Source organism: Nonomuraea sp. NPDC004580, assembly GCF_040609855.1.
Classification (GTDB): Bacteria; Actinomycetota; Actinomycetes; order Streptosporangiales; family Streptosporangiaceae; genus Nonomuraea; species Nonomuraea salmonea.
This window is the reverse complement of sequence record NZ_JBEXLH010000009.1, coordinates 130,954-184,030: the sequence shown is the minus strand read 5'-3', so window position 1 is coordinate 184,030 and position 53,077 is coordinate 130,954. Positions and strand designations below refer to the sequence as shown.

Below are 53,077 nucleotides of genomic sequence, written 5' to 3'. Positions count from 1 at the left end.
CACGCTGCTGTCCGCGCTCGGCGTCGGCCGCAGGCAACTCGCCGGGGCGGCGGTCGCCGAGGCGGGCGCGCTCGCCGTGCTCGCCACCGCGGTCGCGATCCCGGCCTCCTCCGCGCTGCACGCCACGCTGACCCGGCTGGCGCCCATGTCCGGGGCCGGGCTCGCCACGCCGTTCGGGGTGAACGCCGCCCAGGTGCTGTCCGTCGCCGGTGGCGCGCTGGCGCTGGCGGCGGTGCTCGTCGTGCCGTCCCTGCGCACCCCCGCGACGGCGCTGCGCCGGCGGCGGGAGCTGCTCGCCAGATCAGGCGCCGACGTGCTGCTCGTGGCGCTCGCCGCCGTCGGCTGGTGGCAGTTGCGCGACCAGCCGGCCGGTTCGGGTTCGCCCATCGACGCCGTACGGGTGCTCGCCCCCGCGCTGCTGCTCATCGCCGGATCCGCGCTGGCGTTGCGCCTGGTGTGGCCCGCCCTGCGCGTCGTGGAACGGCTGGCCCGCCGGGCTCGCGGGCTGCTGGTGCCGCTGGCCGCGTTCGAGGCCGCCCGCAGGCCGCAGGCGGTCGCCGCCGGCCTGCTGGTGGGGCTGGGGTGCGCGGCGGCCACGTACGGGATCGGGTTCGACGCCACCTGGCAGCGCTCCCAGCAGGACCAGGCCGACCTGGCCGTCGGCACCGACCTCGCGCTCGCGCTCACCGCCCCGCCCGCCGTCGGCCAGGGCCCGGCGGTCGGGACGGCCACCGGGGGAGAGGTGAGCCCGGCCACCGACCGCGGCATCGCCGTCGGCCAGTGGCTCGGCGGGGCCGGCGACCCGCCCAGGCTGGTCGCCGTGGACGCCACCCGCGCCGATGCGCTGCTGCGCGGCCGGCTGAACGACGGCCGCACCTGGGGAACCGTGGGCGCCGCCCTCGCACCGCCGTCCCGGGTGGCGGGCATCGCCATCCCGGCCGGAGCCGCACTCTCCCTGACCGGGAACGCCACCGGCTCGACCCCGCTCACCACGACGCCCCGGCTGCTGCTCCAGGACCCGACCGGACTGCGCACCCCCTGCACGGGACCGCCCATCCCGCTCGACGGCAAGCCGCACCCGCTGCCGGACTGTGCGAGCGGCGAAGGGCTCCGGCTGGTCGCGGTGTCGCTGCCGTTCGAGCTCGCGACCGGGAACGTCGGCACCGGCCACACCCTCTACGAAACCTCCGCGGCGGACAGCAGCGTCGCCGTGACCGTCACTGTGGCGGGCTCCGACGCCTCGCAAGGACCGTGGACCGCCACCTCGGCCGGCCCGATCCCCAGGCAGCTCGCCAACCCTGCCGTCACGGCCAAGGGCTCGGAGCTGCGGATGACCACCACCGTCTCGCTCCAGGGCCCGCCCGACGCCGCCAGCCTGGTCGCCACCGCCTTCCCCGCCCCAGGGCCGGTGCCGGTGGCCGTCTCCGCCCGGTTCGCCGGTGAGGTGGGCGCCCGTCCCGGCTCCCGGCTCGACCTCACCGTCGGCCTCACTCCGGTACCGGTCCGCGTGGCCGACGTGCTTCCGGCCGTGCCGTCCGCCCCGGGCGCCGCGGCCGTCCTGGCCGACTTCGACGCCCTCACCCGAGCCCTGGCCGTGCGCGGCGACTTCGACGCGCCCGTGGACGCCTGGTGGGTCGGCCACCCCGCCGCCCACGCCCCCGCCGCCGATGCCTCCGGCGCCACCACGCGCGCGTCCGAGACGGCCCGGCTCACCGGCGGCCCGCTCCGGGCGGGCCTCCCTGCCGTGCTCCGGCTGCTCGTCCCGGCCGCGGTCCTGCTGATGCTCGCCGGGATCGTCCTGCACGTGACGTTCGACCTGCGGGCCCGCGCGCTCGAGGTGGCGCGGCTGCGCGGGCTGGGGCTGACCCGGCGCGAGATCCGCAGGGTGCTGCTCGCCCAGCACATCGGGATTCTGCTGCCGCTGCTCGCCGCGGGCGCGGCGGTCGGCGCCCTCGCCACCCACCTCGTCGCCCCTCTCCAGATCCGCTCCGACACCGGTGCGGCCCCCGTACCCGAAGTCCTGCCCGTCTGGCCCTGGGCCGCCGAGTCCACCCTGCTCGCCGGGCTGCTGGCCGTGTGCGTCCTGGCGGTCGGCATGGTGGTCACCATCCAGGCCCGTCGCGCCGACGCCGCCCACCTGCGGGTGGCGTCATGAAGCTCCACCGGCCCGGCATCGTCGGCACGCACGCGTGGTGGGTGATGTCATGAGGCTCCCGGCGCCGCACTGGCCCAGCGTCGCCGGCCGCGCACGCGCGGATGCCGGGCCGTTGCTGCTGGCCGCCGTCGTGGTGGCCGTGGTCACGTTGCTGGCCGCCGCGATCCCGCCCCTGCTGAGCGCGACAGCGGATGCCGCCGTACGGGACGCCGTCCGCAGGGACGGCGGCGACCTCCGGGTGCACGCCCGGATGGAGGACGACGGCGGGCCGAGCGCCAGCCGCATCCGGCACCCGCGCCTCGCCGAGAGCGTGGACGACTTCCGCGCCAGGGCCACCGACGAGCTCGGGCCCGGCCTGCGCGCCGCCCTGCACCCGCCCGTCGCCACCGTCATCAGCCCCACCCTCAAAATCACCGACGGCAGCGTGCTGCGCACGTTCCAGCTCGCCTACCTCGCCCGCGAGGGCGGCCCCGCCGTCACCTGGATCACGGGCGGCCCGCCCGAACCCACCGGCTCAGAGACGGCGTCCGTCCCTTACGGCGCGCCGCCGTGGCCGGTGCAGGTGGGCCTGTCGGAGGCGGACGCCGCCGCTCTCCAGCTCCGGCCCGGCGCCGAGATCCCGCTCGCCGACGACCAGGGGAACGTCAAGAAGGTTCAGGTCAGCGGCATCTTCCGGCCGTCGGACAGCACCGACCCCGCCTGGCGGCCGGCCCCCGCGCTGCTGAAGCCGGTGGCCGGGGCGGACGGAAGGGGAAGCACCCGCTTCGCCGGGCTGCTGTCCCGCGAATCCCTGCCCGACGCCCGCCTCGCCTTCGGACCGGACGAGCTGCGGCGCACCGCCTGGTTCACCCCCGACCCGGCCCGCCTCTCCTGGGACGTCGTGCCGCCGGTCGCCGCCAAGGTGGTCGCGCTCAAAGCGGCCTCAGGGTCCTCCGGCGCGCGGGACGGCTCGCTGAAGTGGGAGACCCGGCTCGACGGGGTGCTGCGGAAGGTGAGCGCGCAGGTCGAGGCCGCGTTCGCGCAGGCGTCCCTGCTGCTCGTCACCCTGCTCACCGTCGCCGCCCTGGTCCTGCTCCTCGGCGCCGACCTCCTGGTACGCCGCCGCGCCCGCCCCCTCGCCGCCGCCCGCCGGCGCGGAATGTCCCTCCCGGCCATCGGCGGCGAACTGCTGCTGGAGTCGGCCGTGACGGCGCTGCTCGCCGCGGCGGTGGGGCTCACCTTGGCCGCGGTCATCACGCCCGGGGTCGCCCTGCCCGGGGCCGGTGTGCCAGGGCCCGGAGCGAACGCCGTCGCGTCGGGGGCCGGCCTGATAGGGGCCGGGGTCTCCTGGGAGTGGATCGCGCCGGTGGTGATCGTCGCCGTCGTCGCCGGACCGGCGTTCGGCACGCTCACCGCCGCCCGCGCCACCCGCGACCGCCGCGTCCCCGCCAACCGGAGCGCACGGCGGTGGATGCGCGACACCGCACGGCTGCGGCGGGCCGCCGCGGAGCTCGGGGTGCTGCTGGCCGCGACCGGCAGCGTCGTCGCCCTCTACCAGCGCGGGATCAGCGGGGGAGTGCTACCTGCCAGCGCCCCGGCATTGGGGGCATGCGTGGGCGCGCTCGTGCTGGCCCGGGCCCTGCCCTTGGGGACCCGCTTCGCACTCAAGCGCCTGCTTCGCTCCCGCCGCCCACTGGCCGTGTTCGGAGCCGCCCGAGCTATGGCGGCCGCAACCCACGTGCTCCCCCTGACAACACTCGTGACCTCCGCGACTCTGACGACGTACGCACTGACCCTCGGAGCCGCCCTCGGTCACGGGATCGCGGCGGGGCCGCTGGCCGCGGGGCTGCTGCGCCTGGCCTGGGTGGTGGGCGTGACGCTGCCGGTCCTGGGGCTGCTGGGGCTGGCGCTGGGTGCGGCGGCCAGTGCGCCGGAACGGTGGCAGACGCTGACCCGGCTGCGGACGCTCGGGCTGCGTCCGCGCGAAGCCCGGTGGGTTGCGGCGGGTGAGCTGCTACCCCCGGTGGCGTTCGCCGCCGTGATCGGCCCGCTGCTCGGGCTTGTGCTGGCCCATCTGACGTTCGGCTCGCTCGACGTCCACCTCCTCACCGGCGCCGCCGTGACCCCGGCACCTCCGTGGTGGGCGCTCGGCCTGGTGGTGATCACGTTCCTGGCAGCGGTCGCTGTCGTGGTGCCCGTCGAGGCGGCGGTGCGGCGCCGTCGGCGGCTGAGCGAGGTGCTGCGCGCGGGCGACGGCTGAGCGATCTCCGGGCCGGGTGCAACCTTTCGTCCCGTGGGTGGCGTTCTGAACGGGCGAGAAGAGATGATCGGGTTGTCAGGATGGTCCTGACGGGCTAAGGTTCGTGTCAGAGTCACCCTGACAAAAGGAGGGCCTATGAGCCCCGCTGTTCCCCTGCCCACCTGCTCCTTCTGCGGGAAGGAGGCCGCCGAGGTCAAGAAGATCATCGCCGGCCCCGGCATCTACATCTGCGACGAATGCGTCGCCGCCTGCAACCAGATCCTGGCCGCCGATGTGGGCCCCGCCCAGCCGGAGCTCCCGGAATGGGCGAACATGTCCGACGAGGAGATCCTGCGCGCCCTGCCCAGGATCGACCGCGTCGGCACCCAGGTCGACGTCAGCCTCCGCCGCCGCGTCGCCGAACTCCGGGATCGAGGCGTGAGCTGGGCCAGGATCGGCGCGGCACTCGGCGTCACCCGCCAGTCGGCCTGGGAACGCTTCGCCGGCGAGGAGAAGCGCCCCCAGGCCGACCAGCGGGACGACGGCGCCTGACACGTCCCCCCGCCCTGCCGGGGCCGGGCGCCCGCCTCGGCACAGGGGGCTGGTAAGGTGCAGGGCATGTCAGCCGCTTCGTGCTCGGCCGCCTGCGCGGCAGTGACCAGGACGTCCCGCTAGCGGCGGGGCGTTCACGTCACAGAAATCCTTCGAGAACGTCCGGTCGCTCCGTGATCCGTCCCGAGCGGCACCTTCGTGCTGCCCGGATTCACCTTCGAGCACCGGAGCGCTTGATGCTTTCCGCACCCGGGCAAGGCCCGGCTTCCTCTTCCTCCACGCGCGCATGGCTGGTGTTGTGCGCGATGTCCATGCTGCAGTTCCTCCTCGCGGTCGACGTGACCGTGGTCAACATCGCCCTGCCGTCGATCGGCGCGGACCTCGGCGCCGGCGGGCACGCCCTGACCTGGGTCGTGGTCGGCTATACGATCGCCGGCGGCGGGCTGCTGATGCTCGGCGGCCGGCTGGCCGACCTGCTGGGCCGCCGTCGCGTGCTGCTGTCCGGCACCGTCCTGTTCGGCGCGGCGTCCCTGCTGGCGGGGCTCGCCCCGTCGTTCCCCGTTCTCGTGCTGGCGCGGCTGCTGCAGGGCGCCGGTGAGGCCGTCGCGCTGCCGGCCGCGATGGCGACCGTCGTCCTGCTGTTCCCCGAGGGGCCGCGCAGGTCGCGGGCGCTGAGCGTGTGGGCGGCGGTCGCGAGCTGCGGGCTGGTGCTCGGGTTCGTGCTGTCGGGGGTCATCACCGCGCACCTGGGGTGGCGGTGGACGTTCCTGATCTCGGTGCCGGTCATCCTGGTCGTGATCGTGGCGGCGCTGCTCCTCGTCGAGGCCGATCGGCCGGTGGCCCGCCCCGGCCCCCTGGACCTGCCGGGGGCGCTGCTGCTGACGGCGTGCCCGCTGCTGTTCGTCTATGGCGTGGTGCAGGCCGGTGAGCCGGGCGCGAGCCCGTGGGTGAGCGTGGTGGCGCTGGCCGGCGCGGCCCTGGCCGGTGCCGCGTTCGTACGGGTCGAGGCCCGCTCCCCGCATCCGCTCGTACCGCTGAGCTTCTTCGCCCACCGCGCCAGGGTCACCGCGAACGTCGCCACGACGCTGCTCAGCGGCGCGCTGTCCACGTCGTTCCTGCTGTTCACGTTCTACCTGCAGGACGTCCGCGGCGTCGGCCCGCTGGAGGCCGGGCTCACGATGCTGTCCATGGGGGCCGCCATGGTCGTGGCCTCCCTGCTCGTCCCTCGGCTGCTCGGCAGGTGGGGACCGCGCGTGTGCGTCCTGGCGGGCCTCGGCTGCACCACTTGCGCGATGGCCGTGATCGCCCTGGTCGCCGTCCTCGGCGCCGGGGCGCCGTGGCTGATCGCGGCGATGGTGCTGATCGCCGCCGGGATGGGCTTCGGGCTCATCGGGCTGCAGTATCTGGCGGTCAGCGGCGCGACCGACGAGGACGCCGGGATCGCCTCCGGGATCCAGCGCGGCGTGGACCAGCTCGGCGGCGCCGCCGGGGTGACGGTCTACGTGGGCATCGGCTTCGCCCCGGCCCTGCACTCGGCGAACCCGTTCGTGACCGCAGCCGGGCTCGCGGTCATCGGGCTCATCGTCGCCGCCCTGGTCATCCGGCGGCTGCCCCAGCATGTGCTCAGCTGAGGGATGAGTCGTCATCCGGGTGGGTGACGACGTACAGAGTGCGCATGGGGGCCTTCCTGGGCTCGATTTGCAGTTGACGTTGACGTCAGGTTTTAGCGTAAGGCGGACATCGACCCGCTGATCACAGTGAAAGGCAGTACGTCATGCGCGCAGTCCGTTATCACCAGTACGGCGGTGTGGAGACCCTGGTGGTCGAGCAGGCGCCGGACCCGCATCCCGGGCCTGGCGAGGTCCGCATCCGGGTCGCGGCGGCCGGCGTCAACCCCGTGGACTGGAAGGTGCGTTCCGGGGCGGTGCGCGAGGTGCTCCCCGTGGACCTGCCCGCCATTCCCGGGCGTGACGCCGCCGGCGTGGTGGACGAGATCGGCGAGGGCGTGGCGGGAGTGAGCATCGGCGACCGCGTCTTCGGGCTGGGCGGCGTGACCGGCGCGACGGCGGAGCTGGCCGTGCTGTCGGCCTGGGCCCACGCACCCGAGGCGTGGACCGACGAGCAGGCCGCCGGCGCCGCGCTGGCGGCCGTGACCGCGATGAACGGCCTGAACGCACTCGGCCCCGTGAAGGGCCGCACCCTGCTCATCGAGGGCGCGGCCGGAGGCGTGGGCAGCGCGGCGGTCGAGATCGCCGTGGCGTGGGGCGCCACCGTGATCGGGACCGCCGGCGAGCGCAACCACGCGTTCCTCGCCTCGCTCGGAGCCGTCCCCACCACGTACGGCGCCGGCCTCGCGGACCGCCTCGCCACCCTGGCGCCGAACGGGGTCGACGTCGTGCTCGACACCGCCGCCTCCGGCTCCCTGACCGACCTCATCGCGATCGCGGGCGACCCCGAGCGGGTCTCGACGGTCGCCGACTACGCCAACGCCCAGCGCCTGGGCGTGCACCTGGCCAACGCGGCCAACGACCCCGCGCTCCTCGCCGAAGCGAGCGACCTCGGCCGGCAGGGCCGCTACACCCCGCGCATCGAGCGGACGTACCCCATCGAACAGATCGCGGAGGCGCACGCGGAATCCGAGCGCGGACACACGCGCGGCAAGATCGTGGTCTGCGTTTAGATGCTCTCGAGGACGTCGCGGAGCTGGGAGCGGGCCGTGATGCCCAGCTTGGGGAACACGCGGTAGAGGTGGGAGCCGACCGTGCGCGGCGAGAGGTAGAGCTTGTCGCCGATCTCCCGGTTCGTCAGCCCGCGGGCGGCGAGCCGGACGATCTGCTGTTGCTGCGGGCTCAGCTCGGTGAGTGCGCCTGGCGCGGTTCGGGTGGCTTCGACGCCGGCGGCGCGCAGCTCGGCCTCCGCACGCTCGATCCAGGGCCGCGCGCCGAGCCGGCGGAACGTCTCCAGCGCCGAGGTCAGCAGGGGGCGGGCCTCGGCGATGCGCCGCCGCCTCCTGAGCCACTCGCCGTAGTCCAGCCGGGTCTGCGCCCGCTCGAACGGCCACTGCTCACCCGCCTCGTCCGCCAGCGCCGCCAGGAAGTACGGCTCCGCGTGGTCCGGCTCGGCGAGCAGGGCCCGGCCGCGGTCGAGCAGCGCGCGGATGCGTACCGACAGGCCGGGACGGGAAGCCGCGCGTTCCAGCAGGCCGGCTGCCTCCTCCCGCCGCCCCCTGCGGACGGCCGCGGCGGCGAGCTCGGCGAGGACGGTGGGGGAGACGTGGTAGTGCACGGGCTCGCCCTCGGCGGTGAAGGCGGAGCGGAACTGGGCGTACGCGGTCTCGTAGTCGCCCTCGGCCACCGCCGCGAACCCCAGGGCCCGGCGCGCGGACACGGCGATCGACCGGCTCTCCAGCGGATCGACCAGGGCCAAAGCCCGCTCGGCACCGCGCCGCGCGCCGTCCGCGTCGCCGCGCAGCGCGAGCACCGTCGCGTCGAGCGCGTGGACGCACGCCTCTGCGTGGTCGAGCCCGGCCGTCGTGGCCGTCGCCGCGATCTCGGCGGCCACCGTACGGGCCTCGGCCCACCGGCCCTGCTCCAGGTACGCCCACCCGACGGCGCTGCCCAGCCCGGCCGGCAGCGCGCCACCGGCCTGCCACCGGTCGTACGCCTCGTCGAAGGTCCTGGCGGCCAGCGCGGTCTGGTCGAGGATCCAGGCCACGATGGCGAGCGCGGTCAGCCGGCCGGGGTCGCCCGTGGCCTCGGCGATGAGCCCGGGCAGCGCAGGGACGAACCGGGCACCCGCACCATGGGGGTCGGAGACGGCCTCCACCCAGACGCGCAGGCCGCTATCGGGCAGGCTGCCGCCGGTCAGGGCGCCGTCGGGTGAGGCGGAGAGCAGGCGCTCGATCCGCTGCCGTTGCGACTCCTCGCCCGAGTAGTAGCGGACCACCGCCGCCGCGGCCAGCGCGTCCATGGCCTTGGACGGGTGCTCGTCCGCGACGCGGGTCAGCAGGGCGAACGCGGCCGCGTGGTTGCTGCGCAGAGCCATGAGCCGCCCGGTGGCCAGCCAGGCGTCGCCGATCAGCGCAGGGTCGTCGCTGTGCCTGGCCACCTCGGCGGCCAGGCGTTCCACCCAGCCGAGCTGGCCGGTGAACACCGCCATGGCGGCGGCCTCGGCCAGCAGCCCGGCCCGGTCCGCCGGGTGCGGGCTCAGCTCGGCGGCGCGTTCGAGGGCGGCGGCAGCGGCCGCGTAGCCGCCCCGCCGGCGTGCCCGGTCGGCCGTCTGACGCAGGGCGTCCGACACCTCCGCGTCGGGACGGATCGTCGCGGCGGCGAGGTGCCAGGCCCGGCGGTCGGGCTCCTCGCTCAGCTCCGCCAGCGCGAGGTGCGCCTGCCTGCGCTCGTCGAAGGAGGCCGCGTGGTAGACGGCCGAGCGGACGAGCGGGTGGCGGAAGGTGATGCGGGCGCCGTCCTGGCGGACGAGGCCGGCCTGCTCGGCGGGCGTCCACGCCTTGTCGTCGGCCTCGGGGAGCCCCTTCGATGCCGTTCGTACGTCCGTCGCGTCGGCGGCGGCGAGCAGCAGCAGGGAGCGGCGGGTCGCCTCAGGGAGGAACTGGAGCTGGTCGGCGTAGATCCGCTCCAGCCGTTCCGTGACCGGCAGCGGGCCCTCGACACCGCCGCCTGTCGGGGTCGCGCGGGCGAGTTCGATCAGGGCCAACGGGTTGCCGGCCGCCTCCTGGAGGATGCGCATCCGATTCCGGCCGGTGGGCGGGGACGGCTGGCGGTCGAGCAGCCGGTTGGCCGCCTCGTCGCTCAGCGGGCCGAGCTCCAGGCGTTCGTCGCCGAAGCCGGGCAGCGGCGCTGCGGAGCGGACGCCCAGCAGCAGCGTGACGGGTTCGGCGTCCAGGCGGCGGGCCACGAAGGACAGCACGTCCAGCGATGCGCGGTCGATCCATTGGGCGTCGTCGACCACGATGAGCAGCGGCGCCAGATTCGAGACCAGGGTGAGGACGGCGGAGCCGGCGAGCATGCCATCGGGGGCTCCATCGTCCAGGCCGAGGACGGCCCTGAGCGCGGAGCGCTGCCGTGGCGGCAGGCCGTCCAGCTCGCCCAGCACCGGGCGGAGCAGCTGATGGAGCCCGGCGAACCCCAGGCACGCCTCGGACTCGCTGCCGGCCGCGCGCAGCACCCGGCCCGCGTGGCCGGCAGCGACGTCGAGCAGCGCGCTCTTCCCGGCGCCGGGATCGCCCGCGAGGACCAGCACCCGGCCGGAGCCCAGACGCCGCAGAATTTCCGCGATCTCGTTTTCCCGGCCCACTATCGAATCGTCTCCGCGGTGATGCACTGATGCTCCAGGAAATGGGGACGCCGATCTCGAGAACTGTGCGCTACAACACAGGAGCCACCGGGATTATTCCGCCGTGCAGTCGGATGACGGATACCGGCCGGCGCTCGAAATAACCACGATGGTGAGTCGAAATGCAACCATCGGAGCTCCTGAATGGGCAGTACGAACAATTCGCGAATTCGGCTGACCGCCGCGACGCGCGCCGTCCTCGGCACCGCCGCGACTCTGACCGTCCTGGCGGCTCTGGGGCAGCCCGACACGTCGCTGCTGGCCGGCGGCTTCACCGTGATGACGAGCGCGCTGGCCGTCGACCGGCTCGGCACCCTGGCGCTCGGTGCCCCGCTCTACCTCGCGGCCCTGGCGGCCGGGGCCGCGGTGGGGCCGTACCCGGTCGCCGCCGCGCTGGTGTTCCTGCCGCTGATCTACGCCGCCGTGCGCGCCCGCCTTCACGGCGCCATCGGGCACGGCGCAGGCGTCTTCGCCTTCATGGGCTTCTTCCTCGCGCAGTTCACCGAGGCGCGAGCGGCCGACGTGCCGCACCTGAGCGTGGCGGTGGTGGTCGCCTTCTGCGCCGTCCTGTGCACGGCCGTGCGCGTCCCGAACCCGGCGGAGCCGCCCCGCGCCGCGAGGCGGCAGGCCCTCCAGGTGACGGCCGCCTCCGCCCTGGCCATCGCCGGCGGTCACCTGGTGTCCCCTGACCACTGGTACTGGGCCGTCGTGACCACCTGGGTCGTGTTCATCAACACCGAGAGCACCGGCGAGGTCCTGCGGCAGAGCGTGCGCCGGCTGGTGGGCACCGTCCTCGGGGCGGGGGCCGGCTACGGCCTGGCCACGCTGGCGGCGCCGTACGGCCCGCTGCTCCTCGTCCTGCTGCTGGCCTGCATGTTCGGCATGTTCTTCACCTCGCCGGACGCCTACTGGGCGGTCACGTTCTTCATCACCGGCATGCTCTGCATGCTGCTCGCGCTGCTCGACACGTTCTCGGCGGACGTGCTCGTCCTGCGCGTGCACGAGACCGCGCTCGGCGCCTGCTGCGGCGTCCTCGCCGCGCGACTGCAGTCACGTGACGGATACCGCGACCATGACCGGCCGCCGCACGATGGCTGAGCCCCTCGACGATCACCGAACTGGAGACGCATCAATGGACACGATCACCCTGGGCGACGTCACCCTGACCCGCGTCCAGGAGTACTTCGGGCCCGTCGACATGACACCCGAGGTGTTCTTCCCGGAGAGCCCGGCCGAGGCGTGGCAGGCCCACAGCGACTGGCTGGTGCCGGACTTCCTCAACGCGCGGACCCGCATCGTCAACTCGGCCATCCAGACCTGGGTGCTGCGCAGCGAGGGCAGGACCATCCTGGTCGACACCGGCGTCGGCAACCACAAGGACCGCCCGTACGCGCCCGTCTGGAACCGGCTCAACACGAGCTTCCTGGACAACCTCGCCCGCGCCGGAGTCCGCCCCGAGGACGTCGACATCGTCGTCAACACCCACCTGCACATCGACCACGTCGGCTGGAACACCTACCTCGACGGCCGCACCTGGGTGCCCACGTTCCCCAATGCCACCTACCTGATGCCCAAGGCGGACTTCGACTTCTGGAACCCGGCCAACGACCACAAGGCGCGGCTCGGCCGGGGCAACCAGAACGTGTTCGAGGACAGCGTCGCCCCCGTGGACGAGGCGGGCCAGACCCGGCTGTGGGAGGACAGCCACCACATCGACCGCAACCTGCGCCTCGACCTCGCCCCCGGCCACACGCCCGGCTCGTCGGTGCTGACCCTGGAGTCGGGCTCGGACCGGGCCCTGTTCGTCGGCGACCTGCTGCACAACCCGTTCCAGATCCACGAGCCCGACGTCAACAGCTGCTTCTGCGAGGACCCGGCGGCGGCCATCGCCACCCGCCGCGAGCTGCTGGGCCGGGCGGCCGACACCAACGCCCTGATCATCCCGGCCCACCTGGGCGGACACGGCGCCGCCGAAGTCGTCCGCGAGGGGGACAAGTTCGCCGTCAAGGGCTGGGCGCCCTTCGCCCCGTACACCGAGCAGGTCTGAAAGGCACCACCATGAGCAACCTCGTCGTCACCACCGCACAGGGAGCCGTCCGCGGCCTGCTCCGGGGCGCCGCCCGCACGTTCATGAACATCCCGTACGCCGCCCCGCCCCGAGGCGCCGGCCGCTTCGCGCCGCCGCAGCCGCACGAGCCGTGGGACGGCGTACGGGACGCCACCACGCCGGGCCCCAACGCGCCGCAGTCGGAACGCCGACTCGGAAACGTGGATATGTCGCCCTATTTCGGCGCCGGTTGGAGCCGCGGGGACGACTACCTGACCGTCACCGTCAACACGCCCGCCTCAGGGGGTGACGCGCTGCCGGTCATGGTGTTCGTCCACGGCGGCGGCTTCGTCGCCGGTTCCACGCGATCCCCGATGTACGACGGCTCCGCGTTCGCCCGCGACGGCGTCGTCCTCGTCACCCTCAACTACCGGCTCGGCATCGCCGGCTTCCTCGACCTCCCCGGCGCGCCCCCCAACCGCGGCCTGCTCGACGTGGTCGCCGCCCTGCGCTGGGTCCAGCAGAACATCGCCGCCTTCGGCGGTGACCCCGGCAACGTCACCCTCTTCGGCCAGTCGGCCGGCGCCACCATCGTCGGCGGTGTCCTCGCCACCCCTTCGGCCGCCGGGCTGTTCCGCCGGGCGATCGTGCAGAGCGGCAGCGGCCTGGGCGCGTTCAGCACCGAGCAGGCCGCCCGCGTCACCAAGGCCGCGGCCGACGTCCTCGGCGTCGAACCCCACGTGGGCGCCTTCGCCGGCGTCCCCGACGAACGCCTGGTCGAGGCCGCCTCCCAGCTCTCCGGCATCGACCTGCGCACCGGGACCCGCACCGACCCGCTCATCGGGCTCAGCCCGTTCAGCCTCGTCCTCGACACGCAGCCCGCCGAGGCCGTCGCCGCCGGGCTGGGCGCCGGCGTCGACCTGCTCGTCGGCACGAACGCCGAGGAGGGCAACCTCTACCTGGTGCCGGTGGGCACGTACGCGACCTCGACCGCCGCCGACGTCCACGCGACGGCGGCGCGCTCGCACCCGTCGCCTGAGCGCCTCGTCGAGACCTACCGCAGGTCCCGCCCCGGGGCGTCGTACGCCGAGCTGCGCTCCGCCATCATGGGCGACGCCCTGTTCGGGGCCGGCAGCCGCGCGCTGGCCGCCGCGCACGCCGCCCACCCAGGCTCCGGCACCTACGCGTACGAGTTCGCCTGGCGCTCCAAGGCCCTGGACGGAGAGCTCGGCGCCGCCCACGCGGTCGAGGTGCCCTTCGTCTTCGACCTCGCGCACCGGCCCGAGCTGAACGGCCCCCACGCCCTCCTCGGCCCCGGCCAGGCCCCCGCCGACCTCGCGACCCGCGTCCACGAGACCTGGATCCGCTTCGCCAGGACCGGCGACCCCGGCTGGACCCCGTACGACACCGGCCGCCGCGCCACCATGCGCATCGACACCGAGTGGACCCAGCACGACGACCCCCGCCCCGAAGAACGCGAGATCTGGACATGATCATCACCACCGAGAACGCGCCCGTCCTGCCCGCCCCCCTGTCGCAGGGCGTCCGCAAGGGCCCCATCCTGCAGGTCTCCGGCCAGCTTCCCCTCGACCCGGTGACCGGCGAGGTCGTCGGCGCCACGGTCGCCGAGCAGACCGCCCAGACTCTGCGCAACGTGGCCGCCGTGCTGGAGGCGGGCGGCGCGACCTGGGCGGACGTCGTCATGCTGCGCGTCCACCTCACCGACCCCGCCCACATGGCCGAGATGAACGAGGCGTACGAGTCGATCGTCGAAGCCCCGTTCCCCGCCCGCACCACCGTCAGCGTGCAGCTCCCTCCGGGCCTGCTCGTCGAGATTGACGCCCTAGCCGTGCTGGACATTCCTCAATAAATGTCGCTACCGTCCCACGGGCCGATGAATGTCTGGGGGTTTGAATGGTGGCAAGAAAGGAGGTATGGCGAGAAATTTCCGGCCTCGCCATTCCGCTCTTCGTGGCCGGATCGCTCAATCTCGCGTCCCAGCTCGGCATCGTCGCCATTCTCGGGCGAATGGGCGGCGAGGCCGTTCATGTGCGTGCCAGGTGCTCACCGACCTGCGCCGCATCGGGCGTGCCCATCGCCCTGTCCTTCCTCGTGATCTCCGCGTACAACCTCGAGAGGCAGTCGTCGCACCCGTCCGACCTACCGCGACCGGAGCCTCCAGCGAGGCTTGAACACCGACAGCGCCGTCGAGGCCAGCAGCATGACGATCTGGGCGCCCAGCACCCAGACCTGGGCCCACTGACTGGACGTCACCGCCTGCCTGGCCCCCTCCGTGGCAGCCGCCATGCCCTCAGGGTCGAACAGGAACATCCCCACGCACACGACGGCCACGAGCAGGCCCAGCTTGATCGCCACCCAGTAGTACCGGATCAGCCCCCAATGGGTGCCCAGCCCGAGCGTGATGCCGCTGGCCAACGCGATGAAGCTGAGCGGGATGCCGCCGGCGAACACCATGGCCGGCATCAACCGGTACGCCATGTGCGCCAGCGCGAGGTCGTCGGTCAAGGTGGCGGCCGTGTTCAGCGCCACCAGCCCCCACACCTCACCGACCAGCGCCACGGACGCGACGATGTGGACGACCAACAGGGTCTTACGCATGCGGGGTGCCATGATCTCGCCTCACCTCGGGGTTGCAGCACTCACCGCCCATCGTCGCGACTGCGCCCCCGTACGACGTCCGCCCGTGGATGACGCTCCCGCTACACCGAATGACGTAGGCCCCGAACGACGGACAACCTCTTTCGGGCTGCTTACGGCTCCCGCCGCCCTCTCCGCACGGCTCGTTACGGCGCGCATCATGACGAGCAGCACAGTTGTCGAGAGAAAGGCCGACGAAATGCGCGTCTACCGGGTCACCGCGGCGGCGGGGTTCCTCTGCGCCGTGTTGCTCGTGGTCAACTCCGCCCGGCGGGGCGGATTCGTGCCGGAGACGGCGTTCACGCACGCCATCGCACCGTTCGCGGCGCTGGCGGGGCTGCTCGCGATCACCGGCCTCTACCTGCTCATCCGTCCGGCGTCGGGCACGCTGGGCCTGATCGGGTACGTGCTCAACAGCGCCGGCCTGGCCGGAGCCTTCGCCATCGAGTACATCCTGCACTTCGTCTTCCCCTACCTCAGCGGCGGCGCGGTGACCGGCCTGCTGGCGGGAAGCACGGGACAAGCCTTCATGATCACAGCGATCGTGCTGCTCGCAGGCGTACTGACCTTCAGCGTGGCCGCCCTGCGTTCGGGGATGCTGCCGGTGATCGGCGTCGTGCTGTACGCGGCGGGGATGATCCCCGGCTCGTTACGGAACGCGGTGCCGCTCCCGGTCTACCTGACCGGCCTGGTGGTGGCGGCGGTGGGGGTCGCGTGGATGGCGGCCCGCCTGTGGCACACCCCCGACGAAGAACCGGCCACCGCCCCGGCGACCGCCTGAACGACCGTCCGCCCTCTCCCGCTCAAGCCGACGGGAGAGGGGGGAGGACGGGATACAGGGCCGCAGGTCAGGCGAACGTCAGGACGTAGCGGCCGCGGACGCCGGGCCGTTCGAGTGCGCGGTGGGCCTCGGCGGCCTGGGCGGCGGGCAGCTGGGCGGCGACGCGGAGGGTGAGGCGTCCCCGGCCGGCGAGTTCGGCGAGCCGGTCCAGCTTCTCCGCCTCCTCGGCGTAGTGGAGGACGAAGACGGGGGCGACGCGGACGCGGTCCGTCCCGTCGCCCTGCCAGCCGCGTACGGTGACCAGCGTGCCGCCGTCCTTGACGGCCGGGAGCACGGCGGCGTCCAGGACGGCGGTGTCGAGCAGCCCGTCCACGCCGTCGGGGTGGAGGCGGCGGACCTCCGTCACGAACGCGTCCCCGCGCGGCACCACCTCGTCGGCGCCGCACGAGCGGACGAAGTCCTCGTCCTGCGGGGCGGCGTCGGCCACGACGACCAGCCCGGCCTGCTTGGCGAGCTGGATGAAGTACCCGCCGAGGATGCCGGCCGCGCCCGTGACGGCGACCGTCGCGCCGGCGGGGAGCGCCAGCGTGTCGAGTGCGTGCTGCGCGGTGAGGCCGTTCATGGGGAGGGTGGCGGCCTCGGCGTCCGAGAGCCCGGCCGGGATCTTCGTGACCGACCGTGCCGATACGACCAGGTCCGCCCGGTAGCCGCCGTGCTCGCCCGAGGGCACCACGATGGCCATGACGGCGTCCCCGGCCGTCAGCGGCCGGTCCACGTCGGGGCCGACCTCGGTGATCGTGCCGGCGACGTCCATGCCCGGCACCCGTACCGTGTCCTTCTCGTTCTGGCGCGGACGTGACCGGATCATGATGTCGGCCGGGTTCACCGCCGCGCTGGTGACCCCGATCCTGACCTGGCCGGGGCCGAGGGGCTGCGGCGGCAGGTCGAGCTCGACGAGCGTGTCAGGTCCGCCTAGCTGCGTTGCTCCGATTGCGTAGACCATGGTGATGCGTCACTCCTTACGGCTGGAGGCCTTCGAGTAGCAGGGTGCACACCTCGTCGAGCTCGGTGTCGATGCCGGGCTCCCGCCATTCGGCGGCATGGGCGAGGTGGTGGAACTTGGCGGTGGCGTGGAAGACCGCGCGGGCGGTGGCCTCCTCGTCGCTCGTGTGGAAGCCGCCGTCGCGGGCGCCGTCGGCGATGATGGCCGTCAGCTGGCCCAGGAGGTCGGCGACGTGGTCGGTGGCGACGGTGCTGTGGGCGGCGGCGAGGTTCCCGTACGCCGCGAACAGCTCGGGGTCCTCGCGGATCTTGGTCTGCTTCAGGGCCAGGACGGCGTGCAGCCACGTACGCAGCCGGCGCGCCGGCGGCATCCCCTGGTCGGCGGCGATGACGGCGAGGGTGTCGCGGTTGTGGTCGAGCCAGCGCCGGGTCACGGCCTCGCGCAGCGCCTGCTTCGAGGCGAAGTGCTTGTAGACGGCGGCGTGGCTGACCCCGAGCGCCCTGGCGACGTCCACGACCGTCGCCTTGTCCGGTCCGTGGCGGCGCAGGATCTCCTCGGTGGCCGCCAGGATCGTGTCCGCGTCCAGGGGGGTTCGCTTCTGCTCCACGCGGCGAACCTACGCCCATCGGTGACAGATTTCAAATCTTGTAACTTGATACTCAGGGGTCCTCCCTCCTGAGCACGAGACCGCAACTCCGACCTGAGGCTCATGACGATCAGCGGGCACGCACCTAGATTCGAAGCATGCTTCCGCGCCCGCCCGAGGCTGACCGGCAGTCCCTTCCCGACCTCCTCCACCGAGCCCTCTTCAAGGCGGTGTCCCTGCTTCCGCCCCGAGCGCAGGCGGTGCTGCTGCGGCGCTACTTCAACTGGTGGCACCGCTCACCCGACCCCTGGCGGCTCCGTACTGACGACTACGAGCAGCACAAATACGCCACGACGTTACGTCTCCTGCCCGCCCGCCCCTATCACCGCATCCTCGACGTCGGCTGCAGCGAGGGCGTCTTCACGCACATGCTGGCCACGAGGTACCCCGACGCCGAGGTCACCGGCGTGGACGTCTCCGAGCGCGCACTCGACCGGGCCCGCGCACGTCCCGCCCGCGAACGCCTGACGTTCACCTGCGCCGACCTGATCTCCTACACGCCGCCCGGCGCCTTCGACCTCGTCTTCTGCGCGGAGACCCTCTACTACCTGGGCCGCGGCGAACGCCTGCGCCTCGCCTCGGCCCGGCTGACCGAGCTCGTCGCCCCCGGCGGCCTGCTGACCCTCGTCCACCCCTGGCCCGAGGCCGAACGCCTCTACACCTACATCAGCGGCATGACGCCGATCCTGCACCACGTCGAGATCGAGACCCACCGGCCGTTCTCCGTCACCGTCCTCCAGGCCGCGCCCGTGGTGAGGTGACGATCGTCGGGCCAGGCCCTTGCCCTTGAGCCTGGCCCGGCTCGTCTTCTACGTGATGCCGCGCTTGCCGTAGAGGGCGGCGGCGAGCGCCACGCCCGCCCCGGCCAGCACGACCTGGATGACCAGCTCGATCCAGTCGATTCCTCCGCCGCCCGGCGTCCCGTCACCCATGCGCCCATCCGGCAGGCGGGCCGTGCCCAGGCGCCGTCGTCCTGATCGCCGTGAACGAGACGTTCCGCAGCCTCATACGCCGGCCCCGCAGCGTCGGCTCGCCGGCCTTCCCCATCACCGGCGCGCCGCCGGGTTCTCGTGTCGAGGAGTATGTCTGCCGTGGACGGCTATTAGGTTCAACTGGGCCTGGTCGTGGTACTGATCATCGTCAACGCGATCTTCGCCGGTAGCGAGCTGGCGCTGATCTCGCTGCGCGACGGCCAGCTGCGCCGGCTGGAGCAGCGCGGCCAGGGCGGGCGGATCCTCGTCCGGCTGGCTCGGGACCCCAACCGGTTCATGGCCACGATCCAGCTCGTCATCACCCTGTCCGGTTTCCTCGCCTCCGCCACGGCGGCGGTCACGCTGTCGGAGCCGCTGGTGCCGCTGGTGCCGCTGCTGGGCTTCCTCGGCGACGCGGCGGGCCCGGTGGCCATCGTGCTGGTGACGATCGTCCTGACGTTCCTCACCCTGGTCTTCGGCGAGCTGGCGCCCAAGCGGGTGGCCATGCAGCGCGCCGAGAGCTGGGCCATGCTGGCGGCCCGGCCGCTCAGCGCGATCTCCACCGTGTCCAGGCCGGTGGTGTGGGCGCTGGGCAAGTCCACCGACCTCGCCGTACGGCTGATGGGCGCCGACCCGCGCCGGCACCGGGAGGAGATCAGCCCAGAGGAGATCCGCGACCTGGTCGCCACCCACCGCGGCTTCACCCCGGAACAGCGCCTGATCATCTCCGGCGCCGTCGAGATCAGCGAACGCGTGCTGCGCGAGGTGCTCGTCTCCCGCCGCCAGGTCTTCACCCTCGACGCCGGCGCCCCGTCGAGCAGGCCCGCCGCCTGCTGGCCGGCTCGGGCCACTCCCGCGCTCCCGTCGTGGGCGCCCGCGGCTTCGACGACGTCACCGGCATCGTCAACCTGCGCGACCTGCTCACCGACGAGAACGCCGTCACCGCCGCGGACGTGGCCAGGCCGCCGCTCCTGCTGCCCGACAGCCTGCCGGTGGCCGAGGCGCTGCGCCGCTTCAAGCCTTCGACGACGTCTGGGCGAGTGCGCACCCCGACCTGGCCGCCTCGCTCATCCACTACGCCTACCACTGGGACCCCGGCTGCACGCGCCGGCACGGGCTCCTCTGCCTGGCAGGCGGACCCCTTCCGGCTATGAGCCGTCGATGAGGCGGATGGCCAGTTCAGGGCTGAACGTCCCGGCCGGCGTGCCGGGCGCGATGCCGCAGTTGCCGTCCGAGTCGCCGGGGACCTTCACCCACAGCAGCAGCTCCGTGCCGCGGTCGCCGCCGACCTGGGCGGGCGTGCCGAGCCGGCGGCCGGCGGGGTTGCACCACTCGCCGTTGGAGCCCTTGCCGTTGCGGCTGGTGTCGATCACCCACTTCGCGCCGCCGCCCAGGGCGGCGTTGACGTCCGACGCGTACGCCGCCGACTGCGCGGTCGTATAGTAGTTCGAGACGTTGACGGCGAAGCCGCGGACGTTGCCCACGCCCGCGTTCCGCAGCCGCTGGGCCATGGTGCCGGAGGCGACCCAGCCGGCGTTGCCCGCGTCGAGGTAGGCCCAGGTGTTGGGCGCGTGGTCGCGGAACTGCTCGGTCGCGTACGTCAGCATGCGGTTGCGCGCCGCGATGTCCTCGTCGTCCATGCAGGCGAAGTCGCCCAGGGAGTCGGGCTCGATGACGACGACGGCGGGACGGTCACCGATGGCGGAGGCGAAGGCGGAGATCCACGCCCGGTACGCGCTCTCGCTCCCGGCGCCGCCACCCGAGTGGCCGCCGCAGGCGTCACGGCCGGGGATGTTGTACGCCACCAGGACCGGCAGCCTGTCGGCGGAGTCGGCCGCGGCGACGTAGGCGGACACGGTGGCGCTGACGTCCCCGAACCAGCCGCCGACCCAGAAGGCCATCGGCTTGGACGCGATCGCCGACTGGATGCGCGCGGCCCGGGGGGTCGCTTATGTACGCAGATCAGGGCCCTGTCACGTACGGCCCGGGAAGCCCGTCCTTGGCGCGCAGCGCGTAGAGGTTGCCGTTCGAGCCGCCCACGTACACCAGCCCATGGGCCACGGCGGGCCGGGTCTGGAAGTGGCTGCCGGTCGGGAAGCTCCAGCGGGACGCCCCGGTGGCCGCGTCCAGGGCGTGCAGCGTGCCGGTGTCGTCCTGGGCGAGGACGGTGTCGCCGTGGACCGACGCCGTGGCGGCGATCGGCCTGCTCCAGCGTTCGCGCCCGGTCGCGGGGTCGAGGGCGTGCAGCTTCTGGCCGCCGACGTAGAGCGTTCCCCGCGACTCGGTGACGCTCCACTGTCCTGTGGTGGCTTCGGGGGTGAGGCGCCAGCGCTCCTTGCCGGTGGCGGCGTCCAGCGCGTACGTGAGCCCGCCGTAATGACCGACGTAGACGGTGTCGCCGATCACGACGGGCTTGAGGGCGATGTGGCCGAACTCCCTCCGCCATCGCGCCTTCCCCGTCGCGGGGCCGAACGCGCTCAGCCGCCCGTCGGAGACCGCGAAGACGGTCCTGCCGTGCGCGATGAGGTGCCCTGTCGGGACGGCGTTCGCGGTACCCATGGGTGAGCGCCAGCGCAGCGCGCCCGTCGCGGCGTCGTACGCGGACAGCACGCCTCGCTCATCGCCGGGCGGGCCTTTCCGGCTGGTCGCGTAGACGGTGCCCGCGGCGACGGCCACGTCGCCCAAAGAGCCGGGGACACGGACGCGCCACCGCCGCTTGCCGTCGGCGGCGTCCAGCGCGAGAACGTGGGAGAAACCGACGCCCGCGTACACGCCGCCGCCCTGGATGACGACATCCCTGGCGTCGAACTCGCGCAGCCATCGGGTTCGTCCTGTCGCGGGGTCGATGGCCGCGACGCCGCTGCCCACGCCGTAGAGCACGCCGTCCACCAGCTCGGGCGCGGCGGGAATGGACCTCCAGATGAAGCGCCCGGTGACGGCGTCCACGGCGTACAGTCCGTCGTCGGCGCCGGCGTACACGACATCGCCGTCCACCACGGGATCGGCGCGGACGCCCGCGTCCGCGAGGTAAGTCCAGCCGCCCGTCCGCACGCGGGGAGGGACGCGCTCGCCTGGCCGGTAGCGGGCCATCAGGTTGTCGCGGACCCGGCCTGCCGCCAGGCGCTGGAGCAGCCGGGACTGCGACGTCAGATGCACGATGACCGGTCCCACGTTGACGAGCGTCGCGCTGCCGGTGCCGCCGGCCCCGTGAAAGGTGTACGAGAAGACGCCCTCGGCTTCGGACGTGGGGTCGTGATCGAAGCTCTCGCGCCCCTTGACCTGCCCGGCCGTCGCGGCGAAGACGGCGCCCGCGTCCTGGGAGACCCAGCTCACGGCGAGCGAGATGACGTCGCCGTCATCCGGCACGTAGTCGCAGGCCGCGGGCAAGGAGAGCCGCCCCAGGGATTTGGTGGCCGGGACGCGGCGGACGTCCTCGCCGAGGTCCTTCGAGGTGAGCAAGGAGCACGCGTCCGGCCAGTCGCGCAAAGGGAGGCCGCCGAGCGCGACCGGGCCTTCTGGCCGTCCATAGACGGGCCGGAACGCGGTGATCCGGTCGTCATGGTGGACGAAGGCGTAACGCGAGGTCGCCCCCACGAGATTGGTGGCGTGCGCGAGCGGCCTGTCCAGGGGAAACCCGACCAGGCGGCCGGTGCCCCGCTCGCGCGAGAGGAGGAAGCCGGGCAGCGGCCAGTCGCCGTTGAAATCGAACTCCGGGCGGAATTCGGCGTCGGGGTGCTCGCCGACCCAGAACGGCAGGTCGTCGCCGGGCCAGCGGGAAAGGGGCAGCCGCGTGCCGTCCTCGTCGAAGAGGAACCGTTCGTCCTGCACCCTCACGACGACGAACCCCTCCGGCGCCGGCTCGGACACGAGCAGCGTGCCGGCGTCCGCGGCGGTGGGCAGCGTACGCGTCCAGTTCCTGCGCAGCGTGCGCGGATCGTAGGAGGCCAGCTGGACGGTGCCGCGCTCGCAGCGGGCCAGCAGCATCACGGACCTGGAGGCTCCGATGGTCCATCCGTCGCAACCCGGCGGGTCGCCGGTACGCCTCCGTACGGCGCCGGTCCGCGCGTCGAGCGAGACCAGCCCGTGGCCGTCCTGGTGGAGGACGACGAGGGGTCCCATCACCTGGACCTGGGGGGAGCCACCGTTCACCCGCGCGGGCACCGCGTACCGCCATAAGAAACGGCCGGAGGCGAGGTCGTGGGCCTGCACGGCCCACTTCGTCACCCCTTCCGCCGAGGAGGTGAGGAAGAGGAGCCCGGCTTCGGCGGAGATCTCGGTGGGGGAGGTGACGCCGGTGGCGATGGTGCGCGAAACCGCGCCGGTGCCGGCGTCGCGTACGGTGACCGAGCCGTCCCCTGCCGCCATGAGCAGGTGGCCGCCGGACAGCGCGTTGAGGGCGGCCATGCTCCCGGCAGGGACCGACCAGGCCTCTTTCCACCCGATGAGGTCCCGCGGCGGCCGGCCGTCGGCGGCGGCCGCGAGCGCGGCGGTCACCGCGAGCGCCGCCAGCGCCCGCAGACCGCGGCCGATCAGCACGGACGGCGCCCGTCGCACGGCCGCCACCCTCCGTGCGGCAGCTCGCGATAGTACGCCTGGTAGCGGGACGCCTCGCCGGTCAGCCGGAACGACCCGCCGTCCGGGGCCTTGACCGTCACCTGTTCCGTACGGCCGTCCGCGAGCACCGTCACCCGCAGCTCGAACTCGTAGTACGCCTCCTTTCCCGTGAAGCGCAGGGTGAAGGTGACCGGCTCGTCCCGTTTCAGGTCGATCTGCTTCTCTTTGAAGTACGCGGCGCCTTTGGCGGTCGTGAACCGGGGAGCGGGACGGTCGAGGTCGGCGGCCAGCTGCACGGTGTCGGTCTCGCCGCCGCCGGTGATCGCGATGAGGCGGGCGCCCCGCGACACCGGCTTGCGGGCGAGGACGCGCGGCTCGATGTCCACGATGCGCGCGCTGCTGCGATTGCCGGTCAGGACGACGGTGACGTCCATCCTGTCGATCAACGCCCTGCGGTGGCGCGCGAAGACGTCCTGCCGCCGCTGCTCGTCGGCGTGGGTGGCGATCATGACCGCCCGGTCGTCCGGCTCGATCACGGGCTCGCGCAGGACGGTGTCGCGTTCCGAGTAGTCGATCTTCACGTGGCCGATGGTGATGGCGGCGGTGCCGCGTACGCGCTCGACCGCGTCGGAGCCGTGGGTGTTGTACCACTCGGTGAACACGACGCCGAACGCGGCCAGGATCACGGCGCTGACGATGCCCGCCAGCCACCCCACCAGCCCCGTCGACCGGCCCTCACCGTCCTGCTGCCGCTCGGGCGCGACGTCACGACCGGCCGATGTGCGCTTGTTGCGGCGAGCTCTGCCCATGGGGACGCGATTCCTCCACAACCGATGGTCAGGATCAGCGTAGGCAGGAGTCCGGGCGCGCAGGAGCGGTTTCCGGTTTTTACGGCGCCGCGTGCAGGGCTTCGTGGGTCCACCGGCCGCAGGGTTGCGCGTGCAGGCGCCAGTAGTGCTCGGCGATGTCGTCGGGGTCGAAGCCGGTGCCAGGGGCGACCGGTCCTGCCACGGTGACGCTCGCGACGTGGACGCCGGCGGGGCCGTACTCCTGGTCGAGCAGCATGACCAGGGTGCGGACGCCGGCCTTGCCCAGGGAGAGGCTCACGTACTGGGGTTTGGGCTCGGGCATGCCGCCGGTGATGAGGATCGTGCCGTGGCCGCGTGCCGCCATGGCGGGCGCCACGTGGGCGGCGGCGTTGAGCGCGCCGACGACGTTCACCGCCCAGGCGTCCATGTGGCCGCGTACGGACAGCTCACCCGGCGCGTCCGCCTGGATGATCGCCGCGTTGTAGACCAGCACATCAGGGACGCCGTGCGCCCGCGCCACCTCGTCGAGCGCCGCGTTCAGCCCGGCCTGGTCGGTGGCGTCGGCCCGGCACGTGACCACCTCGCCGGCGACCGCGTCGGCCGCGCCCCGCAACGTACGCTCGCCGCGGGCGATCAGCCCGACCGGCATCCCCTCCCTGGCGAACCTGCGCGCCACCGCCTGCCCGATCCCCGGCCCCGCCCCGATGATCACTACCCCCGCCATCTGAACTCCTCCTTGCTTCGGCGATACTCGGGACGGTAAGGGCTCACATCGATGTGAAGGTCAAGGCATGCGGATCGGGGACCTGGCCGACAGGACCGGGGTCAACAGGCGGCTGCTGCGCTACTACGAGGAGCAGGGCCTGCTCAGGCCCATCAGGCTGGACAACGGCTACCGCGAGTACCGCGAGTCGGACGTCGCCGCCGTCCGCCACATCCGCGCCCTGCTCGCCGCCGGGCTGCCCACCGCCGTCATCGCCCGCGTCCTGGACTGCGTGGACGGCTCCGACGGGCTGATCACGCCGTCCCACTGCCCGACCTTCGTCGACGACCTGCGCCGCGAACGCACCCGCATCGCCAAGACCATCGAACAGCTCCAGACCTCGCAGAACGCCCTGGACTCGCTCCTCGACGCGGCACTGCGCGAACCCTGAGTCACGCTCCGGCGAAGCTCACCGTCTCCGACATGTCCGGTACATCGTCCTCGGCGTTCACCCGGCGGTCGAGCCGGGGCCCGGCAGGAGGTCGACGTCGCCGGCGTGCATCGGCTCGCCGCAGCGGCTGCACGTCGGCTCGACGTGGGCGATCTGCCCGCAGGCGTGGTGGCGGTAGAGGACGGGTGGCCCTGCCTCGCCGGCCAGCCAGCGGTCGCCCCAGCGCGCCATCACCATGAGCATCTCGACGAGGTCGGCGCCCTTGTCGGTGAGGTGGTACTCGTAGCGGGGACGGGCGTCGTAGGGGCGGCGTTCGAGGACGCCCTGCTCGACCAGGTGGTGGAGGCGTTCGGTGAGGACTTTGCGGGAGATGCCGAGGCCGGCCTGGATGTGGTCGAAACGGTGCACCCCTGCCCACACGTCGCGCAGGATCAGGGGCGACCAGGGCTCGCCGATCACGTCCATGGTGCGGGCGATGGAGCACGCCATCTCGCTGAACCGCGTTCGCTGCATGGCGGCAGTCTAGCGTTCGGGGTTCCCTCAAGAAACTCGAAAGCATCGTGACGACGAACAGATTCAGGCCCTCGCCACCACCGCCCAGCCCTGCAGCCTGGCGCTCCCGCACTGGGAGCAGCACCTGAGCGTGCCCGGTGAATGTCCGGCCGGCGCCCTGGTCCGGCCGCTGCCGCCGGTTGAGAATCGAACGAGTCTCCGTTCGCAGAAAGGGGTCCGATCCGTGATGCGTGCTCTGCAGAAAGCCGCCTTCGTCGTGGGGCTGTTCGCCATGACCATGTTCGCCCTGCCGGCCGCCGCCTCGGCGCAGTCGCCGCAGGACTGCCTCGCCTACCTCAACAGTCACGGCTACCCGACGACCCAGGCCAGGATCGACGCCTGCAACTCGCTCGTCACCGCGTTCTGCATCGAGATCCTGGAGGACGGCGAGGTCGCGGCTGAGCACGCCAGGGCCGCCTGCGACCTGCGGCGCTCCTAGCGCCCGGCCCGATGGGCCCTGACCCGTTCACGGGTGGCGCAGCGGCGGGAGCAGTAGTGGCGCTCCTGGCCGCTGCCCTGGGCGATGAACACGTTCCCGCAGCCGGTCGCGGCGCAGACCTTGCCGGGCGGTCGCTGGCGGTCCCAGACGAGCACGGTCAGCGCCATGCAGGACGAGGTGAGGAACCATTCGCCCAGGGGCCGTCGTCGTCGCGGTCGAGGTGCGGATGCCAGGGCGTGGCGCCGCCGTGCGAGGTCAGGCGCAGCGGGCCGGTGTGCTCGCGCAGAAGGCGGATTCGCCGTCACCGGCTCGGCCACCGATGCCGCGTCGCTGCTCGCGGGGATCACGGCGGCAGCGGCGGTCGGCGGCCCGCTGCTCGGGGCGCTGCTCGACCGGGCGGCGCGGCCCTGGCCGCCGTCGATCACGCGGTCGTGCTCGTCGCCGCCATGCTGCTGGTCGGCATCGGCCAGGCCCCCAGCTCACCGCCCTGTTCGCGATCCGCCACCGCGAGGCCCCCGAGCGGCTGCGCAGCCAGATCTTCACCACCGGAGCCAGCCTGAAGATCACCGGCTTCGCCCTGGGCGCGGCGATCGCGGGCCCGCTCGCCACCTGGTCGCTCACGGCCGCCCTCATCCTGGCCGCCACCCTGTCGGCGCTCGCGGCCCTCACCTGGAGTCGTAGTCCTCGCGGTTCGCGAGGACCTCGCTCATGTGCGTCTGCGCCCAGCTCCTGAGCCCGCGCGTCAGGTCGTGGAGGGAGAGGCCGAGGCCGGTCAGCTCGTAGGAGACGGTGACGGGGACGGTCGGCGTCACGGTACGGGTCAGCAACCCGTCACGCTCCAGCGACCGCAGCGTCTGGGTCAGCATCTTCTGGCTGACCCCGGCCAGCATGCGGGAGATCTCCGAGTACCGCATCGCCCTCGGACCCTCCTCACCGCCGCCCAGGGCGCACAGAATCAGGACGACCCACTTGTCCGAGATGCGGTCGAGCAGCTGCCGGCTGGGACACCCCGCCAGGAACGCGTTGTACTCCACCTTGGCCTGGGCCCGCTGCTGGGCCGCCTTCATCGTCGCCACCGCTCACACCTCTCACCCGTGGGTGGGTTACGCACTTCAGAGTGCCTACTTCCCGGAAGGAAGCTGCTTCCCAATACTGATGCAGAGCACCAACGAAAGGTACCCACATGAGCACATCCCTTCCCGGCGGCACCTGGACCCTGGGAGACCTGACCGTCACCCGATTCGGGTACGGCGCCATGCAATTGGCCGGCCCGTGGGTCATGGGCCCGCCCGCCGACCGCGAGGGCGCCCTGGCCGTCCTGCGGGAAGCGGTCGGCCACGGCATCACCCACATCGACACCAGCGACGCCTACGGCCCGCGCATCACCAACGAACTGATCCGCGAGGCCCTGCACCCCTACCCCGAGTCGCTGCACATCGCGACCAAGGTGGGCGCCACCCGCGACGAGCAGGGCGGCTGGCCTCCCGCCCGGCGCCCCGAGGACCTGCGCCGCCAGGTCCACGACAACCTCAAGTCCCTGGGGCTCGACGTCCTCGACCTGGTCAACCTCCGGCTCGGCGACGCCGAAGGCCCCCAGCCCGGCTCGCCGGCGGAGGCGTTCGAGACACTCGCCCAGCTTCAGCAGGAGGGCCTGATCCGCCACCTCGGGGTCAGCAACGCCACCGAGGAGCAGGTCGCGCAGGCGCAGGGCATCGCGCCTATCGTGTGCGTGCAGAACCTGTACAACCTCGCCCACCGCCACGACGACAAGCTGATCGACCGCCTCGCCGCAGAGGGCATCGCATATGTCCCCTTCTTCCCTTTGGGCGGCTTCACCCCGCTCCAGTCCTCAGCCCTCTCGGCCGTCGCCGCCCGCCTGGAATCGACCCCGATGTCAGTAGCCCTGGCCTGGCTCCTCCAGCGCTCCCCGAACATCCTCCTGATCCCCGGCACCTCATCGGTGGCCCACCTGCGCGAGAACGTCATCGGCGCCGCCCTCTCCCTCTCACCCGAGGACCTGGCCGATCTGGACACCATCGCCGGTCAGCGTTGACGGGACGGCGCCGAGGCCCCAGGTTGGGACCATGGAAGAGTTCCGCATGGCGCGCGCCTTCTCACCCGCGACCATCGTCCGGCTGGTTCTCCCTTCCATCCTCCTCATCCCGGTATGGCTGGTGCTGATCGCCGTCGTCCCCGACCGTCATCGGCTCGACCTGGCGCTCGTCGCGGCAGGCGCGACGGTGACCCTCGCCGCCGTGCGGTCGGTCAGGTGGCGGCAACTGTCCGCTGCCACGGTCGCCCGCCTCTCGCCCGAGGGCGTCGAGATGCAGGACTGGTACGGCTCCCGCGTACGGCTGGCCTGGCACGACGTCGAGAGCGTCACCGTCGTGGACAGCCGGGTCCCCAGCCCACGGACCATCACCAGGGACGGCAGGGTGGCCGTCAGAACCGGCGCCAGGGAATGCGTCGGCCTGGCGGGCTGGGGCACGTACGACATCCCGCCCAACGCCCCCGCCTGGCTGTCGGCCCACCGCGCCCGCCTGCCCATCGACCCGGCATCGGGCCTCTGGAGGATCACCATCCCCCTCGGCGCCATCGACCCCCAGTGGGAACTCGGCTCGATGGGCGAGGCGATCCGCCGCCACCGACCCGACCTCCTCCAGCCGAGGGCCGGCACGCTTCCCGCGTGACCGGCCCAGGACCAAGGTCCTTCGTACGACGGTCGTACGGCACTGCCCCGGACGGGTACCGCGGATAGGCCGGATGGCGGGCCCGTCATCGCAGGTCAGGACGGCGCGGCAGGCCGGTGCTGGGCTGGTCGGGCTGGGGGGACGCCAGCGACGCCTGCGGGGCGCGCAGCGCGGACAGCGCCCAGCGGCCGGGGCCGAGCACCGCGATCAGCAGGAAACCCCAGCAGAACAGGGCGGCCTTCTCGCCGCCGTTCTCGATCGGGAACAACGCCTGCGGCTGGTGCACGACGAAGTACGCGTACGCCATGGTGCCCGAGCAGATGACGGCGGCGGCGCGCGCGGCCACGCCGAGCAGGACCATGCCTCCGGCGACGAGCTCGATGAGGGCCGCCCACCAGCTTGGCCACTCGCCGAAGGCCGGCGCCTCGCCCTGCGGGCCGCCGAGAACACCGAACAGGGTCGCCGCGCCGTGGCAGCTGAACAGCAGTCCCAGCACGATCCGATAGAGGGCCAGGAAAAGATCCTGCCGCCGGTTGACCAGTGCTTCCATGAAGGCGTCCTTCCTCAACGTGCTGATTGATGTCATCTCCAGAACCGGAGATGAAAAGACTGGGAGCGCTCCCAAAAAGAGTCAAGAATGCGCCTTTGTCCTGTCAACTCTGGTCGGTCAGGGGGTCCGGCCGGATGGGCGCGAAACGCCGGGCTCACTTGGTCCAACGCCGAAGCGGTGAAAATTTCGGATAGTTGAAAATTTCACCGTCCGTCCGCCTTCCGCCAGACCGACACGTGGCCTCTGCTCTCGCCGGTGAAGGGCGTGCGCGTCCAGCCGGCCCGGCGCTCCTCCAGGCGCATCCCGGCGATCCGCGCTGCTGGAGTCCTCTGACCGGCCGGCCGGCTCCTGGCCGCGCTATCACGACAGCCTCGCCCTGTTCTCACCCGCCCGCTACAGCGGCCTGCCCGGCATGGCCTCCGCACGCCGGTTGATTCGATGAAGGTCGAATTTGACATCCATCTAAGTCTTCGGGCATTCTGCCGATGGTGTTACTTAGACGGATGTCGAATCAGGAGAAATGCCATGAGTGGATGCTGCAGTCCCAACGCCGTCGAGCTGGAGCCCAGCCGCCCGGCCGCACGACCCGATGGCCTGCCCGTCGTGGTCATCGGCGCCGGCCCGATCGGGCTGGCCGCGGCGGCCCACCTCGCCGAGCGCGGGCTGGACTTCGTGGTGCTGGAGGCGGGGGAGCGGGCGGGGGCGTCGATCGCGCAGTGGGGGCACGTACGGCTGTTCAGCCCGTGGAAGTACGACATCGACCCCGCCGCGCGCCGCCTGCTGGAGGCCGCCGGCTGGAGCGCGCCGGACCCCGAGTGGCTGCCCACCGGGGCCGAACTGATCGACGACTACCTGGCGCCGCTGGCCGAGCTGTTCGGCGAGCGGGTGCGCACCGGGGCGGAGGTGACGGCGATCAGCAGGCTCGGCTACGACCGCGTCCGTACGGCGGGCCGCGAGCAGGCGCCGTTCCTGATCCGCCTTGCCGACGGGAGCGAGCTGCACGCCCGTGCCGTCATCGACGCCTCCGGCACCTACGCCACCCCGAACGTGCTCGGCGCCTCCGGCCTGCCCGCCCACGGGGAGGCGGACGCCGGTGACCTGATCGACCACGCCCTGCCCGACGTCCTCGGCGCCGACCGCGACCGGTACGCAGGCCGGCACGTCCTGGTCATCGGCGCCGGCCACTCGGCGGCCACCACGCTGCTCGCCCTGGCCCAGCTTGCGGACACCCCGATCACGTGGGCGATCCGCGCCGGCAGCGCCGCCCGTACGTACGGAGGCGGAGACGCGGACGCCCTGCCCGCACGGGGAGCGCTCGGCACCCGCCTGCACGCCCACGTCGAGAGCGGCCGCATCCGCCTGGTGACCGGCTTCTTCACCCACGCCGTCGAACGGGACGGCGACCAGGTGCGCGTGCTCAGCCGCGACCCCTCAGGACACGAGCAGACCATCACCGCCGGCCGCATCGTGGCCGCCACCGGCTACCGCCCCGACCACACCATCGCCGGGGAACTGCGCCTCGACCTCGACCCGATCCTCGGCTCCACCCGCGCCCTCGCCCCGCTGATCGACCCCAACGCGCACTCCTGCGGCACCGTCCCGCCGCACGGCGCCGACGAGCTCGCCCACCCCGAAGACGGCTACTACGCCATCGGCGTCAAGAGCTACGGCCGCGCTCCCACGTTCCTGCTGGCCACCGGCTACGAGCAGGCCCGCTCGGTGGTCGCCGCGCTGGCCGGCGACTGGGAGGCGGCCCGGGACGTCCAGCTCGACCTGCCCGAAACCGGCGTCTGCTCCTCCAGCCTCGCCGAGGCCCAAGAGCAGCGGGTCGGCCTGGCCACCGGGATCAGCGGCGGCCTCCTGAGCACCCCGCTGCCGCTTGCCGGGGCGTCCCAGGGCGGCTGCTGCGGCTGACCAGGAGATTCGATGCCCCCCGATCCGATCACCGCCGCCTCGACCGGCGGCGCGAGCGCCCTCCTACGCGGCGCAAGGTCATCTGCTCGTCCACCATGCCGCCGGCAGTACACGCCGATCGTTTCGGCGGTCGTCGGCTTGCTGGAGGGATGTACCTGCCTACCAGGTGAAGGAGATCAGCTGGCCGGGCAGGCGGTGATGTCGCGGCCCGCCCAGTTCACCGCGACCTCGCCGGTCGCCAGGAAATCCAATTCGACCTCCCCTTTCATCCTGGCGAAGAACCGGGTTTCGGACATGGGCCGCAGGTCGGTCTTGGCAAGCCCGTGCACCTCCACCATCAGCCGGTCGCCGTCGCGCGTGACGTCCATCGTGGAGGTGCGGCCCAGGTAGCGCATCGTGTAGCGGCCGGTGTACCGGTCGAGGACGGCAGGATCGACGGTGACGAAGGTCCGGCGGCTGGGCAGTTCGTACGGTCTGCCCCGGGCGATCGCCGCCAGGGCGGCCTCGATCTCGGTGAACGCGGCGTTCTCGAGGTTGGACAGCACGGTCACGAAGAGGTCGTCGCGACGGTAGTGCGCTGAGACGCTGACGAAGCCGATAGTACCGCCGGAGCTTTCGACGCGTTCGCCGCGCACCGCACAGCCGTAGCCGTAGCCGATCCCGTCGGCTGCGGCGTGCGGCTTGACCAGCTCCGCGAGCGATTCAGGGCGCAGCAGGCGGGGCAGACCGCGGTTCCAGCGGTGCAGGTCCTCGACGGTTGAGTGCAGGGCCCCGGCGGCGTCCTGATGGGAGTTGTGCAGGTGCGGGGTGCGGGTGAGGCGTCCGTCGCCGGCCATGTAGCCGATGGCGTGTCCTTCGGCGGGCTCGTCGGTCAGGCCGCTGTCCTCCATGGCCAGCGGGGCGAGGATGTGCCTGCGGATGTACTCGGCGTAGCTCAGGCCGGACGACCGCTCGATCACCTCGCCGAGCAGGACCCATCCTGAGTTGCTGTAGCTCATCCGCGCGCCGGGCTCGAACAGCAGGGGCCGATCCTTGAAGTCGGCGATGAGCGCCGCTCTCGTGCGTGGCGTTCCCATGACGCGGGTGAAGCCTTCGGTCGTGACGTAATCGGGGATGCCCGAGGTGTTGGTCAGCAGGTGGTGCAGCGTGATCGCGTCGCCGTGCGGGTAGCCGGGCAGGTGGCGGCCGATCGGGTCGGCGACGCGGAGCCTGCCCTGCTCCTGGAGGCCCAGGATCGCGATCGCGGTGAAGGTCTTGGTCTGGGACCCGATCCTGAATGCCGTGCGCGATGTGTTGGGCACGGCGTGCTCGTGGTCGGCGTGGCCGTACCCCTTGGCGAAGAGCCGCCGGCCCCCGCGGGCGACCAGCACCGCGCCGCTGAACCTGCCGAGCCGCGTGTACGCGCGGACGAGCGCGTCCATCCGTCGTGTGAGGAAGAACATCCGTACGCTCCGTTGCTCCATTTTGATTAATCAACTTTGACTATCAGAGCACGAGGCCGTTGATATGGTCAATCTCGACTATCGCGTGGAGGTGTTCGAGTGTCGTCGACCCGGTTGCTCGTCCTGGGCGTGCTCAATGAGGGGCCGCGGCACGGGTACGAGATCAATCAGCTCGTCACGGCCGGGGCGTTGGAGCAGTGGACCGACGTGAAGGCGGGATCGGTCTATCACGCCCTGGCCAAGCTGGAGGCCGAAGGGCTCGCCGAGACGCATTCGGAGGAACGCACCGGCGATCGGCTGCGCCGCGTTTACGCGATCACGCCCGAGGGCCGGCGTGCGCTACGCGACCTGCTGCGCAAGGCACTGTCCGCGCCCCCGCACTCCACCAGGTCCGACTTCGCACTGGCGCTGCGCTGGCACGCGTTGCTGGATTCGGGAGAGGCGCGGGAGCTGGTGGCGGCCTCCTGCCGGGCGCTGGAGAGCCGGCGGGCGGACATCGCGGCGGGGCGGGAAGCGAAGGCCGGCCTGTCACCGCTGGCCGACGCGCTGTTCGACAACGCCGATGCACATCTGGCCGCTGACGCGAAACTCCTGGAGGACATCCAGCGCCTGCTCGGCCAGTGACGGCGAGCCGTGACTCACATCATCTCTGAGCGGGTGGCCAGCTCTGCTCGCAACGGGCGCCGACCGGTCCACCCCTTGCACGTCTACGTGTACATGCCCATGTACGTCCGCCTGTGCGCCGACGCCGCGCCGCACTGACCGGCCATCCCCGACTATCATTTAGACGAACGTCGAAACACCCGCCAGGTCCGGAGGCCCCCGCATGACTTCCACCACCCTGCCCCTCGTCCGAGCCGGCCAGGGCGCGCAGGAGGGGGCGTGCTGCGCGCCGATCGCCCGCGAGCCGCTCAGCGAAGGCGACGCCGCCGAGCTGGCCGTGCTGCTCAAGGCGGTGGCCGACCCGGTACGCCTGCGGCTGCTGTCCATGATCGGCTCTCACGCCGGCGGCGAGGCGTGCGTGTGCGACCTGACCGACGCCTTCGACCTGACCGCGCCCACCATCAGTCACCACCTCAAGGTGCTGCGCACCGCCGGACTGATCGGCAGTGAGCGGCGCGGCACCTGGGTCTACTACTGGATCATCCCCGAGACGGTGAACCGGCTGGGCGCCCTGTTCGCTCCGCTAACCGCCCCTGCCGTCGCGCAGTAGCTCGCCGAGCAGCCTGACGACCTGGGACCGGATGTCGTCGCGGATGGCCCGGACGGCTTCGATGCCCTGCCCGGCCGGGTCGTCGAGCTTCCAGTCCTCATAGCGTTTGCCGGGGAAGATCGGGCAGGCGTCGCCGCAGCCCATGGTGATGACCACGTCGGAGGACTTGACCGCGTCGGCCGTGAGGACCTTGGGGTGGGCGGCGGTGATGTCGATACCGACCTCTCGCATGGCTTCCACCGCGACCGGGTTGACCCGCTCGGCTGGTTCCGATCCGGCTGAGCGGACCTCGATCCGGTCGCCGGCCAGGTGGGTCAGCCAGCCGGCGGCCATCTGCGAGCGGCCGGCGTTGTGGACGCAGACGAACAGGACGGACGGTTTGTCAGCCACGGGCGGGCTCCTCGGAGGAGGGCCTGAATTCTCAACGGCAGCGGCTTCATGAACGCTCCGAAAGGCAGGCGACGGCCAATTGAGGCCCGGCATCTACAGGTGCAACGCCGCATGAACCGGCACGGGTTCCCTACGGCCGATACGTTCGCCGGTCCGAGCCGATGAACACGACCGCTCGCCCGGGTGGCGCGCACTCACCCCGCGCCGCGGCGCCCCTGCTCGGCACAGGCCGGCTCTCGGCGGGCCGCACGGGGATCGCCACCGCATCCCGATCGCCACCGGTGAGCGTCAGAGTTTTCGGAGGGTGCGGCCGAGGAGGTGGGAGGCGGGGTAGGGGCCTGAGAGGCGGGAGTCGTGGCTGGCCTTGTTGTCGCCCAGCACGATCAGGGTGCCGTTCGGGACGGTTCGCAGGGTGCCTGATGCCTTTCTCGCCGGTTCTGGGATGGGGTCGCCGGGGAGGGCTGCTACTCGCTTCACCTGCCATTTCGTTCGGGCCGGCAACGGGGCCAGGGCTGTGACCTCGGGGGAGACGGGGATGCGTGGGGGTTCCAGGACCACTATGTCGCCGACCTGCAACGCGGTGAGGTCGCATCGGCGGACCAGGAGTCTCTCGCCGGGGTGAAGGGCTGGGGTCATGCTGGTGCCGGAGACGGTGACGATCACGAGGGTGCGGCGGATGAGGATGATCGTCAGGACCGACGCCGTCAGCAGGGTCAGGGGGATCATGGGATCGGGTCCGGCTGGTAGCCGGAGGCCTGCATGCGGAAAAGGCGGGCGTACGTGCCGTCGTACGCCATCAGCTCCTCATGCGTGCCCTGTTCGGTGATGCGGCCGTCGTCGAGGACGGCGATGTGGTCGGCCATGCGGACCCCGTTGAGGCGGTGGGTGATGATGACGCTGGTGGTGCCGTGGCGGTGTTCGGCCAGGCGGCGGTGGATCGTGTGCTCGGCCTCGGCGTCCAGGCCGGAGCTGGGTTCGTCGAGGATGAGCAGGTCGCGGCGGCCGCGCATGAGGCCGCGGGCGAGGGCGATGCGCTGCCATTGGCCGCCGGACAGGGTCACGCCCGTGGTGGCGTCGTCGGAGTCGGCGTTCATGAAGAACATGCGGCTCAGCAGGGTGTCGTAGCCGTGGGGGAGCGCGGTGACGGTGGCGTCGACCTCGGCGGCGGTCGCCGCGGTGCGGATCCTGTCACGGTCGTGCAGGGCGGGCAGGTCGCCGATGCCGATGTTGTCGGCGGCGGTGAAGTCGTAGTTCATGTGGTCCTGGAAGACGGTGCCGATGCGTTTGCGCAGGTCGGCGACGGGGATGTGGCGGAGGTCCACGCCGTCCCAGGTGATCGAGCCGCGGGTGGGCTCGTACAGGCGGCACAGGAGCTTGACCAGGGTGCTCTTGCCGGCGCCGTTCACGCCGACCAGGGCCAGCAGGGAGCCGGCCGGGATGCGCAGGCTCACGCCGCGGAGCACCCAGGGTTTGTCGGGGTCGTAGCGGAACCAGACGTCGCGCAGCTCGATCGCGCCCTGCAACGAGGGCGCGGCGGCGGGGAGGGCCGGGGCGGGCAGGTCCGGTTCGGCGTTGAGGACGGCGAGGTAGTGCGCGAACTGCAGGAGCGCCTGGTGCCCTGAGGCGAGCTGGGAGACGAGCCCGGACAGACCGGTCTGTACGCCGGCGACGGCCGCGATGAAGACGATCACGTCGCCCGGCGTCAGCAGGCCGGCGCGGGCCTGCAGGATGCCCCAGCACAGGCCGACCCCGGCGACGGCGGCGGTCAGCGCGGCCAGCCCGAACTGGGTGTGGCACACCCGCCGGTCCAGCCGCCGCTGCGCGGCGTTGACCTGGCGCAGCTCGTTCAGCATCCGCGAGCGGACGAAGTCGGCCAGGCCGAACAGCCGGATCTCCTTGGCGGCGGTACGGTCGATCATCAGCTGCGAGTAGAACACCTGCCGCCGCTCGTGCGGGCTGACCGTCCACATCATCCGGCTCCGCCGGGCGCTCAGGCTCAGCTCGGCGGTGACCACCGGCACGGCCGAGACCAGCACGACCGCTGCCATGACCGGGCTGACCGCCAGCAGCGACCCGGTGAACCCGAGCATGGTGACCACCGTCCGTACGCCGCCCAGCGAGGCGTCGAGCATCGCCTGGGGTGAGATCTCGCCGGCCTGCTGGGCCAGCCGGATCCGGTCGTGGAAGGCTGGGTCCTCGAACCTGGACAGCCCGGCCAGCCGAGACAGCGCCGCGTACAGCCGGTCGCGGCTGTGCAGCCGGATCGAGCGGCCCATCTCGGCGTCGACGTACTGGAAGAGATGCGGCAGGGCCGCCGCGACCAGCCCGAGCCCGGCCAGGAGCGCGCTCTGCCCGAGCAGCCAGCCGATCGGCTGCCGCCGTCCGAGCAGTTCGTCCAGGATCTGCTTGGTCAGCCACGCGACCGCGACCGGCGTCGCGCCCATGACCAGCGCCCCGGCCAGCTGCGCGGCGAGCAGCGCGGGCCTGGCCCGCCAGGCCAGGCCGAGCGCGGTCACGCAGCGTTCCCGCCAGCCGGACTCATCCTCCGCGGAAGCGCGCATCACACCGAGACGGCCTGCCGCTCGAGAGCGGAGACGCCGCCGACGCCGGCGAGGATCGTGCCGTCCTGCCCGAGCAGGACGAACAAGGGCCAGCGCCGTACGCTGAACGCGGTCGCCACCGGGCCCTCGTCCGGCTCGACCACCACGCGGGCCACCGGCGAGACGGCCTCCACGACGTCCGCGACCTCGTCGGGCGCCCCGGAGACCACCGCCAGGTGCCGTTCGCGGCCGCCCGGCGCGGTGGCGGCGTACTGGACGAAACGCGGCAGCTCGTCGTGACAGGCCGGGCAGCCGGTGGCGAAGAACGCGACCAGCAGCGGACCGTCCACCCCGCTCACCCCGGCCGGGTCGCGCAGGGCGATCTCGGCGCCGTCCAGCGTGGTCGCGCTGAAGTCGGCGACCCGCGTGCCCGCGTCGGGGAGGAATCTGCGCTGGGCGAGGTCGTCCATGCCCGACCGAGCCCATCTGCCGTCGTACTCGCGCAGCCGCCGCAGCACGGCGAGCATCAGCAGCAGGTTGAGCCCGCCCAGCACGCCGACCACGACGACCGCGGCGATCAGCACCACATCCATCGACACACCCTCCTTCGGGAAGCGTCAGCGGGGGAGGACCGCCGACACGAGATCGTCATAAGAGATGACAAGGGCGGCCACGATCACCGCCATGAACCCGGCCACCAGCAGCGCTCCCGGGTCCCACCCCGCGGCCGGCGCGGTCCCCGTGACGCCCGCCGCCGCCACCAGCAGCAGGAGCGCGTTGCGTACGAGGTGCCGCCGGCCCAGCGGCTGCGTCGAGGCGCCGAAACACCGGCAGCTCACCGACGAGCCGCGCCGCAGCACCGCGCCGATCGTCACCGCGAAGGCGATCAGCAGCGCCGATCCGAGGGCCAGCCCCGCGAGCGCGGTGGCGTCGGCCGCGAGCAGCGCCGCCGTGGCCAGTTCGCCGGCGATCACCGCCGCGGCCACGGCGGGCCTGAAGCGGGCTTTGACGCCGAACGCTCCCAGGGACGTCCTGAAGGCGGCCCGATCGCGCCGGTTGCGCACTTTGCTCACCGCCGCGGCCAGGAACACCACGGCGAGCATCACCCGGCAACCGAAGCCGATATAAGCAAGCACTGTTCCGACTCCCACAAAAGTCCGGGACGAATTCCGCTTGGTCCCGCGTGGCGCGGAACCAAGCGGAATCGTCGATGCGGCGCTAGGTGGTGCAGCAGCCCGAGGAGACGATGTCGCAGTTGCTGTACAGGGTGTACAGCGTACGCGGGTAGAGGTTGGTCCCCATCTTGCATTGCGGGGAACTGCAGAACCTCTCGTACTCACAGGCTCCCGCACTGGCGACCGCCTTGGGCGCGAGCAGCGTGAGCAGCCTGTCGCCCATCGACGCTAATGCAGTTCTCATGCCGTTTCCACCTTTCTGTGTGCGTTCTCCTTCAGGAGTATCGACGCGCAGGTCAGGAGTTCAAAGGGCGTGCGGAGGGTATCTGCCGGACATTCACCGGGCGCGGGGGCCGGCCATCAACGCCGCGCGACCGGCAATCGCGGGAAATGTCCGGTGAATGGCCTGCCGCTGACCTGTGATGGATTCGCGCGCCGACTTAAGCTCGATGCTGTCGAAGGACGAAAGGTCTGCTACTCCATGACCATTCATCAAGGACCCGAAGGCGCGGTCACCGTGTCCACCGATTTCGGCACGGTCGATTTGACGCCGGCCGTCGGTCATCCCGATATGTGGGTGCTGATTCTCGACCATTTCCCGCAGTCCTATGTGGACCTCGCCGACCCCCGCCGTCTGAAAATGCCGTACGTACGGGCGCTGGCCTCCATCGCGGACGGCGCCGCGCCCGCCGGGGCACCGCTCACGGCGCTGCACCTGGGCGGCGGAGGTCTCACGCTCCCGCGCTACGTCTCCGCCACCCGCCCGGGATCGTCCCAGCTGGTAGTGGACCGGGACGCCACGCTGATGAAAACGGTCACGGAGGTGCTGCCGCCGCCGTCCGGCCTGGAGATCCGCATCGCGGACGCCGGCGACGCCGTCGGCTCCGCCCGCCCGCACGCCTACGACCTCATCGTCACGGACGTGCTGATCAGGACCGGCGTCCCCGCACGGCTCACGAGCCTGGAGTTCCTCACCGCGGTGGCGGCGGCGCTCAAGCCGGGCGGCCACTACGCGCTGAACATCCTGGACGCGGTCCCCTTCGCCTTCGCCCGCCGCCAGGTCGCGACGTTCCGGGCGGTGTTCGACGAGGTGCGCCTGTTCGCCGAGCCCGATGTGCTGCGCGGCGACCGGATCGGCAACCTCGTCGTCGCGGGCGGCCCGCCCGCCGGGACGCCGCTGCTCAGCGGCGCCGAGCTGGACCGCTTCGCAGGAGACGCCCGTCCGCTGACCGACGCGGACGCCGTCGACTCGCCGCCCGCGCTCCCGCTCAAGCCATCCGCCGACAGGTGATCAACCCAACGAAAGGAAAGATGATCATGACATCAGTGCCCGACCCCCGCGAGTTCATCCGTTCCAGCACGTCGGTGGAAGCTCCGGCCGTGACCTCGGACAACGCGGCCGAGCGCGACTGGTACCCGCGTGACCGCGGCCCCCACCGTCCCGACAACACGTGATCCGGTGGCCGGGTGCCGACCGGCACCCGGCCACCTCCGTTGAGGAAAGGAGCCTGCCCATGACGCGGCGTGACCTCTGGCAGGAGGTGGAGCGGCTGCTCGGCACCGACCCCGAGTACGGCGACGCCGGCGCCATCGAGCGGCGCGTGCTCGGGCGGCTGCGCGTCGGCCTTACCCTGCTGGCCGAGCTGACCCCGCACAACGCCGAGCCGGTACGGCGCTGCGCGGCAGCGCCCGACGCGGACCTGCGGGTGCTGAGCCGCGACCCGGTGCTGCGCAGCGCGTTCGAGAGCGACCTGCAGACCGTCACCACGCAGGGCCTGCAGACCGTCACCACGCATGCGGACACCGGCCTGCTCCTGCCCGGCCTGCTGCCCGCCGACGCCGGCCACGCGGTGAGCCGCGCAGCCGGCGGCGGTCACGTGGTGAGCCGCGAGGCCGGCGAGCCTTCGCGTTCGGCCTGGGTGTGGACGGGAACGACCCGCAGCACGAAAGATCCCGTGACGGCACGCCTGTGGTCCCTGCTCGACGAGCAGTTCCCTCAAGGGACGGCCGACGTCCCGATCAAACCCTCCGCCGCCGAGCTCAAGATGATCGACGAGGCGGCCGCCCTGCTCACGGCGCTGATGCCGTCCGTCGGGCCGGGCGTCCTCGCCAACGTCGGCATGATCGGCCTCGCCCGCGACGAGGGCGAGGACGGGCCGCTGCACTCCGTCTCCGGCGGCGACCGCTTCCCCGCCACCGTCTTCATCGCCCCCGAGAAGCTGCAGAACGTCTGGGACGCGGCGGGAGCGCTGCTGCACGAGGCGCTCCACCTCGCCCTCTTCGAGATCATCCGCTGCGGCGCCGTGGTCTTCGACCACGTCGACGCCACCGCCGACGTCGTCCCGATCCCGTGGCGGCGCGAGGCCTGGTCGCTGATGCGGGTGCTGTTCGCCCTGCACGTGTACGTCCACCTCGCCGTCTACCACGGCCTGGCCCGCTCGGCAGGACCCGAGGTCACGAGCCGGTTCGGAGAGCCGCCCGCGGACGCCGCACTCAGCCGCGCGACCTTCGGCGGCGCCCGCTACGCCACCCCCGAGCTGCGCGCCCGCCACCTCGCCGAGCAGCTCGCGCAGCGCTCCGGCCTGTTCACCGGCTACGGCCACCAGCTCATCGCCTGGCTGGTCAAGGCGCTCGACCTGCTCGCGCCGCCGACGCCCGTGGCCGGGGACGGCACGACGTACCAAGCCGTAGCCCCCGTCGCCGCCGTGCCGATGCCCGACCAGCGCCGCCTCGTCGTGGCCCTCGCCGACCCGCCCCGCGTGCGCTGGCTCAACCCGGCCGCCTGGCTCGTCTACCGCCTGTGCGACGGCCGGGACAGAACGGCGATCAGCAAGGAGTACGCCGAGTCGGTCGCCGGCGTCGTCCCGCCCGCCGAGGCGCTCCGCCAGGCCGACACGGCCCTGCAGGCGCTCGTGGACGACGGCCTGGTCGTCACGGCATGAAGCCACCATCACGCCCTGTCGAGAAAGAAAGGTGACCGCCATGAGCATCACGCGGACCGAACCCGCGGCCGACGACGTCGAGGAGTTCGAGCTGGACATCGAGATCTCCGTCCTGCCCGAGGGCACCCAGCCCGTCGGCCGGCACACCCACTGGTGGACGTGTGCGCCGTGCGTCACGGTCACCTCGTGGCCCAGCAGGTGCTGCTGAGCATCAGGTGATCCGCCCGTCGTGACCCTTCCTCATGCCGGTCGCGACGGGACGGCACGGCGAACGAGAGGTCCCCCCATGCCCGCAGAGCGCGTCATAGCCGTCTCCCCGCGAAAGAGCGGAACCCATCTCCTGCAGGAGCTGATGATCCTGCTCGGCTACCACACCGACGGCGAGGCCGTCCCGCCGCGCGAGGCCGTGGTGGCGCTGAGCCTGCGCCGGCGCATCGAGCTGGCCCGCCACTACATGCATCCCGAGGCGGCGGCCGAGCTCGACCACCGCACGGACCGCGACGGGTTCGTCCAGGCCACCAACCTCCTGTGGTTCCAGGTCGCCGAGCTGTGGCGGGCCAAGCTCGCCGCGGGCAACGTCTCCCACACCAAGCTGGCCAGCCCCGAGCTGGACCAGCCCGTGCCGATGCACCGCGAGGCGTGGGGGCGGCCCTTCTCCACCACCCCGCCCGGCATCTGCTGGACGTTCCACTCGCTCGACATCTGGCGGATGGACCCCGCGTTCCTGCGGGAGTGGCAGAGCCCGGAAGGCCCGCGCGTGATCCTGGGCTACCGCGACCCGCGCGACACGCTCATCTCCATGGCGACGTTCCTGTCCGGCGAGGGCGGCCACGAGCTCGGCCGCCAGCCCGAGGCCGCCGTGTTCCGCCCGATCCTGCGCAGCCTGCCGACCATGTCCGAGCGCATCACCTACCTCCTCCGCGACCCGGCCGTCCCGCTGCTGTCCGACTTCGACGCCGCCATCAGCTTGTTCCACCACCCGGACGTGTGCGCCGTGTCGTTCGAGGAGCTGATCGGCGAGCAGGGCGGCGGCAGCGCGGAACGCCAGCTCGCCGCCGTGCGGCGGGTCGCCGAGCACGTCGGGACCGACATGGACCCCGAGGTCGTCGCCGACAAGGTGTTCAACCGCAACGCCTACAGCTTCCACCGCGGCCGGATCGGCACCTGGCGGGAGGTGTTCACCGCCGAGCACCACCGGCTCTTCAATGCCCGCTTCGGCCACCTCATGGAGACCTTCCCCTATGACTGAGCTGCTGCCCGCCGCGACGGCGTCCGAGGCGCGCAAGGTCGCGGCCGAGATCCTGCACCGCCTCCGCGACGAGGAGCTGGTCGCCGAGGCGGCGCGGTCGGCCGCGGCGACGGTCGGCCGCTCCCTGTGGGAGCCGGGCGCGGCCCTGTACGGGGGCGCCGCCGGCAGCGCGGTCGCCTTCGCGCACGCCGCCCGCGCCTTCCCTGACTCCGGCTGGTGGACGCAGGCGCACCGGTGGCTGAAGGTGGCCGCCGCGAGCACCCGCGAGCGTCCGCTGCAACGCCCCGGACTGTCGCTCGGCACCACCGGCATCGCCCTCGCCGTCGCCGAGTGCGACGAGGACGGCCGGTACGCCAGGACGCTGCGCGGCCTCGACAGCCGGTTGGCCCAGCAGCTCGACGGGTTCGGCGCCGCCGCCGATCGGGCGCTGACCGTGCACGACTACGACGTCATCAGCGGCCTCGCCGGGATACTCGGCTACGCCTCCCGACGGCCCGCGACCGTCCACGTGGTCATCGAGCGGCTCGTCGCCCGCTGCGCCACCGGCCATGGGCCGCTCACCACCTCCCGATGGACGCCCTGGCGAATCGCGCCGGAGAACTACGGACGGGACGGCGAACGCGAGCTCTACCCCCACGGCTACGTGGACCTCGGCCTGGCCCACGGCCTCCCGGGGCCGCTGGCGGCGCTCAGCAGGGCCTGGCTCGCCGGTCACCGCGCCCCCGGTATGCGCGGGGCGATCCGCGGCCTCGCCGATCAGCTCGTCGCGGCCTCCTGGTGGGGCGAGCACGGCCGTACGTGGTCGCGGGTCATGCCGTTCGACGCGTCGGGCGAGATCGCGCCCCGGCTCGGGCAGCCGTCCGAGCCCGCGTACTGCTACGGCGCACCCGGCATCACCTCCGCCCTGCTCGACGCAGCCGAGGCGCTCGGCGACGCGTCCGTACGGGCCGTCGCGGTCGAGGGTTTCGAGGCCGCGCTGCGCCTGCTGGAGGCGCGGCCCCGCACCCTCGGCCCGGGGCTGTGCCATGGAGTCGGGGGAGTGCTGCTGATCTGCCGGGCGTTCGCCGTCCGGACCGGCAGCGCGGCGGCAAGGGCGGCGCTGGAATGCCTGGTCGAACGGCTGCTCGGCGGCTGCGACCCCGGCCACCCGCTCATCGTGCGGGACTACAAGCCGCAGGTGACCGGCGAACCGGGCTCGCCGCTCGCCGCCAGCCGTGGCGGCGCCTGGATCGACCAGCCAGGACTGCTGGAGGGCGCGGCGGGCGTCGCGCTGGCGCTGCTGTCCGTCACCGAGCCGGTGCCGCCCCGCTGGGCCGACGCCCTGATGGCCGGCTGAGCGGCGTCGGTGAGAGCGAGGAGGACCAGCCGCATGGCACATCCTGAGCGCCTGTACGCGGCGTCGGAGCTGTTCATGCTTCGCGCCCCCGTCCTGCCCGCCGACACACTGACGATCCAGGACGCGCCGGCCGCCCTGTCACAGGCCCGTGACCAGGGACGGCGTGCGCTACGCGAACTCGCCTTCGAGCCCCGCGTCCGCCAGGCGCTCCAGGTCGCGAGCCCGGACCTGGCCGCCGCGCTGTCCGCGCCCACCACCGGCGGCAAGGCCGCGCACCGCCGGGACGCCGCCCTGCTCAGGTACCTGACCAGGATGTCCACCCGGCCCACCCCCATGGGCCTGTTCGCCGGCGTCGCCACCGGCACCTTCCACGACACCTTTCACGACACCTCCGGGATCGCGACCCTGGCCGCCGACCCGGTCCTGGCGACCAGGACCAGGGCCGACAACGTCTGGCTGGCCCGCGTCACCGACCGGCTCGATCGCGACCGGCTCGGCGTGCACGTGAACGCCCTGCTGCACCGCTTCGGCACACGCATCGTCCTGTATGCGCAGAACCGGCGCATCGAGCTCTCGACGAGCCGCCCGCTCACCGCCGCGCTGGAGCTGGCAGAGCAGGGCCCGACGTACGCCGAGCTGAAGGCCGCCCTGGCCGGCCGCTTCCCGAACGCACCCCACCACAAGATCGGCCGCCTGCTCGACCAGCTCTTCGACCTGCGCATCCTCCTGCCCGACCTGCTCCCCGCCCCGACCGAGCCGCTGCCCGAAGTCCACCTGGCCAAGCGCCTGATCGACCGTGGCGTGCACGACGACGTCGTGGCAGACCTGCAGAAGGTGCGGCAGCTCGCCGACGAGGTGGACAGGGAAGGAGGCGCCGCGCGAGTGGCCCGGCTCGAGGCGGGCCAGCGCGCGATGACGCCCGGCTTCACCGGCCCGACGTTCCAGCTCGACACGGCACTCGCCCTGGAGCAGGCGACGCTGCCGGCGGAGATCGGCACGGCGGCGGCCGAGGCGGGAGAGCTGCTGATGCGGCTCGGCTGCGCCTGGCAACGGCGGCCGCACATCGTCGACTACCACCACGTCTTCCTGGAGCACTACGGCGCCGGCGTCGAGCTGCCGCTGCTCGACGTGCTCAACCCGGAGACCGGCCTCGGCCCGCCCGCCACCTACCGCGAACCGGCACTCGCACAGGCATGGCCGCACCAGCCGGAGCCCGAGCACCCCGAACGCGACCGCGCCCTGGTCGAGACCGCGATCCGCGCCGCCCGCGACGGCCTGCTCGCGGTCGAGCTCGACGACCACCTGCTCGACCGGCTCACCGTCTGGCGCCCCGACGAGGCCCACAGCCGCCCGCGTACCTCACAGGACGTCTTCTTCCAGCTCGCCGCCGCCTCGCCCGAGGCGCTCCGCGACGGCCGGTGGCGGCTCGTGCTCAGCACCGTCGGCACCTACGGCGGCGGGCAGTCCTTCGGCCGCTTCTTCGACCTGCTCGACGAGACTGCCCTGGCACGGCTCCGCGCCCAGCAGCGGCTGGAGGAGGAACTGCGCCCCGACACGGTGTTCGCCGAGCTGAACTACGGCATCACGACCAACCGCAGCGGCAACCTGGCCGTCCGTCCCCCCACCCGCGACCACGAAGTGTGCGTGAACGCCGCACCCACCGGCCCCCCGGTCGAGCAGATCCCGCTGACCGACATCGTGCTCGGCGCCACCGGCGACCACTTCTACCTGCGCTCCCTCTCCCTGGGCCGCCCCCTGGCGATCGGCCAGACTCACGCGGTGAACGTCACCCAGGCCCCGAACATCTGCCGCGCCCTCCTGGAGTTCTCCGAGGACGGCTACACCCCGCTGTGCGCGTTCGACTGGGGCCCGGCGGCGGGCGCGCCCTTCCTGCCCCGGCTGACCCGCGGCAAGGTGGTGCTCCAGCCCGCCCAATGGACGCTCACACCCGCCACCCTCCCGCCCACCGGCGACCCGGACGCCTTCTTCCACGCCTGCCAGAGGTGGCGGCGCAGGTGGCGGGTGCCGCGCCACGTCTACCTGACCTTCCGCGACAACCGGCTGCTGCTCGACCTGGACCACCCGCTCTGGGTGGACGAACTGCACCGCGGGCTCCGGCGCCCGGAGGAGGAGATCCGCCTGCTCGAAGCACTCCCCGGCCCCGGCGACCTGTGGCTGCGCGACCGGGCGGGCCGCCCGTACCACGCCGAGATCGTCGTACCGCTGGTGCTGCGCGACCGCACCCGCATGCCGCGGCCGTCCGCCCCCCGCACGGCCGCCCCATCCGCCGTCACCCGCCGCTGGCTGCCGGGCGACGAGTGGATCCACATGAAGCTGTACGCCGCCTCCGACCAGCACGACGCGATCATCACAGGACCGCTGCGCGCCCTGCTCGCCGGCCTCGGTCACCTCATCGACCGCTGGTTCTTCATCCGGTACGCCGACCCGCTGCCGCACCTGCGCCTGCGCTTCCACATTCAGGGCGACGCCGCCGAGGTCATGTCCCGATGCGCCGCCTGGGGGAGCGGCCTCGTCCGCGACGGACGGGCCACGGACCTCGCGTTCACCAGTTACGGCCGCGAGGTGGAGCGGTACGGCGGCGGCCATGCGATCTCCCTGGTCGAGACCGCGTTCTGGGCCGGCAGCGAGGCCGCAGCCGACCTCCTGCGGACCGGGCTCGACCCCGACGTGGTGCAGGTGGCCGCCCTGCACGAGCTGTACGCCGCCTGGGGCGCCGACCCCCACCCCCGCGACGGCGAAGCGCACGTCACCGACACCGCCCGCAGGCGCTTCCGCGAGCTCCGCCCGCTGCTCTGCGAGCTCCTCACCCCCGGAGAACGCCGCCCGGACCCGCGCGCCCCCGAGTACCGGGCCGTGCTGGACCCCGTCTTCGGCCGGCAGCGCCAACGGCTCGCCGACACCGGCCACCGCATCCGCGGACTGGCCGCCCGGCGCCTGCTCACCACCCCAGAACGGAACATCCTCGAAAGCCTCGCCCACATGCAGGCCAACCGGCTCGCCGGCATCGACCGCGACCGCGAACACCTGTGCCGGGCCCTGTGGTGGCTCAGCCGCCGCGCCATCCGCAACCGCCCGGGATCGGAGCCCACGGCGTGCTGACCGACGACGCGGACCCCGTACTGGTCGCCGAGAAACTCATCCACCCCCAGTTCCCGCGTTCGGCCACGTACGACGCGGTCTGGCAGGCCCGCTACGCCGACGGCCCCAACCCGCTGTGGCTGGCCGAGTCCCTGACCGACCTGCTCGACCTGACGCCCGGCATGCGCGTGCTGGACCTGGGCTGCGGCTGGGCGACCAGCTCGATCTTCCTCGCCAAGGAGTTCGGCGTGCAGGTCGTGGCCGCCGACATGTGGCTCCGCCCCGAGACCTGGCCCCTGATCGTCGAGGCCGGCGTGGAATCCCAGGTCCTGCCGGTACGCGTGGAGGCCCACGACCTGAGATTCGCCCACGAGTACTTCGACGCGATCATCAGCCTGGACGCGTACCAGTACTTCGGCACCGACGACCTCTACCTCGGCTACCTGCAGCAGTTCCTCGCCCCCGGCGGCGTCCTCGGCATCGTGGTCCTCGGAATCACCGAGGAGCTGGACGCCGGCCCACCCGACCACCTGGCCGACATGTGGACCTGGGAGCACAAGGCCTTCCACAGCCCGGCCTGGTGGCGCACCCACCTCGAACGCTCGGCCCCCATGATCGTCGAACACGCCGGCCTCGTACCCGACGGCTGGAGACACAGCCTCCGCTGGCAGGAACTGGCCGCCCAGGCCGCCCCACCCCAGGCCCGCCCGGCCTGCGCCGAGTGGGCCCGCAGACTGGCGACGGACGCCGGCCGCACGATCGGCTGGCCGAGAATCGTGGCCAGAAAGAAGTAGCGCTGTTTTCGACTTCCGATAGGAGGCTCCATGCCTAGAGAGCAAGAGTGGGACAAGAAAACACTGCGGCGGCAAGGTCCGTGACGGAGGCCGCGTACGCCAGAACGAGCAGAGCCACGAGGATGATGAGGTCGGGGTGCCATTCGGCGGCCTGGCACAGCGCTGTCGCGCCGTCTGCGGCGACGGCGGCCTCGTAGTGGCGGGCGGCCAGGTTGACGCGCAGGGCGCGCAGGATCTGCGGCTCGTCGTCGACGACGAGGATCTTGGTCATGGAGTCACCGCCCGGATGAGATGGGCATGCTGACGATCATCGTGAGGCCTCCTCCTGGGGTCTCCTCGGGAACAAGGGTGCCGCCCATCGCCTCGGTGAGCCCGCGCGACAGCGCGAGGCCGAGGCCGACACCGGTGCCGTTGTCGCGGTCGCCGAGCCGCTGGAAGGGCAGGAAGATCCGGTCGTGGATCTCGCGGGGGATGCCGGGGCCGCGGTCGATGACGCGGATCTCGACCTGGTCGTCGTGCCAGCTCGCCGTGATGAGCACCTTCCGGTCGGCTGGGCTGTAGCGGGCGGCGTTGGTCATGAGGTTGACCAGCACGCGCTCCAGCAGGATCGGATCGGCGACGATCTCGGGCAGGTCCACGGAGATGTCGCCTTCGACGCGGTCGCGTAGCGGCCCGAGATCGTCGATGGAGCGGGGCACGACCTCCTCCAGCGCCACGGGCTGGAGGGTGAGGCCGAGGACGCCTGCCTGCAGCCGGCTCATGTCGAGCAGGTTCGCCACCAGCCGGTCCAGCCGGTCGAGCGATTCGTCGGCGGTGGCCAGCAGTTCGTCGCGGTCCTCGGGAGACCAGGCGATGTCGTGGCTGCGCAGGCTCTCGACGGCGGCCTTGGCGGCTGACAGGGGAGTGCGCAGGTCGTGGCTGACAGCGGCGAGCAGCGCGGTGCGCATCCTGTCGGCCTCGGCCAGGGCTTTGGCCTGCTCGGCTTCCTGCTGGAGGCGTTCCTGGCGCAGGGCGACGGCGGCCTCGGCGGCGAAGGCCTCCAGTACCCGCCGGTCGCTGGCGTCCAGCAGCCGGCCGCGGGCGGCGAGCACGAGCTGGTCGTTGATCTGGACGTCGTTGTCGGCCACGGCGGGGCTGGTGCACGGTGCGGCGCCGGAGGTGGCGATGATCCGCCAGGCATCAGGTTCCGCCTGGTCGTCCGGGGTGGGTTCGCCGAGGCGTTCGAGCAGGGTGACCGAGTCCAGGCCGAACGTCTCGCGCAGCCGTCCCAGCAGGGAGGGCAGCGCGGCCTCGCCGCGCAGCACATGCCCGGCCAGCGTGGACAGCGCCTCGGCGTCGGCGCGGGCCCGCGCGGCTTCTCTGGTACGCCGGGCAGCCAGGTCCACGATGGTGCTGACCGCGGCGGCGACCAGCACGAAGACGATGAGTGCGAGGAAGTTCTCCGGGTCGGCGATGGTGAACTGACCGATGGGCGGGGTGAAGAACCGGTTGAGCAGCAGTGACCCGCCCACGGCGGCGGTGAAGGCGGGCCAGGTGCCGCCGATGAGGGCGACGCCGACGACCAGGCAGAGGAACAGCAGGATCTCGCTGGGCAGCGAGATCACGTCGCGGAACGGCAGCAGGGCGGCGGTCAGCAGTGGCATGCCCGCCACGGCGACCGCCCATCCGGCCAGCCGGCGCTTCCTGTTCAGTGCGGCTCTGGAGCGTTCCGGACGCCTGCGGCCCTTCGTGGCCTCCTCATGGGTGACCAGGTGCACGTCGATGGGGCCGGACAGCGCGGTCGTCTCCACGCCCACCCCCCGGGAGAGGATCTGGGCGAACCGGCCGCGCCGCGAGGCGCCGAGGACGAGCTGGGTGGCGTTGACGCCGCGGGCGAAATCCAGCAACGCCCGGGGGACGTCGTCGCCGACGACTTGGTGGTAGGTGCCGCCCAGGCTCTCGACCAGGCTTCGCTGGCGGGCCAGGTTGGCCGGATCGGCGCCGGCCAGCCCGTCGGAGCTGGTGATGTGGACGGCCAGCAGGTCGGCGCCCTTGGTGCGGGCCGCGATCCTGGCGGCCCGCCGGACGAGCGTGTCGCCCTCGGGGCCGCCGGTCAGCGCCACCACGACCCGTTCGCGTGCCTCCCACGTGCCGGCGATGTCGTGGTCGGCGCGGTAGCGGTCGAGCTGGTCGTCGACCTTGCCCGCCACCCACAGGAGCGCGAGCTCGCGCAGCGCGGTCAGGTTGCCGACGCGGAAGTAGTTCGACAGCGCGGCGTCCACCTTCTCCGGCGCGTACACGTTGCCGTGGGCCATGCGGCGGCGCAGCGCCTCCGGTGACATGTCCACCAGCTCGATCTGGGTGGCCCGCCGCACCACCTCGTCCGGCACGGTCTCGCGCTGCGGGATGCCGGTGATTTCCTGGACGACGTCGTTGACGGACTCCAGGTGCTGGATGTTGACCGTGGAGATCACGTCGATGCCGGCGTCGAGGATGTCGTCGATGTCCTGCCAGCGCTTGGCGTTCTTCGAGCCGGGCACGTTGGTGTGGGCCAGCTCGTCGATCAGCGCCACCTTCGGCGCCCGCTCGATGACCGCCTCCACGTCCAGTTCGGTGAACGTGGCCCCGCGGTAGACGAGGGTCCTGCGCGGGATGACCTCGACGCCCTCCAGGAGGGCGGCGGTGCGGGGGCGGCCGTGGGTCTCGACGAAGCCCACGACCACGTCCCGGCCGCGCTCGCGGGCGCGGCGGCCCTCGCTGAGCATCGCGTACGTCTTGCCGACCCCGGGCGCCGCCCCGAGGTAGACCCGTAGCCGCCCTCTCATGTCACCTCCCGTCGAGTGCCAGGTTGAGTTCGAGCACGTTGACCGCGGGCTCGCCTATGAAGCCGAGGGCGCGGCCGGTGGTGTGCTCGTCGATCAGTGCCTCGACCTGTTGCAGGGGCAGGTTGCGCTCCTCGGCGACGCGGGGCGCCTGGAGGGCGGCGTAGGCGACGGAGATGTGCGGGTCCAGGCCGGAGCCGCTGGCCGTGACCGCGTCGGCGGGCACCTGCACGGCGGTCACGTCGCCGCGGACGGGGACGGTGCGGCCGGCCGCGTAGTCCTCGCCCGGCTTGGCGCACTCCACCTTCAGCCCCTGGTAGTCGGCCACGAACGGTGTCGCCGGGCAGGCCTGGTTGACGGCCACAGAGCGGTCGGGGAAGACCTTCAGCACCGCGCCCACCCCGTCAGGGGTGCAGAACGGGCGGGCGCCGCTGACGCCCTCCAGCTCGCCGATCGCCTTGGAGCGGGCACAGACCTGGGTCAGCAATGACTGCTCGCCCTCGTCCGGGTTGCCCTCCTCGTCCTTGGCGCCCGGCACTGGAAGGGTGTCGATGACGTCCTCGGGGCCGAGGTTGCTCGCGCTGGTGGACGTCGGGTCGTAGCCGTCACCGGCGGCCGACGGGCGGGACTGGAAGTACGTCCTGACCGGGTTGCCGTCGGCGTCGGTGAAGGACTGGCCGATCAATGAGCTGCCGACGACCTTGCCGTCCTTCTCGATGATCGAGCCGTTGGCGTGGTCGTTGAACACGACCTGGGCCACACCGGTGGCGACCAGCGGATAGATGATGCCGGTGACCACCGTGAGCACGAGCAGCGCGCGGAGCGCGGCGAGGTGCCGGCGGATCCAGCTTGGCATACGGTCCATTTAAGACATCCCCGGAAGGAACTCGATGATCAGATCGATGAGCTTGATGCCGATGAAGGGGGCGATGATGCCGCCGAGGCCGTAGACGTACAGGTTGCGCGACAGCAGCTTGGAGGCGCTGGAGGGCCGGTAGCGCACTCCTCGCAGGGCGAGCGGGATCAGCGCGATGATGACGAGGGCGTTGAAGATCACCGCCGAGAGGATGGCCGACTGCGGGCTGGCCAGGCGCATGATGTTGAGCGCGTCCAGGCCCGGGTAGACCGCCGCGAACATGGCCGGGATGATCGCGAAGTACTTGGCGATGTCGTTGGCGATGGAGAACGTGGTCAGCGCACCCCGGGTGATGAGGAGCTGCTTGCCGATCTCGACGATCTCGATGAGCTTGGTCGGGTTGGAGTCGAGGTCGACCATGTTGCCGGCCTCCTTGGCGGCGGACGTGCCGGTGTTCATGGCGACGCCGACGTCCGACTGGGCCAGGGCGGGGGCGTCGTTGGTGCCGTCGCCGGTCATCGCCACGAGGCGGCCGCCCTCCTGCTCCTTCCTGATCAGGGCGAGCTTGTCCTCGGGGGTGGCCTCGGCCAGGAAGTCGTCCACGCCGGCCTCGTCGGCGATGGCCTTGGCGGTCAGCGGGTTGTCGCCAGTGATCATGACGGTGCGGATGCCCATGCGGCGCATCTCGTCGAAGCGCTCGCGCATGCCCTCCTTCACCACGTCCTTGAGATGGATCACCCCGAGGACGCGGCCCTTCTCCGCCACCACGAGCGGGGTGCCGCCGGAGGCGGAGATACCGTCCACGAGATGGCCGATGTCGTCGGTGGGGTGACCGCCGGCGTCGCGCACCCACTTCATGACGGCGGTGGCAGCGCCCTTGCGCACCTCGCGCCCCTCGAAGTTCACCCCGGACATGCGGGTCTGGGCGGTGAACGGCACCCATTCCGCCCCGTGGATCTCCCGCTCGCGCAGCCCGTAGTGCTGCTTGGCGAAGACCACGATGGAGCGGCCCTCGGGGGTCTCGTCGGCCAGGCTGGACAGTTGCGCCGCCTCGGCGAGTGCTTGCTCGCTCACCCCGGCGACCGGGACGAACTCGCCGGCCTGCCGGTTGCCCAGGGTGATGGTGCCGGTCTTGTCCAGCAGCAGCGTGGACACGTCGCCAGCGGCCTCGACCGCGCGGCCGGACATGGCCAGCACGTTGCGCTGGACCAGGCGGTCCATGCCGGCGATGCCGATCGCGGACAGCAGCGCGCCGATCGTGGTCGGGATCAGGCAGACGATCAGCGCGACCAGCACGATCCCGGTGACGCCGTCGCCGGTCAGCGCGAGCGAGTCCGGTACGCCGGGGTTGATGTCCTTGGAGTAGATGGCCAGGGGCTGCATCGTAGCGGTGGCGACCAGGAAGATGATCGTCAGGGCGGCGAGCAGGATGTTGAGCGCGATCTCGTTCGGTGTCTTCTGCCGGTTCGCGCCCTCGACCAGGGCGATCATCCGGTCCACGAAGCTCTCACCGGGCTTCTGGGTGATCTTGACGATGATCCGGTCCGACAGCACCTTGGTGCCTCCGGTGACCGCTGACCGGTCGCCGCCGGACTCGCGGATGACGGGGGCGGACTCGCCGGTGATGGCCGATTCGTCCACGCTGGCGATGCCGTCGATGACGTCGCCGTCACCGGGGATGACCTCACCGGCCTCGACGATCACCAGGTCGCCCTGCCTCAGCTCGGGTGCCCCGATGACGTCCCACTCCGTCGCTTCGCGGCTCTTGATGCGGCGGGCGGTGGTGTCGCGCTTGGCGGCGCGCAGCGTGGCGGCCTGCGCCTTGCCGCGGCCCTCGGCGACAGCCTCGGCGAGGTTGGCGAAGATCACGGTGAGCCACAGCCACACCACGATGGCCCAGGCGAAGACCGACGGGTCCAGCACGGCGAGCACGGTGGTGAAGACCGCGCCGATCTCCACGATGAACATCACCGGGTTGTGCCACATGGCGCGCGGGTCGAGCTTGCGCAGCGCGTCCGGCAGCGACCTGATCATCTGCTTCGGGTCGAGCAGGCCACCGCCGACCCGGCCGTTCTGCTTGGGTGCCGGCTTTTCCAGCACAGGGGTTGACATGTCTACAGCAGTCCTTCTGCGAGCGGGCCGAGCGCCAGGGCGGGGAGGAAGGTCAGGGCGACCAGGATGATCGTCACCCCGAC

General features: G+C 72.3%; 52 protein-coding genes and 2 pseudogenes (1 of these 54 cut by a window edge). 28 read left to right on the top strand and 26 right to left on the bottom strand.

Annotation, left to right across the window (positions count from 1 at the left end):
* The 5 genes and pseudogenes from ABZW11_RS13225 to ABZW11_RS13205 form a co-directional block, all read left to right on the top strand.
* Positions 1-2,155: FtsX-like permease family protein (locus ABZW11_RS13225; protein WP_355415882.1), on the top strand; the 2,155-nt coding region annotated here is incomplete at its 5' end.
* Positions 2,156-2,204: 49 nt separating this feature from the next.
* Complete coding sequence (locus ABZW11_RS13220) at positions 2,205-4,394, top strand: ABC transporter permease (RefSeq protein ID WP_355415880.1); 2,190 nt, start codon at positions 2,205-2,207, stop codon at positions 4,392-4,394.
* A 135-nt stretch (positions 4,395-4,529) separates the two neighbouring features.
* Positions 4,530-4,670, top strand: a pseudogene (locus ABZW11_RS13215) (ClpX C4-type zinc finger protein); the annotation flags it as partial.
* Positions 4,671-5,230: 560 nt separating this feature from the next.
* Positions 5,231-6,556: an MFS transporter gene (locus ABZW11_RS13210; protein WP_355415878.1), complete on the top strand. Its 1,326-nt coding sequence runs from the start codon at positions 5,231-5,233 to the stop codon at positions 6,554-6,556.
* 143 nt (positions 6,557-6,699) lie between these two features.
* Positions 6,700-7,605, top strand: a complete 906-nt coding sequence (locus ABZW11_RS13205; protein WP_355415876.1) for an NADP-dependent oxidoreductase — start codon at positions 6,700-6,702, stop codon at positions 7,603-7,605.
* Here the strand turns inward: ABZW11_RS13205 and ABZW11_RS13200 are convergent.
* Positions 7,602-10,238, bottom strand: a complete 2,637-nt coding sequence (locus ABZW11_RS13200; protein ID WP_355415874.1) for a LuxR family transcriptional regulator — start codon at positions 10,236-10,238, stop codon at positions 7,602-7,604. The genes ABZW11_RS13205 and ABZW11_RS13200 overlap by 4 nt on opposite strands.
* A gap of 183 nt (positions 10,239-10,421) precedes the next feature.
* On the opposite strand from ABZW11_RS13200, the gene ABZW11_RS13195 reads away from it, so the two are divergent.
* Genes ABZW11_RS13195 through ABZW11_RS13180 form a run of 4 tightly spaced genes read left to right on the top strand, consistent with a single transcriptional unit; the run spans position 10,422 to position 14,194 of the window.
* Positions 10,422-11,375, top strand: coding sequence for an FUSC family protein (locus ABZW11_RS13195; RefSeq protein WP_355415872.1), 954 nt, complete (start codon positions 10,422-10,424; stop codon positions 11,373-11,375).
* A 34-nt stretch (positions 11,376-11,409) separates the two neighbouring features.
* A complete protein-coding gene (locus tag ABZW11_RS13190; protein WP_355415870.1) occupies positions 11,410-12,324 on the top strand; it encodes an MBL fold metallo-hydrolase in 915 nt (304 codons plus the stop codon).
* 11 nt (positions 12,325-12,335) lie between these two features.
* A complete protein-coding gene (locus tag ABZW11_RS13185; protein ID WP_355415868.1) occupies positions 12,336-13,817 on the top strand; it encodes a carboxylesterase family protein in 1,482 nt (493 codons plus the stop codon).
* Positions 13,814-14,194: a Rid family detoxifying hydrolase gene (locus tag ABZW11_RS13180; protein ID WP_355415866.1), complete on the top strand. Its 381-nt coding sequence runs from the start codon at positions 13,814-13,816 to the stop codon at positions 14,192-14,194. The genes ABZW11_RS13185 and ABZW11_RS13180 overlap by 4 nt, the downstream gene beginning before the upstream one ends.
* A gap of 290 nt (positions 14,195-14,484) precedes the next feature.
* Here the strand turns inward: ABZW11_RS13180 and ABZW11_RS13175 are convergent, their stop codons facing one another.
* Positions 14,485-14,943 (bottom strand): hypothetical protein, encoded by a 459-nt coding sequence (locus ABZW11_RS13175; RefSeq protein WP_355415864.1) that lies wholly within the window; start codon positions 14,941-14,943, stop codon positions 14,485-14,487.
* Positions 14,944-15,142: 199 nt separating this feature from the next.
* On the opposite strand from ABZW11_RS13175, the gene ABZW11_RS13170 reads away from it, so the two are divergent.
* Positions 15,143-15,763 carry a hypothetical protein gene (locus ABZW11_RS13170; RefSeq protein WP_355415862.1) on the top strand — a complete coding sequence of 207 codons (621 nt, stop codon included), beginning with the start codon at positions 15,143-15,145 and terminating at the stop codon, positions 15,761-15,763.
* A gap of 67 nt (positions 15,764-15,830) precedes the next feature.
* Here ABZW11_RS13170 and ABZW11_RS13165 read toward each other — a convergent pair whose 3' ends face one another.
* Both ABZW11_RS13165 and ABZW11_RS13160 read right to left on the bottom strand, forming a co-directional pair.
* Positions 15,831-16,766 (bottom strand): NADP-dependent oxidoreductase, encoded by a 936-nt coding sequence (locus ABZW11_RS13165; RefSeq protein WP_355415860.1) that lies wholly within the window; start codon positions 16,764-16,766, stop codon positions 15,831-15,833.
* A 16-nt stretch (positions 16,767-16,782) separates the two neighbouring features.
* A complete protein-coding gene (locus ABZW11_RS13160; RefSeq protein ID WP_355415858.1) occupies positions 16,783-17,373 on the bottom strand; it encodes a TetR family transcriptional regulator in 591 nt (196 codons plus the stop codon).
* 137 nt (positions 17,374-17,510) lie between these two features.
* Here ABZW11_RS13160 and ABZW11_RS13155 point away from each other — a divergent pair, with 137 nt between their 5' ends.
* On the top strand, positions 17,511-18,173 hold the full coding sequence (locus ABZW11_RS13155) for a class I SAM-dependent methyltransferase (RefSeq protein ID WP_355415856.1): 663 nt from the start codon (positions 17,511-17,513) through the stop codon (positions 18,171-18,173).
* A gap of 48 nt (positions 18,174-18,221) precedes the next feature.
* On the opposite strand, the gene ABZW11_RS13150 is transcribed toward ABZW11_RS13155, so the two are convergent.
* The gene (locus ABZW11_RS13150) at positions 18,222-18,344 is read right to left on the bottom strand and encodes a hypothetical protein (protein WP_355415854.1); all 123 of its coding nucleotides are present in this window, start codon (positions 18,342-18,344) and stop codon (positions 18,222-18,224) included.
* Positions 18,345-18,536: 192 nt separating this feature from the next.
* On the opposite strand from ABZW11_RS13150, the pseudogene ABZW11_RS13145 reads away from it, so the two are divergent.
* A pseudogene (locus ABZW11_RS13145) lies at positions 18,537-19,016 on the top strand (DUF21 domain-containing protein); the annotation flags it as partial.
* The gene (locus ABZW11_RS13140) at positions 18,965-19,537 is read left to right on the top strand and encodes a CBS domain-containing protein (protein ID WP_355415892.1); all 573 of its coding nucleotides are present in this window, start codon (positions 18,965-18,967) and stop codon (positions 19,535-19,537) included. The pseudogene ABZW11_RS13145 and the gene ABZW11_RS13140, both read left to right, overlap by 52 nt.
* Here the strand turns inward: ABZW11_RS13140 and ABZW11_RS13135 are convergent.
* The 4 genes from ABZW11_RS13135 to ABZW11_RS13120 form a co-directional block, all read right to left on the bottom strand.
* Positions 19,532-20,311: a glycoside hydrolase family 6 protein gene (locus ABZW11_RS13135; protein WP_355415890.1), complete on the bottom strand. Its 780-nt coding sequence runs from the start codon at positions 20,309-20,311 to the stop codon at positions 19,532-19,534. The genes ABZW11_RS13140 and ABZW11_RS13135 overlap by 6 nt on opposite strands.
* A gap of 34 nt (positions 20,312-20,345) precedes the next feature.
* Positions 20,346-22,937, bottom strand: coding sequence for a PQQ-binding-like beta-propeller repeat protein (locus tag ABZW11_RS13130; RefSeq protein ID WP_355415852.1), 2,592 nt, complete (start codon positions 22,935-22,937; stop codon positions 20,346-20,348).
* Positions 22,913-23,746, bottom strand: coding sequence for a hypothetical protein (locus ABZW11_RS13125; RefSeq protein ID WP_355415850.1), 834 nt, complete (start codon positions 23,744-23,746; stop codon positions 22,913-22,915). The genes ABZW11_RS13130 and ABZW11_RS13125 overlap by 25 nt, the downstream gene beginning before the upstream one ends.
* Positions 23,747-23,825: 79 nt before the next feature.
* Entirely contained in the window at positions 23,826-24,470 is a 645-nt protein-coding gene (locus ABZW11_RS13120; protein ID WP_355415848.1) for an SDR family NAD(P)-dependent oxidoreductase, read from the bottom strand.
* A 67-nt stretch (positions 24,471-24,537) separates the two neighbouring features.
* Between ABZW11_RS13120 and ABZW11_RS13115 the strand changes: the two genes are divergently transcribed.
* Complete coding sequence (locus tag ABZW11_RS13115; protein ID WP_355415846.1) at positions 24,538-24,900, top strand: MerR family transcriptional regulator; 363 nt, start codon at positions 24,538-24,540, stop codon at positions 24,898-24,900.
* Between the two features lie 57 nt (positions 24,901-24,957).
* On the opposite strand, the gene ABZW11_RS13110 is transcribed toward ABZW11_RS13115, so the two are convergent.
* Positions 24,958-25,413: a helix-turn-helix domain-containing protein gene (locus ABZW11_RS13110; RefSeq protein WP_355415844.1), complete on the bottom strand. Its 456-nt coding sequence runs from the start codon at positions 25,411-25,413 to the stop codon at positions 24,958-24,960.
* A gap of 226 nt (positions 25,414-25,639) precedes the next feature.
* On the opposite strand from ABZW11_RS13110, the gene ABZW11_RS13105 reads away from it, so the two are divergent.
* Positions 25,640-25,891, top strand: a complete 252-nt coding sequence (locus tag ABZW11_RS13105) for a hypothetical protein (protein ID WP_355415842.1) — start codon at positions 25,640-25,642, stop codon at positions 25,889-25,891.
* Here ABZW11_RS13105 and ABZW11_RS13100 read toward each other — a convergent pair.
* From ABZW11_RS13100 to ABZW11_RS13090, 3 genes are all read right to left on the bottom strand, one after another.
* Positions 25,888-26,058: a CGNR zinc finger domain-containing protein gene (locus tag ABZW11_RS13100; RefSeq protein ID WP_355415840.1), complete on the bottom strand. Its 171-nt coding sequence runs from the start codon at positions 26,056-26,058 to the stop codon at positions 25,888-25,890. The two genes, ABZW11_RS13105 and ABZW11_RS13100, sit on opposite strands and share 4 nt — an antisense overlap.
* 88 nt (positions 26,059-26,146) lie before the next feature.
* Positions 26,147-26,560 carry a hypothetical protein gene (locus ABZW11_RS13095; protein ID WP_355415838.1) on the bottom strand — a complete coding sequence of 138 codons (414 nt, stop codon included), beginning with the start codon at positions 26,558-26,560 and terminating at the stop codon, positions 26,147-26,149.
* Positions 26,557-26,967 carry a helix-turn-helix domain-containing protein gene (locus tag ABZW11_RS13090; RefSeq protein ID WP_355415836.1) on the bottom strand — a complete coding sequence of 137 codons (411 nt, stop codon included), beginning with the start codon at positions 26,965-26,967 and terminating at the stop codon, positions 26,557-26,559. Before ABZW11_RS13090 ends, ABZW11_RS13095 begins: the two co-directional genes overlap by 4 nt.
* Positions 26,968-27,074: 107 nt before the next feature.
* Here ABZW11_RS13090 and ABZW11_RS13085 point away from each other — a divergent pair, with 107 nt between their 5' ends.
* Together ABZW11_RS13085 and ABZW11_RS13080 are read left to right on the top strand one after the other, a co-directional pair.
* Positions 27,075-27,944: an aldo/keto reductase family oxidoreductase gene (locus ABZW11_RS13085; protein WP_355415834.1), complete on the top strand. Its 870-nt coding sequence runs from the start codon at positions 27,075-27,077 to the stop codon at positions 27,942-27,944.
* Between the two features lie 31 nt (positions 27,945-27,975).
* Positions 27,976-28,581 carry a hypothetical protein gene (locus ABZW11_RS13080; protein WP_355415832.1) on the top strand — a complete coding sequence of 202 codons (606 nt, stop codon included), beginning with the start codon at positions 27,976-27,978 and terminating at the stop codon, positions 28,579-28,581.
* A gap of 85 nt (positions 28,582-28,666) precedes the next feature.
* Here the strand turns inward: ABZW11_RS13080 and ABZW11_RS13075 are convergent, their stop codons facing one another.
* Positions 28,667-29,131: a DoxX family protein gene (locus ABZW11_RS13075; RefSeq protein ID WP_355415830.1), complete on the bottom strand. Its 465-nt coding sequence runs from the start codon at positions 29,129-29,131 to the stop codon at positions 28,667-28,669.
* Positions 29,132-29,656: 525 nt separating this feature from the next.
* Here ABZW11_RS13075 and ABZW11_RS13070 point away from each other — a divergent pair.
* On the top strand, positions 29,657-31,045 hold the full coding sequence (locus tag ABZW11_RS13070) for an FAD-dependent oxidoreductase (RefSeq protein WP_355415828.1): 1,389 nt from the start codon (positions 29,657-29,659) through the stop codon (positions 31,043-31,045).
* Between the two features lie 176 nt (positions 31,046-31,221).
* Here ABZW11_RS13070 and ABZW11_RS13065 read toward each other — a convergent pair whose 3' ends face one another.
* Positions 31,222-32,487: a serine hydrolase gene (locus ABZW11_RS13065; RefSeq protein WP_355415826.1), complete on the bottom strand. Its 1,266-nt coding sequence runs from the start codon at positions 32,485-32,487 to the stop codon at positions 31,222-31,224.
* 99 nt (positions 32,488-32,586) lie between these two features.
* Here ABZW11_RS13065 and ABZW11_RS13060 point away from each other — a divergent pair, with 99 nt between their 5' ends.
* Both ABZW11_RS13060 and ABZW11_RS13055 read left to right on the top strand, forming a co-directional pair.
* The gene (locus ABZW11_RS13060; RefSeq protein WP_355415824.1) at positions 32,587-33,111 is read left to right on the top strand and encodes a helix-turn-helix transcriptional regulator; all 525 of its coding nucleotides are present in this window, start codon (positions 32,587-32,589) and stop codon (positions 33,109-33,111) included.
* A gap of 202 nt (positions 33,112-33,313) precedes the next feature.
* Positions 33,314-33,700, top strand: a complete 387-nt coding sequence (locus ABZW11_RS13055; protein WP_355415822.1) for a metalloregulator ArsR/SmtB family transcription factor — start codon at positions 33,314-33,316, stop codon at positions 33,698-33,700.
* Here the strand turns inward: ABZW11_RS13055 and ABZW11_RS13050 are convergent.
* From ABZW11_RS13050 to ABZW11_RS13025, 6 genes are all read right to left on the bottom strand, one after another.
* Positions 33,674-34,090, bottom strand: a complete 417-nt coding sequence (locus ABZW11_RS13050) for an arsenate reductase ArsC (protein ID WP_355415820.1) — start codon at positions 34,088-34,090, stop codon at positions 33,674-33,676. The genes ABZW11_RS13055 and ABZW11_RS13050 overlap by 27 nt on opposite strands.
* Before the next feature lie 288 nt (positions 34,091-34,378).
* Positions 34,379-34,816 carry a S26 family signal peptidase gene (locus ABZW11_RS13045; RefSeq protein ID WP_355415818.1) on the bottom strand — a complete coding sequence of 146 codons (438 nt, stop codon included), beginning with the start codon at positions 34,814-34,816 and terminating at the stop codon, positions 34,379-34,381.
* Positions 34,813-36,651, bottom strand: coding sequence for an ABC transporter ATP-binding protein (locus ABZW11_RS13040; protein ID WP_355415816.1), 1,839 nt, complete (start codon positions 36,649-36,651; stop codon positions 34,813-34,815). The genes ABZW11_RS13045 and ABZW11_RS13040 overlap by 4 nt, the downstream gene beginning before the upstream one ends.
* Positions 36,651-37,223: a TlpA disulfide reductase family protein gene (locus ABZW11_RS13035; protein ID WP_355415814.1), complete on the bottom strand. Its 573-nt coding sequence runs from the start codon at positions 37,221-37,223 to the stop codon at positions 36,651-36,653. The genes ABZW11_RS13040 and ABZW11_RS13035 overlap by 1 nt, the downstream gene beginning before the upstream one ends.
* A gap of 24 nt (positions 37,224-37,247) precedes the next feature.
* Entirely contained in the window at positions 37,248-37,766 is a 519-nt protein-coding gene (locus ABZW11_RS13030; protein ID WP_355415812.1) for a MauE/DoxX family redox-associated membrane protein, read from the bottom strand.
* Positions 37,767-37,848: 82 nt separating this feature from the next.
* Positions 37,849-38,049, bottom strand: coding sequence for a hypothetical protein (locus tag ABZW11_RS13025; protein WP_355415810.1), 201 nt, complete (start codon positions 38,047-38,049; stop codon positions 37,849-37,851).
* A 237-nt stretch (positions 38,050-38,286) separates the two neighbouring features.
* Between ABZW11_RS13025 and ABZW11_RS13020 the strand changes: the two genes are divergently transcribed.
* The 8 genes from ABZW11_RS13020 (at position 38,287) to ABZW11_RS12985 (ending at position 47,225) form a co-directional block, all read left to right on the top strand.
* Positions 38,287-39,096, top strand: coding sequence for a fused MFS/spermidine synthase (locus ABZW11_RS13020; RefSeq protein WP_355415808.1), 810 nt, complete (start codon positions 38,287-38,289; stop codon positions 39,094-39,096).
* A gap of 26 nt (positions 39,097-39,122) precedes the next feature.
* A complete protein-coding gene (locus ABZW11_RS13015) occupies positions 39,123-39,260 on the top strand; it encodes a hypothetical protein (RefSeq protein WP_355415806.1) in 138 nt (45 codons plus the stop codon).
* A 59-nt stretch (positions 39,261-39,319) separates the two neighbouring features.
* Positions 39,320-40,747 (top strand): HEXXH motif-containing putative peptide modification protein, encoded by a 1,428-nt coding sequence (locus ABZW11_RS13010; RefSeq protein ID WP_355415804.1) that lies wholly within the window; start codon positions 39,320-39,322, stop codon positions 40,745-40,747.
* 40 nt (positions 40,748-40,787) lie between these two features.
* Complete coding sequence (locus ABZW11_RS13005) at positions 40,788-40,955, top strand: hypothetical protein (RefSeq protein WP_355415802.1); 168 nt, start codon at positions 40,788-40,790, stop codon at positions 40,953-40,955.
* 78 nt (positions 40,956-41,033) lie between these two features.
* Complete coding sequence (locus tag ABZW11_RS13000) at positions 41,034-41,996, top strand: hypothetical protein (RefSeq protein ID WP_355415800.1); 963 nt, start codon at positions 41,034-41,036, stop codon at positions 41,994-41,996.
* Positions 41,989-43,332: a lanthionine synthetase C family protein gene (locus ABZW11_RS12995; protein WP_355415798.1), complete on the top strand. Its 1,344-nt coding sequence runs from the start codon at positions 41,989-41,991 to the stop codon at positions 43,330-43,332. The genes ABZW11_RS13000 and ABZW11_RS12995 overlap by 8 nt, the downstream gene beginning before the upstream one ends.
* A gap of 33 nt (positions 43,333-43,365) precedes the next feature.
* Positions 43,366-46,452 carry a lantibiotic dehydratase gene (locus ABZW11_RS12990; protein WP_355415796.1) on the top strand — a complete coding sequence of 1,029 codons (3,087 nt, stop codon included), beginning with the start codon at positions 43,366-43,368 and terminating at the stop codon, positions 46,450-46,452.
* Positions 46,446-47,225 (top strand): class I SAM-dependent methyltransferase, encoded by a 780-nt coding sequence (locus ABZW11_RS12985; RefSeq protein ID WP_355415794.1) that lies wholly within the window; start codon positions 46,446-46,448, stop codon positions 47,223-47,225. Before ABZW11_RS12990 ends, ABZW11_RS12985 begins: the two co-directional genes overlap by 7 nt.
* Before the next feature lie 34 nt (positions 47,226-47,259).
* Here the strand turns inward: ABZW11_RS12985 and ABZW11_RS12980 are convergent, their stop codons facing one another.
* The 5 genes in view from ABZW11_RS12980 to kdpA are tightly spaced (at most 4 nt apart) and all read right to left on the bottom strand, a layout consistent with a single transcriptional unit that may run on beyond the window.
* Positions 47,260-47,496, bottom strand: a complete 237-nt coding sequence (locus ABZW11_RS12980; RefSeq protein ID WP_355415792.1) for a hypothetical protein — start codon at positions 47,494-47,496, stop codon at positions 47,260-47,262.
* A gap of 4 nt (positions 47,497-47,500) precedes the next feature.
* Positions 47,501-50,029, bottom strand: a complete 2,529-nt coding sequence (locus ABZW11_RS12975; protein WP_355415790.1) for a DUF4118 domain-containing protein — start codon at positions 50,027-50,029, stop codon at positions 47,501-47,503.
* A gap of 1 nt (position 50,030) precedes the next feature.
* Positions 50,031-50,891: a potassium-transporting ATPase subunit C gene (locus ABZW11_RS12970; RefSeq protein ID WP_355415788.1), complete on the bottom strand. Its 861-nt coding sequence runs from the start codon at positions 50,889-50,891 to the stop codon at positions 50,031-50,033.
* Positions 50,892-52,994 carry a potassium-transporting ATPase subunit KdpB gene (gene kdpB / locus ABZW11_RS12965; RefSeq protein ID WP_355415786.1) on the bottom strand — a complete coding sequence of 701 codons (2,103 nt, stop codon included), beginning with the start codon at positions 52,992-52,994 and terminating at the stop codon, positions 50,892-50,894.
* 2 nt (positions 52,995-52,996) lie between these two features.
* A protein-coding gene (gene kdpA / locus ABZW11_RS12960) for a potassium-transporting ATPase subunit KdpA (protein ID WP_355415784.1) crosses the window boundary here: on the bottom strand, positions 52,997-53,077 show its 3' end. It continues 1,581 nt past the right edge of the window; only the last 81 of its 1,662 coding nucleotides appear in the window; the start codon falls outside the window, past its right edge; its stop codon occupies positions 52,997-52,999.

Coding starts and splice junctions, on each gene's coding strand:
- ABZW11_RS13220 (WP_355415880.1), top strand. CDS start 2,205: ATGAGGCTCCCGGCGCCGCACTGGCCCAGCGTCGCCGGCCGCGCACGC.
- ABZW11_RS13210 (WP_355415878.1), top strand. CDS start 5,231: ATGTCCATGCTGCAGTTCCTCCTCGCGGTCGACGTGACCGTGGTCAAC.
- ABZW11_RS13205 (WP_355415876.1), top strand. CDS start 6,700: ATGCGCGCAGTCCGTTATCACCAGTACGGCGGTGTGGAGACCCTGGTG.
- ABZW11_RS13195 (WP_355415872.1), top strand. CDS start 10,422: ATGGGCAGTACGAACAATTCGCGAATTCGGCTGACCGCCGCGACGCGC.
- ABZW11_RS13190 (WP_355415870.1), top strand. CDS start 11,410: ATGGACACGATCACCCTGGGCGACGTCACCCTGACCCGCGTCCAGGAG.
- ABZW11_RS13185 (WP_355415868.1), top strand. CDS start 12,336: ATGAGCAACCTCGTCGTCACCACCGCACAGGGAGCCGTCCGCGGCCTG.
- ABZW11_RS13180 (WP_355415866.1), top strand. CDS start 13,814: ATGATCATCACCACCGAGAACGCGCCCGTCCTGCCCGCCCCCCTGTCG.
- ABZW11_RS13175 (WP_355415864.1), bottom strand. CDS start 14,943: ATGCGTAAGACCCTGTTGGTCGTCCACATCGTCGCGTCCGTGGCGCTG.
- ABZW11_RS13170 (WP_355415862.1), top strand. CDS start 15,143: ATGACGAGCAGCACAGTTGTCGAGAGAAAGGCCGACGAAATGCGCGTC.
- ABZW11_RS13165 (WP_355415860.1), bottom strand. CDS start 16,766: ATGGTCTACGCAATCGGAGCAACGCAGCTAGGCGGACCTGACACGCTC.
- ABZW11_RS13155 (WP_355415856.1), top strand. CDS start 17,511: ATGCTTCCGCGCCCGCCCGAGGCTGACCGGCAGTCCCTTCCCGACCTC.
- ABZW11_RS13150 (WP_355415854.1), bottom strand. CDS start 18,344: ATGGGTGACGGGACGCCGGGCGGCGGAGGAATCGACTGGATCGAGCTG.
- ABZW11_RS13125 (WP_355415850.1), bottom strand. CDS start 23,746: ATGGGCAGAGCTCGCCGCAACAAGCGCACATCGGCCGGTCGTGACGTC.
- ABZW11_RS13120 (WP_355415848.1), bottom strand. CDS start 24,470: ATGGCGGGGGTAGTGATCATCGGGGCGGGGCCGGGGATCGGGCAGGCG.
- ABZW11_RS13115 (WP_355415846.1), top strand. CDS start 24,538: ATGCGGATCGGGGACCTGGCCGACAGGACCGGGGTCAACAGGCGGCTG.
- ABZW11_RS13110 (WP_355415844.1), bottom strand. CDS start 25,413: ATGCAGCGAACGCGGTTCAGCGAGATGGCGTGCTCCATCGCCCGCACC.
- ABZW11_RS13105 (WP_355415842.1), top strand. CDS start 25,640: ATGCGTGCTCTGCAGAAAGCCGCCTTCGTCGTGGGGCTGTTCGCCATG.
- ABZW11_RS13100 (WP_355415840.1), bottom strand. CDS start 26,058: ATGGCGCTGACCGTGCTCGTCTGGGACCGCCAGCGACCGCCCGGCAAG.
- ABZW11_RS13085 (WP_355415834.1), top strand. CDS start 27,075: ATGAGCACATCCCTTCCCGGCGGCACCTGGACCCTGGGAGACCTGACC.
- ABZW11_RS13080 (WP_355415832.1), top strand. CDS start 27,976: ATGGAAGAGTTCCGCATGGCGCGCGCCTTCTCACCCGCGACCATCGTC.
- ABZW11_RS13075 (WP_355415830.1), bottom strand. CDS start 29,131: ATGGAAGCACTGGTCAACCGGCGGCAGGATCTTTTCCTGGCCCTCTAT.
- ABZW11_RS13070 (WP_355415828.1), top strand. CDS start 29,657: ATGAGTGGATGCTGCAGTCCCAACGCCGTCGAGCTGGAGCCCAGCCGC.
- ABZW11_RS13065 (WP_355415826.1), bottom strand. CDS start 32,487: ATGTTCTTCCTCACACGACGGATGGACGCGCTCGTCCGCGCGTACACG.
- ABZW11_RS13055 (WP_355415822.1), top strand. CDS start 33,314: ATGACTTCCACCACCCTGCCCCTCGTCCGAGCCGGCCAGGGCGCGCAG.
- ABZW11_RS13045 (WP_355415818.1), bottom strand. CDS start 34,816: ATGATCCCCCTGACCCTGCTGACGGCGTCGGTCCTGACGATCATCCTC.
- ABZW11_RS13040 (WP_355415816.1), bottom strand. CDS start 36,651: ATGCGCGCTTCCGCGGAGGATGAGTCCGGCTGGCGGGAACGCTGCGTG.
- ABZW11_RS13035 (WP_355415814.1), bottom strand. CDS start 37,223: ATGGATGTGGTGCTGATCGCCGCGGTCGTCGTGGTCGGCGTGCTGGGC.
- ABZW11_RS13025 (WP_355415810.1), bottom strand. CDS start 38,049: ATGAGAACTGCATTAGCGTCGATGGGCGACAGGCTGCTCACGCTGCTC.
- ABZW11_RS13020 (WP_355415808.1), top strand. CDS start 38,287: ATGACCATTCATCAAGGACCCGAAGGCGCGGTCACCGTGTCCACCGAT.
- ABZW11_RS13015 (WP_355415806.1), top strand. CDS start 39,123: ATGACATCAGTGCCCGACCCCCGCGAGTTCATCCGTTCCAGCACGTCG.
- ABZW11_RS13010 (WP_355415804.1), top strand. CDS start 39,320: ATGACGCGGCGTGACCTCTGGCAGGAGGTGGAGCGGCTGCTCGGCACC.
- ABZW11_RS13005 (WP_355415802.1), top strand. CDS start 40,788: ATGAGCATCACGCGGACCGAACCCGCGGCCGACGACGTCGAGGAGTTC.
- ABZW11_RS13000 (WP_355415800.1), top strand. CDS start 41,034: ATGCCCGCAGAGCGCGTCATAGCCGTCTCCCCGCGAAAGAGCGGAACC.
- ABZW11_RS12995 (WP_355415798.1), top strand. CDS start 41,989: ATGACTGAGCTGCTGCCCGCCGCGACGGCGTCCGAGGCGCGCAAGGTC.
- ABZW11_RS12990 (WP_355415796.1), top strand. CDS start 43,366: ATGGCACATCCTGAGCGCCTGTACGCGGCGTCGGAGCTGTTCATGCTT.
- ABZW11_RS12980 (WP_355415792.1), bottom strand. CDS start 47,496: ATGACCAAGATCCTCGTCGTCGACGACGAGCCGCAGATCCTGCGCGCC.
- ABZW11_RS12975 (WP_355415790.1), bottom strand. CDS start 50,029: ATGAGAGGGCGGCTACGGGTCTACCTCGGGGCGGCGCCCGGGGTCGGC.
- ABZW11_RS12970 (WP_355415788.1), bottom strand. CDS start 50,891: ATGGACCGTATGCCAAGCTGGATCCGCCGGCACCTCGCCGCGCTCCGC.
- kdpB (WP_355415786.1), bottom strand. CDS start 52,994: ATGTCAACCCCTGTGCTGGAAAAGCCGGCACCCAAGCAGAACGGCCGG.